At 36.4% G+C, this 57,671-nt stretch carries 45 protein-coding genes and 4 tRNA genes (2 of these 49 cut by a window edge); 29 read left to right on the top strand and 20 right to left on the bottom strand.

Annotation, left to right across the window (positions count from 1 at the left end; genetic code table 11):
- Positions 1 to 668: the 3' portion of a phosphoribosylaminoimidazolesuccinocarboxamide synthase gene (locus D1094_RS05070; protein ID WP_118959001.1), read on the top strand. The gene continues 436 nt to the left of window position 1, outside the view; 668 of the gene's 1,104 nt are visible here — the last part of the coding sequence; its start codon lies beyond the left edge, outside the window; its stop codon occupies positions 666 to 668.
- 80 nt (positions 669 to 748) lie between these two features.
- Here the strand turns inward: D1094_RS05070 and D1094_RS05065 are convergent, their stop codons facing one another.
- The 3 genes from D1094_RS05065 to D1094_RS05055 all read right to left on the bottom strand — a co-directional run bounded on the left by D1094_RS05065 (position 749) and on the right by D1094_RS05055 (position 3,479).
- Entirely contained in the window at positions 749 to 1,393 is a 645-nt protein-coding gene (locus D1094_RS05065) for a GNAT family N-acetyltransferase (protein WP_118959000.1), read from the bottom strand.
- Positions 1,394 to 1,499: 106 nt separating this feature from the next.
- On the bottom strand, positions 1,500 to 2,366 hold the full coding sequence (locus tag D1094_RS05060) for an ABC transporter substrate-binding protein (protein WP_118958999.1): 867 nt from the start codon (positions 2,364 to 2,366) through the stop codon (positions 1,500 to 1,502).
- 78 nt (positions 2,367 to 2,444) lie between these two features.
- Positions 2,445 to 3,479 carry an amino acid dehydrogenase gene (locus D1094_RS05055; RefSeq protein ID WP_118958998.1) on the bottom strand — a complete coding sequence of 345 codons (1,035 nt, stop codon included), beginning with the start codon at positions 3,477 to 3,479 and terminating at the stop codon, positions 2,445 to 2,447.
- 269 nt (positions 3,480 to 3,748) lie between these two features.
- Here D1094_RS05055 and D1094_RS05050 point away from each other — a divergent pair, with 269 nt between their 5' ends.
- A complete protein-coding gene (locus tag D1094_RS05050) occupies positions 3,749 to 4,150 on the top strand; it encodes a DUF4826 family protein (protein WP_259337821.1) in 402 nt (133 codons plus the stop codon).
- Positions 4,151 to 4,161: 11 nt separating this feature from the next.
- Here the strand turns inward: D1094_RS05050 and D1094_RS05045 are convergent, their stop codons facing one another.
- The 5 genes from D1094_RS05045 to D1094_RS05025 all read right to left on the bottom strand — a co-directional run bounded on the left by D1094_RS05045 (position 4,162) and on the right by D1094_RS05025 (position 8,942).
- Entirely contained in the window at positions 4,162 to 4,635 is a 474-nt protein-coding gene (locus D1094_RS05045) for a GNAT family N-acetyltransferase (RefSeq protein WP_118958997.1), read from the bottom strand.
- A gap of 374 nt (positions 4,636 to 5,009) precedes the next feature.
- Positions 5,010 to 6,377: an adenylosuccinate lyase gene (purB, locus tag D1094_RS05040; protein ID WP_118958996.1), complete on the bottom strand. Its 1,368-nt coding sequence runs from the start codon at positions 6,375 to 6,377 to the stop codon at positions 5,010 to 5,012.
- 44 nt (positions 6,378 to 6,421) lie between these two features.
- Complete coding sequence (gene hflD / locus D1094_RS05035; RefSeq protein ID WP_118958995.1) at positions 6,422 to 7,051, bottom strand: high frequency lysogenization protein HflD; 630 nt, start codon at positions 7,049 to 7,051, stop codon at positions 6,422 to 6,424.
- Between the two features lie 63 nt (positions 7,052 to 7,114).
- Positions 7,115 to 8,251, bottom strand: coding sequence for a tRNA 2-thiouridine(34) synthase MnmA (gene mnmA, locus D1094_RS05030; RefSeq protein ID WP_118958994.1), 1,137 nt, complete (start codon positions 8,249 to 8,251; stop codon positions 7,115 to 7,117).
- Between the two features lie 88 nt (positions 8,252 to 8,339).
- Complete coding sequence (locus D1094_RS05025; RefSeq protein ID WP_118959120.1) at positions 8,340 to 8,942, bottom strand: rRNA large subunit pseudouridine synthase E; 603 nt, start codon at positions 8,940 to 8,942, stop codon at positions 8,340 to 8,342.
- 177 nt (positions 8,943 to 9,119) lie between these two features.
- On the opposite strand from D1094_RS05025, the gene D1094_RS05020 reads away from it, so the two are divergent.
- Positions 9,120 to 11,351: an NADP-dependent isocitrate dehydrogenase gene (locus D1094_RS05020; RefSeq protein WP_118958993.1), complete on the top strand. Its 2,232-nt coding sequence runs from the start codon at positions 9,120 to 9,122 to the stop codon at positions 11,349 to 11,351.
- Positions 11,352 to 11,658: 307 nt separating this feature from the next.
- Positions 11,659 to 12,909, top strand: a complete 1,251-nt coding sequence (gene icd / locus D1094_RS05015) for an NADP-dependent isocitrate dehydrogenase (RefSeq protein ID WP_118958992.1) — start codon at positions 11,659 to 11,661, stop codon at positions 12,907 to 12,909.
- A 72-nt stretch (positions 12,910 to 12,981) separates the two neighbouring features.
- Here the strand turns inward: icd and cspD are convergent, their stop codons facing one another.
- Positions 12,982 to 13,200 carry a cold shock domain-containing protein CspD gene (cspD, locus tag D1094_RS05010; RefSeq protein ID WP_118958991.1) on the bottom strand — a complete coding sequence of 73 codons (219 nt, stop codon included), beginning with the start codon at positions 13,198 to 13,200 and terminating at the stop codon, positions 12,982 to 12,984.
- Between the two features lie 250 nt (positions 13,201 to 13,450).
- On the opposite strand from cspD, the gene clpS reads away from it, so the two are divergent.
- From clpS to D1094_RS04985, 5 genes are all read left to right on the top strand, one after another.
- Complete coding sequence (clpS, locus tag D1094_RS05005; protein WP_118958990.1) at positions 13,451 to 13,771, top strand: ATP-dependent Clp protease adapter ClpS; 321 nt, start codon at positions 13,451 to 13,453, stop codon at positions 13,769 to 13,771.
- Positions 13,772 to 13,791: 20 nt separating this feature from the next.
- Entirely contained in the window at positions 13,792 to 16,053 is a 2,262-nt protein-coding gene (clpA, locus tag D1094_RS05000; protein WP_118958989.1) for an ATP-dependent Clp protease ATP-binding subunit ClpA, read from the top strand.
- A 306-nt stretch (positions 16,054 to 16,359) separates the two neighbouring features.
- On the top strand, positions 16,360 to 17,850 hold the full coding sequence (locus D1094_RS04995) for an efflux transporter outer membrane subunit (RefSeq protein WP_182440096.1): 1,491 nt from the start codon (positions 16,360 to 16,362) through the stop codon (positions 17,848 to 17,850).
- A gap of 5 nt (positions 17,851 to 17,855) precedes the next feature.
- Entirely contained in the window at positions 17,856 to 19,103 is a 1,248-nt protein-coding gene (locus D1094_RS04990) for an efflux RND transporter periplasmic adaptor subunit (protein ID WP_118958987.1), read from the top strand.
- Positions 19,100 to 22,207, top strand: coding sequence for an efflux RND transporter permease subunit (locus D1094_RS04985; RefSeq protein WP_118958986.1), 3,108 nt, complete (start codon positions 19,100 to 19,102; stop codon positions 22,205 to 22,207). The genes D1094_RS04990 and D1094_RS04985 overlap by 4 nt, the downstream gene beginning before the upstream one ends.
- A gap of 57 nt (positions 22,208 to 22,264) precedes the next feature.
- On the opposite strand, the gene D1094_RS04980 is transcribed toward D1094_RS04985, so the two are convergent.
- The 5 genes from D1094_RS04980 to D1094_RS04960 form a co-directional block, all read right to left on the bottom strand.
- A tRNA-OTHER gene (locus tag D1094_RS04980) sits at positions 22,265 to 22,358 on the bottom strand.
- 291 nt (positions 22,359 to 22,649) lie between these two features.
- Positions 22,650 to 22,725 (bottom strand) — tRNA-Asn (locus tag D1094_RS04975).
- A gap of 147 nt (positions 22,726 to 22,872) precedes the next feature.
- Positions 22,873 to 22,948 (bottom strand) — tRNA-Asn (locus D1094_RS04970).
- 147 nt (positions 22,949 to 23,095) lie between these two features.
- A tRNA-Asn gene (locus D1094_RS04965) sits at positions 23,096 to 23,171 on the bottom strand.
- Positions 23,172 to 23,402: 231 nt separating this feature from the next.
- The gene (locus D1094_RS04960) at positions 23,403 to 23,624 is read right to left on the bottom strand and encodes a hypothetical protein (RefSeq protein WP_118958985.1); all 222 of its coding nucleotides are present in this window, start codon (positions 23,622 to 23,624) and stop codon (positions 23,403 to 23,405) included.
- A gap of 193 nt (positions 23,625 to 23,817) precedes the next feature.
- Between D1094_RS04960 and D1094_RS04955 the strand changes: the two genes are divergently transcribed.
- Complete coding sequence (locus D1094_RS04955) at positions 23,818 to 25,197, top strand: MATE family efflux transporter (protein WP_118958984.1); 1,380 nt, start codon at positions 23,818 to 23,820, stop codon at positions 25,195 to 25,197.
- Positions 25,198 to 25,202: 5 nt separating this feature from the next.
- Positions 25,203 to 27,212 carry an excinuclease ABC subunit UvrB gene (gene uvrB / locus D1094_RS04950; RefSeq protein ID WP_404851443.1) on the top strand — a complete coding sequence of 670 codons (2,010 nt, stop codon included), beginning with the start codon at positions 25,203 to 25,205 and terminating at the stop codon, positions 27,210 to 27,212.
- Between the two features lie 184 nt (positions 27,213 to 27,396).
- Here uvrB and D1094_RS04945 read toward each other — a convergent pair whose 3' ends face one another.
- The 3 genes from D1094_RS04945 to queC all read right to left on the bottom strand — a co-directional run bounded on the left by D1094_RS04945 (position 27,397) and on the right by queC (position 29,469).
- Positions 27,397 to 27,609, bottom strand: a complete 213-nt coding sequence (locus D1094_RS04945) for a hypothetical protein (RefSeq protein ID WP_118958982.1) — start codon at positions 27,607 to 27,609, stop codon at positions 27,397 to 27,399.
- A gap of 182 nt (positions 27,610 to 27,791) precedes the next feature.
- The gene (locus D1094_RS04940; protein ID WP_118958981.1) at positions 27,792 to 28,745 is read right to left on the bottom strand and encodes an ion transporter; all 954 of its coding nucleotides are present in this window, start codon (positions 28,743 to 28,745) and stop codon (positions 27,792 to 27,794) included.
- A gap of 67 nt (positions 28,746 to 28,812) precedes the next feature.
- Positions 28,813 to 29,469 (bottom strand): 7-cyano-7-deazaguanine synthase QueC, encoded by a 657-nt coding sequence (gene queC / locus D1094_RS04935; RefSeq protein ID WP_118958980.1) that lies wholly within the window; start codon positions 29,467 to 29,469, stop codon positions 28,813 to 28,815.
- A gap of 97 nt (positions 29,470 to 29,566) precedes the next feature.
- Between queC and queE the strand changes: the two genes are divergently transcribed.
- From queE to D1094_RS04920, 3 genes are all read left to right on the top strand, one after another.
- Positions 29,567 to 30,244 (top strand): 7-carboxy-7-deazaguanine synthase QueE, encoded by a 678-nt coding sequence (gene queE / locus D1094_RS04930; protein ID WP_118958979.1) that lies wholly within the window; start codon positions 29,567 to 29,569, stop codon positions 30,242 to 30,244.
- An 89-nt stretch (positions 30,245 to 30,333) separates the two neighbouring features.
- A complete protein-coding gene (locus D1094_RS04925) occupies positions 30,334 to 31,332 on the top strand; it encodes an ABC transporter substrate-binding protein (protein ID WP_118958978.1) in 999 nt (332 codons plus the stop codon).
- A 12-nt stretch (positions 31,333 to 31,344) separates the two neighbouring features.
- On the top strand, positions 31,345 to 32,628 hold the full coding sequence (locus tag D1094_RS04920) for a GGDEF domain-containing protein (protein ID WP_118958977.1): 1,284 nt from the start codon (positions 31,345 to 31,347) through the stop codon (positions 32,626 to 32,628).
- Positions 32,629 to 32,681: 53 nt separating this feature from the next.
- On the opposite strand, the gene alr is transcribed toward D1094_RS04920, so the two are convergent.
- Positions 32,682 to 33,773: an alanine racemase gene (gene alr, locus D1094_RS04915; RefSeq protein WP_118958976.1), complete on the bottom strand. Its 1,092-nt coding sequence runs from the start codon at positions 33,771 to 33,773 to the stop codon at positions 32,682 to 32,684.
- Positions 33,774 to 34,078: 305 nt separating this feature from the next.
- On the opposite strand from alr, the gene pbp4b reads away from it, so the two are divergent.
- On the top strand, positions 34,079 to 36,577 hold the full coding sequence (pbp4b, locus tag D1094_RS04910) for a penicillin binding protein PBP4B (protein ID WP_118958975.1): 2,499 nt from the start codon (positions 34,079 to 34,081) through the stop codon (positions 36,575 to 36,577).
- A gap of 129 nt (positions 36,578 to 36,706) precedes the next feature.
- On the opposite strand, the gene D1094_RS04905 is transcribed toward pbp4b, so the two are convergent.
- Positions 36,707 to 38,527 carry a DUF885 family protein gene (locus tag D1094_RS04905; RefSeq protein WP_118958974.1) on the bottom strand — a complete coding sequence of 607 codons (1,821 nt, stop codon included), beginning with the start codon at positions 38,525 to 38,527 and terminating at the stop codon, positions 36,707 to 36,709.
- 212 nt (positions 38,528 to 38,739) lie between these two features.
- Between D1094_RS04905 and D1094_RS04900 the strand changes: the two genes are divergently transcribed.
- The 4 genes from D1094_RS04900 to D1094_RS04885 all read left to right on the top strand — a co-directional run bounded on the left by D1094_RS04900 (position 38,740) and on the right by D1094_RS04885 (position 41,287).
- Positions 38,740 to 39,213 (top strand): FKBP-type peptidyl-prolyl cis-trans isomerase, encoded by a 474-nt coding sequence (locus D1094_RS04900; RefSeq protein ID WP_118958973.1) that lies wholly within the window; start codon positions 38,740 to 38,742, stop codon positions 39,211 to 39,213.
- A 29-nt stretch (positions 39,214 to 39,242) separates the two neighbouring features.
- Positions 39,243 to 39,635 carry a GFA family protein gene (locus D1094_RS04895; RefSeq protein WP_404851442.1) on the top strand — a complete coding sequence of 131 codons (393 nt, stop codon included), beginning with the start codon at positions 39,243 to 39,245 and terminating at the stop codon, positions 39,633 to 39,635.
- 63 nt (positions 39,636 to 39,698) lie between these two features.
- The gene (locus tag D1094_RS04890; RefSeq protein WP_118958971.1) at positions 39,699 to 40,334 is read left to right on the top strand and encodes an NAD(P)H-dependent oxidoreductase; all 636 of its coding nucleotides are present in this window, start codon (positions 39,699 to 39,701) and stop codon (positions 40,332 to 40,334) included.
- A 47-nt stretch (positions 40,335 to 40,381) separates the two neighbouring features.
- Complete coding sequence (locus tag D1094_RS04885; RefSeq protein WP_118958970.1) at positions 40,382 to 41,287, top strand: M23 family metallopeptidase; 906 nt, start codon at positions 40,382 to 40,384, stop codon at positions 41,285 to 41,287.
- Positions 41,288 to 41,399: 112 nt separating this feature from the next.
- Here D1094_RS04885 and D1094_RS04880 read toward each other — a convergent pair whose 3' ends face one another.
- Entirely contained in the window at positions 41,400 to 43,064 is a 1,665-nt protein-coding gene (locus D1094_RS04880; RefSeq protein ID WP_118958969.1) for a formate--tetrahydrofolate ligase, read from the bottom strand.
- Positions 43,065 to 43,335: 271 nt separating this feature from the next.
- On the opposite strand from D1094_RS04880, the gene fdhD reads away from it, so the two are divergent.
- The 10 genes from fdhD to D1094_RS04830 form a co-directional block, all read left to right on the top strand.
- A complete protein-coding gene (fdhD, locus tag D1094_RS04875; RefSeq protein ID WP_118958968.1) occupies positions 43,336 to 44,250 on the top strand; it encodes a formate dehydrogenase accessory sulfurtransferase FdhD in 915 nt (304 codons plus the stop codon).
- Positions 44,251 to 44,306: 56 nt separating this feature from the next.
- The gene (locus tag D1094_RS04870; protein WP_118958967.1) at positions 44,307 to 46,022 is read left to right on the top strand and encodes an NADH-ubiquinone oxidoreductase-F iron-sulfur binding region domain-containing protein; all 1,716 of its coding nucleotides are present in this window, start codon (positions 44,307 to 44,309) and stop codon (positions 46,020 to 46,022) included.
- Positions 46,022 to 48,808, top strand: a complete 2,787-nt coding sequence (fdhF, locus tag D1094_RS04865) for a formate dehydrogenase subunit alpha (protein ID WP_118958966.1) — start codon at positions 46,022 to 46,024, stop codon at positions 48,806 to 48,808. Before D1094_RS04870 ends, fdhF begins: the two co-directional genes overlap by 1 nt.
- A 192-nt stretch (positions 48,809 to 49,000) precedes the next feature.
- Positions 49,001 to 49,678, top strand: coding sequence for a flagellar brake protein (locus D1094_RS04860; protein ID WP_118958965.1), 678 nt, complete (start codon positions 49,001 to 49,003; stop codon positions 49,676 to 49,678).
- A gap of 157 nt (positions 49,679 to 49,835) precedes the next feature.
- Positions 49,836 to 51,254, top strand: a complete 1,419-nt coding sequence (gene sbcD / locus D1094_RS04855) for an exonuclease subunit SbcD (protein ID WP_118958964.1) — start codon at positions 49,836 to 49,838, stop codon at positions 51,252 to 51,254.
- Positions 51,254 to 55,066, top strand: coding sequence for an AAA family ATPase (locus tag D1094_RS04850; protein WP_118958963.1), 3,813 nt, complete (start codon positions 51,254 to 51,256; stop codon positions 55,064 to 55,066). The genes sbcD and D1094_RS04850 overlap by 1 nt, the downstream gene beginning before the upstream one ends.
- Before the next feature lie 13 nt (positions 55,067 to 55,079).
- Positions 55,080 to 55,979: a DMT family transporter gene (locus D1094_RS04845; RefSeq protein ID WP_118958962.1), complete on the top strand. Its 900-nt coding sequence runs from the start codon at positions 55,080 to 55,082 to the stop codon at positions 55,977 to 55,979.
- Positions 55,980 to 56,039: 60 nt separating this feature from the next.
- Complete coding sequence (locus D1094_RS04840) at positions 56,040 to 56,543, top strand: peptidylprolyl isomerase (RefSeq protein ID WP_118958961.1); 504 nt, start codon at positions 56,040 to 56,042, stop codon at positions 56,541 to 56,543.
- Between the two features lie 515 nt (positions 56,544 to 57,058).
- Positions 57,059 to 57,511, top strand: coding sequence for a TlpA disulfide reductase family protein (locus D1094_RS04835; protein WP_118958960.1), 453 nt, complete (start codon positions 57,059 to 57,061; stop codon positions 57,509 to 57,511).
- A 9-nt stretch (positions 57,512 to 57,520) separates the two neighbouring features.
- On the top strand, positions 57,521 to 57,671 hold the 5' portion of the coding sequence (locus tag D1094_RS04830) for a DUF4266 domain-containing protein (protein WP_118958959.1). 89 nt of this gene lie beyond the right edge of the window; the window shows 151 of its 240 coding nt (coding positions 1–151); the start codon lies at positions 57,521 to 57,523; its stop codon lies beyond the right edge, outside the window.

Raw genomic sequence — 57,671 nt, 5'->3', positions numbered from 1 at the left:
GTGAACGAGACTTTTGTGGTATCGCTTTACCAGAAGGGTTAGAGAAAGATTCTAAGCTTCCTGAGTTACTGCAAACACCGTCAACTAAAGGTATCTTAAAAGGAATACCGGGTGTTCCAGCAGTCGATGATGTCAACATCACCCGAAAAAATATTGAAGATAATTTTGCTGCGTTTAATTTTAAATCTAAAGACGATATTGCGCTTTATGAAAAATTACTAACAGAAGGTTTTGATGTTATTAGTGATGCGTTAGCAAAACTTGATCAAGTCTTTGTCGATACTAAGTTTGAATTTGGCTATGTTACAGACAGCGCAGGTAATGACAAGCTTATTTATATGGATGAAGTGGGAACGCCTGATTCATCACGTATTTGGGATGGTGAACAATATCGCGCTGGTAATGTTGTAGAAAAATCTAAAGAAGGTTTTAGACAATTACTACTTAGCCATTTTCCTGATCCTGATATTTTATTAAATAAAGATAGAATGAAAGAGCGTGAAGCTTTGGCTCGTGATAACGAGCTACCTGAGTCTGTTTTGATGAATGTTTCAAAAACTTATATAGATATCGCAGAAAAAATTACAGGGAAGAAAATTATCTTGTCTGAAAACCCTAAAGCAGAAATAATTACTATTCTAAAAGAGCAATATCAATTAGTTGATTAACCTCTTTTAATGAATGAAAATCCCAGTCAATACTGGGATTTTTTGTTTCTATTACTTTAATACTTTTCAATGAAAGTTGACTAATCAGTATGATGAGCAATTGTTGATTGACTTGCGACAAAAATATTAAATGCTAATGGCTCAGCAAGTAAAGAGTCATCAACGTTATATTCAATAAAACCAACTTGCTTAAAAAATTGGGCTAATGATACTTGATTTACAGCATCACTTTGTAAATCTAATTGCTGATAATAGAGTTTGTTGTCTTCATCTTCACAGTCATCAGCATCAACAAAATCTCCTAACGGCATACTAAAGGCGGTAACTGATTGAGCCTTATTATAGTGCTTCATTATCTCTGTTAATAAGTATTTAGCTACGCCTTGATTACGATAATCAGGTATAACACTGATCGCTTCTAGCATTATATGTGTTTTAGCTTTTTTATTATCAGCGGTAACTGTTAAAGCTTCACATAGGTTTTGAGCTAAGTTTTGCCCTTTAAAAAATAAGTTTAAAGGGATCTCCCAATCAGTACTGCCTTGTTGCTGTTCAAGCATTTCATAGCTTTTATTGGCATCTCTATGTTTATTTAAAGTAATTAATTCAATTTCTGCTTTGGCAATAACCATTCCCTTTTCATTTTTGACATTAACTTCTTGAGAAAGTTGCCAATCAAAGGCAGTGGTTATTTCGGGTTTTTTGAACTCAATTGATACATTCATAAGGTTTTAAAAGTACTATTATTAATACTTTTTTGTGTTGATTAAATTTCTTATATTCTCTATTAACTTGGCTAACAAGTCATGTTAAATATACTGCTTTACGTGTTTAATTATGTTTTGGCCATTTTAAAAAATATTTATTTGGGCTTTTATTTTCGATTTCTGGATTATTAAGATTAATAACTTGTGCATCGATAAATTGACTTAATGGAAATGCATTTTTAGTAAGCCTGTGCTGTTGCATATATTGATCAAATTGCCCCGAACTTTGCAGTCTTTCTAAACCTATGTTGAGTCGCTCAGCTAATTCATCTTTGGCTAAGTTAACAAAAAAGTGCATAGTTAACGGGTAACGTATAATTAACCCTTGATAAAACATAAGTTCTGGAAAACTCTTTTGTACTAATTCGAGTTCTGCTTGACCCTCAAAAACGCTTAAAGGAAGCGCATCGCAACGTTTTAACACAACCATTTGTAGCATGGCATCAAAATGTCCTGCTCGATAAACTGTTAATCCATTATGCTCAAGGATATCTGCATCAGGCCAATGTGAGCCCTGACAGAGAATGGTATCTTTTAAATCTGCTACAGATTTAATACCAGAAAACTTCTCTTGTGTATCTCGACGAATGATAAGCCCTCGCCAACCTAAGCCTCCTTTAAATAATGGAAAAGGTACTTTATGTAATTTTTCATCTCTAGCATTTGAGGTACCTGTCCACGCTACATCATAAAAAGCACCCATAGCAAGCAGCTTAATTACGCGTTCTTGTCCTGGATGAGGTACTGTTTGGATGATGGCATTTTCATATTCTTGGCTGGTTTCAATAAGTGCTAGTCGGAGTAAACCGGTAAAATAATCATGACTAGCGTCATCAGGTTTTTGTTTACCTGTTGTTGTAACCGTTATTACTGCAAAGCATTTAAATGAAAAGAGTAGTATAAGCAGTATGATTAGAGGGGATGGCTTCATTGCTAGTACTTAAAAATTAGAGATACTAGCAAGTATAGTAAAACACGTTAAAAAGCTTATAAAAGTTTTATTTTGGTGTTATTTCCCACCATTTCTAATGATTTCTTGTGCCATTTCATCAGCAATGATACCCGTAGGGCGCTTGTCATTGTCAGCTTTAGTATAGATTTTAAGTAAAGTGTTATAGATTTCTTCAACTTTTTTGGTCGACTTTTCTGCACAGTAATCATTTTCAAATGAGACATTTATAATACCACCAGCATTAATAACATAGTCTGGGGCATATAAAATTCCACGTTCAACTAGAGCTTGATCATGTTTACTTTCAGCTAATTGATTGTTGGCACAACCGGCAATTATTTTTGCTTTAATTTGGTCAATAGTTTCATCATTAATCGTTGCACCTAGAGCACACGGGGCATATATGTCGACTTCTTGATGATATATTTCATCAAGGCCTACAACGGTTGCACCAAAAGTTGTTGCTGCTTTATCAAGCGATTCACTACTAATATCTGTCACGATAAGTTTTGCACCTGCTTTATGAAGGTGTTCACATAAAGCAAAACCTACACTACCTAAGCCTTGTACTGCTACTGTTAGACCTGTTAAATCATCACGATTGAGTTTATGTTTAACTGATGCTTTTATGCCTAAGAATGTTCCTAATGCAGTAAATGGGGCAGGGTTACCACTTTTTCCTTCTGTGCCGGTTACAAAAGGCGTTACAGTATTAGCTATGGCAATATCTGTGGTGGTAATATTTACGTCTTCAGCACTCAAGTAACGACCATTAAGTCCATTTAATGCGTTGCCAAAAGCTTTAAACAAAGTATCCGACTTTATACTTTTTGCATCACCAATGATGACAGATTTACCACCGCCCATCGATAAACCCGCAAGTGCGTTTTTATAGGTCATACCTTTAGATAAACGAAGAACATCTATTAATGCTTCTTCATCACTTGCGTAGTCCCATAATCTACAGCCACCAACAGCCGCACCTAACTTCGTGCTATGTACAGCGATAATTGCTTTTAAGCCACTCTCTTCATCACTACAGAAAACAACTTGCTCATGATTATCAAAATCAGGTAAATCAAAAAATGCCATTGCTACATCTCTCTTTATTGTAATGTGATCAACATAATATCCACTCATTTGTTCTTAGTTTTCATTGAGTATAGGTATATTATCTGAAACATATGTTGTAATATTTCACCGCACAATAGCACTTAGACTTTTTACAGGCTAGTAAGCAACTAGAATTAACGTGAAAGTCAATTTTCTCTAAGTGTTCATAAAAAGATACAACTAATAAATTAACAAATACTCAGTTAGCTTATTGCAGTAGAAATAATATAGCGTAGTAGGAAAAATTAATGACTCAAGCTAAACAAATGACAGAAGCAGAACAACAGCAATGGACGAGAGAGCAATATCAAGTTGCCACTAAATATCTCGCAACAAAAGGCTTGATTACACAAAGTGTTATTATTGAAGAAAGCCGATATTTAGTTCCTATTTTAGCTGTTTGGAAATTAAGCTTGAACGATGGCAGTAAAGTGTGGGTTTTATGTGGTGATTTACCGACAGATCATAGTAGTGTCGATGTAGCATCTTCTGCACGAGAAGCGTTACGTCATTTTGCTTTAAAATGGCAAATGCAAGCTGAAAACTTATTTAGAGCTGAAGATAAATCGCAAACAGACTTTGCTAATTTGCTTGTAAGCCGTTCAGAAGGGCTTTATCAACTCTATGAAGACGATGCTCTTTGGCAATAATAAAGTTTTGATTAATGTGTGAAGTAGAAGTTTGCATCTTCAGCATGTGATATTGCTGAAGAAACTGAACAGACCATACGTTGTTTTGGCATTCCTACTTCCATATATACAGATCCGATAGGTTGAAATTCTTGAGCAATAAAGTATTCGACCTTATCAAGTGGTGATGATATGTAGACCTCTGTCAGTGATAACTCTTGAGCTATTCTAAATAAAGCCTGCATAACCACTTTATCTACTTTCTTGCTACGATAACCTTTTATTACGGCAATTCTACTAATTTCACCTTCTGGAGATATTCTTCCTGTTGCTATAGGTTCTTGGCTTTTGTCATCGCAAACTAGCATGTGATATGCGGTTCTATCACCTTGGTCAAATTCGACCTTCTTAGGAATTCTTCGCTCACATATAAAGACTTTTTCTCGAATGTTTTTTAATAACGGTGCTGCTTGTTGCCACTTTACTCTGCCAATACTGTACGACATTACTTAACCTATGTTTAATTAACGTTAAAAATTAATGTAATAAATAACCTAAATGTGAGTGATTATTAATTACAAAGGTTAATTCAGCCTAGTTTACAACCTATATAAATGCCAATAAAAAGTTATATTTTAGGTGAAGTAGCTAACAATATAGGTATTATACCAATCGAAATAATAAGTTATTCACCTTAGAGCTTAATTAGCGGGTTTACAATAAACAAAATTATTAAGATATAGTTCATTTATTTTGAGCTGTTACCTGGTTGCTAAATGATTAGTTTATTGATTGACTTGGTATCAAATTTTTTAAGGGCATAAAAAAAGAAGACCTCAGCCTTCTTTTTGAATAAATACAAGTATTACGTTTTTAACATTTACAACTCATCAATAAACGCAACTGCACGGCCAATATAACTAGCAGGTGTTAATGTTTTTAATTCAGCTTTTGCATGTTCAGGTAATTCTAAGCCATCAATGAAAGCACGCATAGAGTCACCATTAACACGTTTACCTCGTGTTAAATCTTTTAATTTTTCATATGGCTTTTCAATGCCATATCGACGCATAACTGTTTGAACAGGCTCTGCTAATACTTCCCAGTTACTGTCTAATTCTGCCGCTAAGCTTTCTTCGTTCACTTGAAGTTTGCTAATACCTTTCAAGGTTGCTTGATAAGCAATTAGTGCATGACCAAAGCCTACACCTAAATTACGAAGAACTGTTGAATCAGTTAAGTCACGTTGCCAGCGAGAGATTGGCAGCTTTTGAGCAAGATGGCTAAATAAGGCATTAGCAATCCCTAAATTACCTTCTGAATTTTCAAAATCAATTGGATTAACTTTATGTGGCATAGTTGATGAACCAATTTCACCCGCAATCGTTTTTTGTTTAAAGTGACCTAAGGCAATATAACCCCAAACATCGCGATCAAAGTCGATCAATATCGTATTAAATCGAGCAACAGCGTCAAATAACTCGGCAATGTAATCATGCGGCTCTATTTGGGTGGTGAAAGCGTTCCAAGTTAAACCTAGTGAGCTAACAAATTCATTGGCAAAATCATGCCAGTTAACTTCAGGGTAAGCACTGATATGAGCATTATAGTTACCCACAGCACCATTAATTTTCCCTAGTAACTCTACATTAGCGATTTGTTCACGTTGACGTTGTAATCTAACGTATACATTCGCCATTTCTTTACCTAGTGTACTCGGTGAAGCAGGTTGTCCGTGTGTACGACACATCATTGGAATAGATTTGTATTCTACGGCTAATGCTTTGATTTCAGCTAAAATGTCATCAATAACGGGTAGCAATACTTGCTCTGTGCATTCTTTTAACATTAAACCGTGAGAAAGGTTATTAATGTCTTCAGAAGTACAGGCAAAGTGAATAAATTCAGTAACGGCATTTAATTCAGCATTGTCAGCAATTTTCTCTTTTAGGAAATACTCTACTGCTTTAACATCGTGGTTAGTTGTTGCTTCTATTGTTTTAATTCGAAGAGCATCTTCTTCATTAAAATTAGTTACAATAGCATCTAGCACTTGGTTAGCTTGCTCAGAGAAAGCCGGAACTTCATTGATTTGATCAGTATTAGCAAGTTTTTGTAACCAGCGTACCTCTACGGTAACACGGTATTTAATTAAACCAAACTCACTAAAGATTGGGCGTAATGCTTTAACTTTACTACCGTAACGACCATCTACTGGTGATACTGCTGTTAACGCTGAAAGTTCCATAATTGATTCCTAATTGTTAATACAATAAATATAAATAAGTTGTTTTAATCTAACGAAGCTAAAAGCTGCTTCGCTACTTGAACTAATTTAGTTCGAGAAAATAGTATCGTGCGACGTTTTCCGCCGACTTGGCGCCATAGTACTGCGGTTCTTATACCGGCAAGCAGTAAGGCTCTAATTCGGTATTGATTTGTTTTTTGTTTCAGTAAACCCGGTTCACCTGTCACTTGGATTTTTGCACCAAGGGGGCTAATAATGTCACTATAAATACTGGCGAAACTAGCAATTAAGGGCTCACTTGTTATGTCATAGTGTGCTAATTGCCTTTTAGTGTCTTCGATACGCTCACCTAGTAAAGCAAGGTTTTTTGGTTGCTTCACTAACTTACGCTCTAAGTTCATTAAACTGATTAAGTATCGGGTAAACTCAGGGTCTTTAACTTTATCACCCGAATTTTTATTGTCGCCTAAGTGTTCTATTAATAACGTAAGGCCGGTTTTAATATGCTGTAAATCTCCACCATAAACGGCTAAGGTGTTAGCAGGAGAGGTTTCTATGATACTATTAAGTAACATTTCAAGCTCTGTCTCATTTGCTTGACCTTTTCTAGATACCTGTTGTACTAAGTTGGCAACTTGGCATAAAGCTGCTAGCGTAATTATTTGGTCTTTCATGTCGCTCTAAATTATATTTGGAAAAATAGGCTATTAGCCTGACTGATTTGCGAAAGTGATTACTTATCTTAATAGTGTGTCTATTATGCCACCACCTAAACAAACATCGCCTTGATAAAAAACAACCGATTGCCCAGGAGTAACCGAGCTTTGAGGCTCTTCAAAATCGATACGGTATTCACCATTACCATTATCTAAAATAGGAGTAACAGTACAAGGCACATCTTCTTGGCGATAACGTGTTTTAACGGTGCAATGAATCGGCTGTGTAAGTTCTTCTCTAGTAACCCAATGTAATTGATTAGCAATTAACCCCTTAGAAAATAATCTAGGGTGATTATGTCCTTGTCCAACAATGAGCACATTACGGCGTAAATCTTTCTCTACAACATACCATGGCTCTTCACCAGCATTAGCTAAACCACCAATACGTAGTCCTTTGCGTTGGCCCAGTGTGTGGTACATTAAACCATCATGCTGACCAACCTTTTCGCCTTCAGCTGACTCAATGACACCTGGCTGTGCTGGTAAATATTGAGCTAAAAAGTCTTTAAATTTACGCTCGCCGATAAAACAAATGCCTGTACTATCTTTTTTATTGTGTGTAATTAAACCTGCTTGCTCAGCAATAGCACGGACTTCAGGTTTTTCTATGTGCCCAACGGGAAAAAGTGTGTTCGCAAGTTGTTGTTCGTTCAAGGTATATAAGAAGTAGCTTTGATCTTTATTATTATCATTACCTCGAACCATGACCCATCTATTATTTCGAAATTCTCTTTGAACATAATGGCCAGTGGCAATGTAGTCTGCTTGCAAATCTTCACAGGCGAACTCTAAAAAAGCTTTAAATTTTATTTCTTTGTTACACATAATGTCTGGGTTTGGTGTTCTACCAGCTTTGTATTCAGCTAAGAAATATTCGAATACATTATCCCAATATTCAGTCGCAAAATTAATGGTGTGTAATTTAATACCTAACTTTTCACAGATAGCTTGTGCGTCTTTAAGATCTTCTGCTGCAGCGCAGTATTCGTCAGTATCATCTTCTTCCCAGTTTTTCATGAATAAACCTTCAACTTGATACCCTTGCTGTTGAAGAAGGTAAGCCGATACAGATGAGTCAACACCACCTGACATACCAACAATAACTTTGGTTTGCTCAGGTGACTTTTCTAGGTGGCTTGAACTGATTTGAGACATATAAATACTTATTAAGTTACTGCAAAATAAAAAGGCGCAAAATTATAACACGTCAATAACCCTGATTAAATAGTTGCTAGGGTTTGTATTATTCTATTACTGTATAAGCACCATTTTTTATGTTGTTGATGGTCCAATTTCCAATACGATATCTTATTAACCTGAGAGTAGGGTAGCCAATATGAGCAGTCATTCGTCTTACTTGCCTATTTCTTCCTTCCGATATGGTAATTTCTAGCCATGATGTTGGAATAGATGCACGCTCCCTTATGGGAGGATTTCTTTCCCATATGTCAGGCTCATTCATTAGTTTAATTTTGGCCGGTTGGGTCAAGCCATCTTTTAATTCGACGCCTTGTCTTAGTTTTTCTAAATCCTGCTCCGTCGGTACTCCTTCAACTTGTGCCCAATATGTTTTCTCAGTTTTCTTTTTTGGGTTAGCAATTTTATGTTGAAGTTTTCCATCATTGGTTAGTAACAGGAGGCCTTCACTGTCTCTATCTAACCTTCCCGCAGCGTATATACCTTGTATATCAATGTAATCTTTTAACGTTGTTCTGTTATTTTCATCGGTAAATTGGCATAAAACATCAAAAGGCTTATTAAATAGAACAATTTTTCTATTTTCTGCAACTGGTCGTACCTTCTTGTGGGGTTGTGTTATTCCTTTGTTATAGCGTTTATTGTGCATCTTTATTGCCATTTTTATCATTAAAAAAGTGTCAGCTATTCGTTGAAGCTATATAAATTAGAGTCAAAATACTATATTATGCGCGCAAAATATTTTTATGTATGAAGTGAATTTAAATTCTGTATATGTGAATTGATATTCATTTCAGCATTGGGCAAATTTAAAGTAGGAAACTCAATGAGCACTGATAACTCTAAAATTATATATACTATTACCGATGAAGCGCCAGCCTTAGCAACATATTCTTTATTACCGATTATTCAGGCATATACAGCCTCATCTGGTATTAATGTTGAAACGCGTGATATTTCATTAGCCGGTCGTGTGTTAGCTAATTTTCCTAAATATTTGACTAAAGAGCAACGTATAGATGATGCATTAGCTGAATTAGGTGAATTAGCAAAAACACCTGAAGCAAATATTATTAAATTACCAAACATTTCTGCTTCAATTCCACAATTACAAGCAACCATTAAAGAATTACAAGCAAAGGGCTATGACTTACCTGACTATCCTGCTGAACCTCAAAATGAAGCGGAAGAGTCAATTAAATTAACTTATGCAAAAGTGTTAGGTTCTGCAGTAAATCCAGTACTACGTGAAGGTAACTCTGACCGTCGTGCTCCTGGCTCTGTTAAACAATACGCACGTAATAACCCACATTCAATGGGTGCTTGGTCTAAAGAGTCTAAATCTCATGTAGCGCATATGGAATCAGGTGACTTTTATGGTAGCGAAAAATCAGTCACTATTGATGGAGCAACAAAGGTAAGTATTGAATATGTTGCAGAAAATGGCGATGTCACTGTTTTAAAATCAAAAATGCCATTATTAGATAAAGAAATTATTGATGCGTCAGTAATGAGTAAGAAAGCACTGGTTGAGTTCTTTGAAGCAGAAACTAAAAAAGCAAAAGAAGAAGATGTTTTACTGTCTTTGCATCTTAAAGCGACCATGATGAAAGTGTCTGACCCAATAATGTTTGGTCATGCGGTAAAAGTTTTCTATAAAGAAGTTTTTGAAAAGCATGCTGATACTTTCGAACAATTAGGTGTTGATGCAAATAACGGTATTGGTGATGTGTACGCGAAAATAGCACGTTTACCAGCTGACAAAAAAGCAGAGATTGAAGCTGATTTACAAGCTATCTATGCACAGCGTCCTGAATTAGCAATGGTTGACTCTGATAAAGGTATTACCAACTTGCACGTACCAAGTGACGTAATTATTGATGCTTCTATGCCAGCTGCACTTCGTGCTTCAGGGCAAATGTGGGGTCCTGACGGTAAGCAAAAAGATACTAAATTTATGATCCCAGATCGTAACTATGCCGGTGTGTTTTCAGCCGTTGTTGATTTTTGTCGTGAAAACGGTGCCTTTAATCCTACTACTATGGGTACAGTACCTAATGTTGGCTTAATGGCTCAAAAAGCAGAAGAGTACGGCTCACATGACAAAACATTTACTATGCAAGGTAACGGTGTTGTGCGTGTAGTTAATGATAACGGTGATGTATTAATTGAGCAAAATGTTGCACAAGGCGATATTTTCAGAATGTGTCAGGTGAAAGATGCGCCAATTCAAGACTGGGTGAAACTAGCGGTTACTAGAGCTAAAGCATCGAATACGCCAGCAGTTTTTTGGTTAGATGAAAATCGAGCACATGACGCTGAAATGATTAAAAAGGTAAATACTTACCTGGCAGATCACGAAACAGCTGGTTTAGAACTTCAAATATTAGCGCCTGTTAAAGCTTGTGAATTTACTTTAGCGCGCTGTGCTAAAGGTGAAGATACTATTTCAGTAACCGGTAACGTATTACGTGATTACCTAACTGATTTATTTCCTATTTTAGAATTAGGTACTTCGGCTAAAATGCTTTCAATAGTGCCACTTATGAATGGTGGTGGTTTATTTGAAACTGGTGCTGGTGGCTCTGCACCTAAGCACGTTCAACAGTTTGAAAAAGAGAACCATTTACGCTGGGATTCTTTAGGCGAATTTTTAGCGTTAGCTGCTTCATTAGAGCACGTTGCTGTGAGTACAGGTAATGCTAAAGCTCAAGTGTTAGCTGATACACTTGATGCAGCAACGGGTAAGTTCTTAGATGAGAACAAATCACCTTCACGTAAAGTGAATGAATTAGATAATCGTGGTAGTCATTTCTATTTAGGAATGTACTGGGCACAAGCACTTGCAGAGCAAAACAAAGATGCAGAGTTGCAATCTACATTTACGAGTGTTGCTCAAGCATTATCTAAACAAGAAGAAAAAATTGTGAAAGAATTAAATGACGCACAAGGTGTTGCAATGGATATTAATGGTTACTACTTTGCCGATACTAAGTTAGCTGAAAAAGCGATGCGCCCAAGTGAAACATTAAATACTATTTTGTCTGCGTTATTATAATTTATTAAATAGTATTCAATAAAAGCACTTTAAATGGTGAATATGGGAAAGGCTAAGTCATGAACTTAGCCTTTTTTTTATCCTTAATATTCTTGTTTTGCTTTCATGCTTCCTTATTAGACTTTAGTCTAGCGAGCAATATTCATCATCATAATAACCACTATCACTGCTTGGTTATTAGTCTAGCCAACAAATTTACTTTAACGTATTCCTAAATAGTGAATTACTCACTATTAATTTACTCAGCTTTGCTACTTTATATTTATAAAGTGATAACAAAGTAAGATTTCTTTTAGGAGAATGCTTTATGACAAGTCAAATCACAATTCCTAGTTCAGGTGAAAAAATCACGACAATTGATGGTAAATTGTCAGTTCCAAATAACCCTATCATCCCTTTTATTGAAGGAGATGGTATTGGTATTGATGTTACGCCTCCTATGATTAAAGTTGTCGATGCTGCTGTCAAAAAAGCCTATGGTGGTGATAAAAAGATTTCTTGGATGGAAGTTTATGCTGGAGAGAAAGCGACCCAGCTATATGATTCAGAAACCTGGTTACCTGAAGAAACATTAGCCATGTTTAAAGAATATAAAGTAGGAATAAAAGGCCCATTAACGACACCTGTTGGTGGAGGCATGCGTTCATTGAATGTCGCGCTTAGACAAATCTTAGATTTATACGTTTGTCAGCGACCAGTGCAGTGGTTTACCGGTGTACCGAGCCCTGTTAAAAAACCATGCGAAGTTGACATGGTGATTTTTAGGGAGAATACAGAAGATATTTACGCGGGCATTGAATATAAAGGCGGAAGTGATGACGCCAAAAAACTGCTTAATTTCTTGCAAGAAGAAATGGGAGTAACAAAAATCCGTTTTACACAAGAGTGCGGTATTGGTATTAAACCAGTTTCTAAAGAAGGTACACAACGACTTGTTAGGCAAGCTATTCAATATGCTATTGATAATGATAGAGATTCCGTAACCTTAGTTCATAAGGGGAATATCATGAAGTATACTGAGGGTGCCTTTAAGGATTGGGGCTATGAATTAGCGCAAAGTGAATTTGGTGCGCAGGAAATTAATGGTGGCTCTTGGTGTTCATTTAACAACCCTAATACCGGTAAAGAAATCATTATTAAGGATGTTATTGCCGATGCGATGCTACAGCAAATTTTATTAAGACCTGCTGAGTACAGTGTTATAGCAACATTAAATTTAAATGGTGATTATTTATCTGATGCACTTGCTGCACAAGTTGGTGGTATAGGCATTGCCCCAGGCGCTAACTTAAGTGATGATGTTGCCATTTTTGAAGCTACACACGGTACAGCTCCAAAGTATGCAGGTAAAAATAAAGTTAATCCTGGCTCTGTTATTTTATCAGCGGAAATGATGTTAAGGCATATGGGCTGGTATGAAGCGGCAGATTTATTATTAAAAGGTATGTCAGGTGCAATAGGTGCTAAAACGGTTACCTATGACTTTGAACGTTTAATGGATGGGGCAACTTTGGTGACTTGTTCTGAGTTTGGTGATTGCATTATCGAACATATGTAATCGATGAATGTATAAAATAAAAAACACAGCGATTGCTGTGTTTTTCTTTGCTTATTTTTTAGTTACATCCAATTATTCAATTTCATCAATAACTGGCTTAATGCTCGCTGCGTGATGACCCTTAGGTCCTTCATTTAATTCGTAGTTAACATCCTGTCCTGCTTTTAATGTGCGGTACCCATCCATTTCTATTGTTGAGTAATGTGCGAAAATATCTTCACCACCACTTTCTGGACGAATAAAACCAAACCCCTTTGCATTATTAAACCATTTAACTGTACCGTGAGCCATACATCTACTTCCTTCTATATCCTTCAGTTATGAATTATGTTTAACTTAGCTTTTTAAAATGCCTAAAATAGGCTAAAACTAAGCTATTGCATTTACACAAGCAATTAAGAGGCTAAAAAATAGCCACTTATAGAATCGTAGATAATTTCCTGAATTAGTCAAGTTAAAAAGATAAAAAATTAACACTTTTTTATGATTTATTAACAGAAAAGTTACAGCAAAAGTGATTACAAGAGTCTAAGATAAATATATGAGTAACTGGAAAGAGTTATTTGATAGTGATACCGCTATTGAAGATGAAGTTGAAAAACAGGTAAGAGAGCCGGCTAAATACCATGTTTTCTTACTGAATGATGACTACACACCAATGGATTTTGTTGTAGAAGTATTAAGGAAGTTTTTTAATAAAAACGCTGAACAAGCAACAGAGATAATGTTAACCGTTCATTATAAAGGTAAGGGCCTTTGTGGCACATTTACTGCAGATATTGCAGAAACCAAAGTAGATCATGTTGTCCGTTTTGCTTTTGAACATGAGCACCCATTAAAGTGCGTGGTAGAAAAAGCATAACATAGTTAATTGGAGTACCTATGCTGAACAAAGACCTAGAAATATCATTGAACTTAGCCTTTCGCCAAGCCAAAGAGTCACGCCATGAGTTTATGACGGTTGAGCATTTATTGCTGGCACTTTTAGATAACCCTTCTGCGATAGAGGCTCTTGGCGCTTGTGGTGCCGATTTATCGAAATTACGGAAAAGTTTATTAGATTTTATTAATGAAACAACCCCTATGATTCCTGTGGGGGAAGATGAAAGAGAAACTCAGCCAACACTAGGCTTTCAACGCGTATTACAAAGAGCTGTTTTTCACGTACAGTCATCAGGTAAAAATGAAGTGAGTGGCTCAAATGTGCTTGTGGCAATTTTTAGTGAGCAAGAGTCTCAAGCTGCTTACATTCTTAAAAAGGCAGATATTAGCCGCCTAGATATTGTGAATTACATTTCACATGGCATTGCCAAGATTGAAAGCCATGATTCGCCTAATCATGTAGGTGAAAATGAACAGCCAGTAGAAGAAGAGCCCAGAACAATTGAAAACTTCGCTGTTAACCTCAATGAAGAAGCCTTAAAAGGAAACATAGATCCGTTAATCGGACGTGATGAAGAATTGGAACGTACACTACAAGTATTAAGTCGTCGTCGTAAGAATAACCCGCTATTTGTTGGTGAAGCAGGCGTAGGAAAAACAGCGATAGCAGAGGGATTGGCTAATTTAATTGTAAATGAACAAGTTCCCGATTTTTTAAATGATGCCACTATTTATTCATTAGATATGGGAGCATTATTAGCTGGTACCAAATATAGAGGCGATTTTGAAAAGCGTTTTAAAGCGTTATTAAAAGAACTTGAAAACGATGTTAATGCTGTACTCTTTATTGATGAAATTCATACTATTATTGGTGCAGGCGCTGCATCAGGTGGGATGATGGATGCATCAAACTTAATTAAGCCTTTATTATCGGCAGGGAAATTAAGGTGTTTAGGTTCAACAACTTATCAAGAATATCAAAGTATATTCGAAAAAGATCGAGCACTTGCTAGACGTTTTCAAAAAATAGATATTGCTGAACCAAGCATTGCAGATACCACGAAAATATTGCAAGGTTTAAAGGATAAGTATGAGTCACACCATGGGATTCGTTATACCAATAAAGCCTTACATGCAGCAGCACAGTTATCAGCTAAGTATATTAATGAACGATTTTTACCTGATAAAGCCATTGATGTTATTGATGAAGCTGGTGCAAAACAGCAATTAGTTGCACCAAGCAAGCGCAAAAAAGTTATTAATAATACCGATATAGAAACCATTGTTGCTAAGATGGCTCGTGTTCCTGAAAAATCTGTTTCATCAACTGAAAAAGATAGTCTGAAAAATTTAGATCGTAATCTTAAACTTGTGGTTTTTGGGCAAGATAAAGCGATTGATGAATTAAGCTCTGTTATAAAGTTATCGCGAGCTGGCCTTGGAAATGATGAAAAGCCAGTTGGCTCATTTCTATTTGCTGGCCCTACAGGTGTTGGTAAAACAGAAATTACGCAACAATTAGCTAAGATATTAGGTGTAGAATTACTTAGGTATGATATGTCTGAGTATATGGAAAAACACGCTGTTAGCCGTCTAATAGGTGCACCTCCTGGCTATGTAGGTTATGAGCAAGGTGGTTTATTAACTGATGCTGTATTAAAACATCCCCATGCAGTTGTGCTTTTAGATGAAATAGAAAAAGCACATGAAGATGTTTATAACATTCTTTTACAGGTAATGGACCATGGCACTTTAACAGACAATAATGGCCGCAAAGCTGATTTTAGAAATATCATTTTGGTATTAACTACTAATGCTGGTGTTCAAGAAACGGTTAGACAATCTATTGGTTTTCAGCAACAAGATCACAGCCTTGATGCGTTAAGTGAAATTAATAAAGTTTTTTCTCCAGAGTTTAGAAACCGCTTAGATAATATTGTTTGGTTTGATCATTTATCTACGGATGTCATTTTACAAGTTGTTGATAAATTTATTGTTGAACTACAAGCGCAACTTGATGAGAAAGGCGTATCATTAGAGCTAACCAAAGGTGCGAAAACTTGGTTGGCAGAGAAAGGTTATGATAAAGCAATGGGCGCGCGTCCTATGGGTAGACTAATTCAAGAGAAGCTTAAAAAGGAACTAGCTAATGAATTACTCTTTGGTGAATTAACCCATGGTGGTATTGCAAAAGTATCTGTGAAAAAAGATAAACTTGTGATTAATTTTGAAAGTAAACAAGAATTAGTCACTTCAAAATAATTAACGATTTATTCTGAAAGTAACCATAAAAAAACCTAACATTAGTTAGGTTTTTTTATGGTTACTCGTTAACAAATCCTCACAAACTTTATAAAAGCAGCAGTTAAATTTTCATGATAGATTATTATTTTTATTAGTATTTTAATAAATTAAATGTATATAAAGGTTGAGTGTAAGTTTATGTAAAGTTGTTTGAGGCTTCTTGTAACTTTATTTATTATGCTTGACTTAGATAATTAACAAAATAGCGATAGAACTATAAGTATGACCTACAAGCATAAGCTTTATAGCATTAAGGAAAGTAAAGTGTTCAAACCCATATTTCCATCTTTATTGATTAGCATTTTTGTTTTTGGGTGTGCAACAGAGACAGCTATAAGTGAAAAAACCAGAAACCTTCAAAGCCCAACATCATGGCAATCACAACTACAGGCTAATGCCGATAAAAAGTCTTCATCCGTAGGGGAAATAGTAAAAACTGATGAAAATATCAATGATTTTGTTGAGCTTGATGGCTGGTTAAGTAGCCTCAAAGATCCTATGTTAACGAGGATGGTGCATTATGCTTTGCAACATAATTACCAATTAAAAGCTCAGTTCGCAGCTATGGGCATTGCCCAGCAAAAATTAAATATTTCTAATGCGTCAGACTTACCTGAGTTGTCTTTAGCAATGACAAGCAGTCGAAATAAAAGAGTCACTAACGCTACTGAGAGCTATCAGACCAATAATGAATTAGGTTTACAATTAAGCTATGAAGTTGATTTATGGGGCAGGTTATCTGATCAACAATTACAAGATAAGTTAAATTTTGCTGCAGCAAAATCCATTTATGAAGGTAGTAAAATTAACTTAGTAGCAGAGCTAGCTAGCAGTTGGTTTAATCTTGTTGAAGCTTCTCAGCTGCTAGCCTTATATCAAAATAGAGCTGATAATCTTCAACACAATTTGTCAACGATACAAGCATCATATCGATTAGGTTTGAGCCAAGCATTAGATGTTTATTTAACACAGAGCGATGTTAATCGAGAGTTTGCACGTGTTGCTGATCAGAAACAGGTTGTTTTAAGGGCGAGTAGGCAATTAGAGTTACTTATGGGGGATTATCCCCGTGCAAAGTTATCAACAAATAAAACCTTACCAGTGATCACTGATGATATCCCTACGGGCTTGCCAGGTGAGTTATTGACAAGAAGAACCGATATAAGAGCATCTTGGTATGAGTTACTTGCACTAGATGCTGGTCTTGCTGTCGCGCACAAAGCAAAATTTCCTAGAATTTCTTTGAATGCTAATACCGGTAACAGTTCAGATGAGTTATCAAACTTACTGGATGTCGACACCTTAGCATGGTCATTAATTGGTAATATTACGATGCCGTTATTTAATGCGGGTAAGCTAGATTCGTTAGAAGAACAAGCACGTTTAAAAGTTGTTCAAAAGGAGCAGGAGTATTTAGGGGATGTTTATCAAGCATTTGCTAATGTTGAAGAGCAAATTAGCAATAGAAGCGCTTTAAAAGAACAATTCTCACATTATAGTTTAGCGAAAGAGAATGCTTTAGCTGCTGAAGATTTATCTTTTAATCAGTACCTAAAAGGACTTGTTAGCTATACCACGGTACTTGAATCTCAGCGAAGAGCTTTTGATGCACAAACCTCCTTAATTCAATTAACAAACCAATTATTGCAAAACAGAATATCTGTATATGTTGCCTTAGGTGGCAATTTCAAATCGTCTGAGACGCTAACAGCAACGAATATTACACCTTCCGTACCTGCTTCAAACTTTAAGTGAATGCTATGAATTTATTAACAAAAAAAATATTACCTCTCGTTGTACTCGGTGCCTTTATTGTAATAGCGTATACCGTTACTAGCTTTCCTCCAAGTGCTAAAAAAGCTAGACCGAGTAACTCGCCACAACTAATGGTTGATGTGCAAACATTAATGTTGAAAGACTTAACACTTTCTTTATCTAGTTATGGCACGGTTCAGCCTCGAACGCAGAGCATGCTATTGCCGCAAGTATCAGGTCAAATAAATGCTATTAGTCCTAACTTTCATGAAGGTGGCTTCTTTAAAAAGGGTGAAGTGCTGGTTGAAATTGATGATCGTGATTATCAAGTTGAAATAAAAATAGCTCAAGCCTCTTTGTTCACGGCAAAGCAAGCATTAAGTGAAGAACAAGCAAGGGTAGAGCAGGCACTACAAGATTGGCAACGTTTGGGGAATGAAGATAAAGCACCTGATCTTGTTTTACGCAAACCACAACTTTTAGCAGCACAAGCAACAGTACTATCAGCAGAAGCGAAGTTGTCTAAAGCTAAACTGGCCTTAGAGAGGACCCGAATAAAAGCTCCCTATGATGGACGAATACTCAATAAGTACGTAGATATTGGTCAAGTTGTCTCATTAAGTAATCAATTAGCTGAAATATATGCAACTGACTATGTAGAAATTCGTTTGCCACTTAAAAATATAGATTTACCGTATATTGAACTACCAGAAAATGACAAAAACAATAACTTTATCAGTCAGTCGTACCCAAAAGTGTCAATTTTCTCTGAAATTTCAGTGAAGCAAGAATGGCTTGGACATATTGTAAGAACTGAGGGGGCATTTGATCAAAATGCACAACAGCTTTATGTGGTTGCTCAAGTCGATGACCCTTACGGTATTACAGATCGTAATACTATGCCTATTAAAATTGGTCAATATGTTAGTGCAAGCATTCAAGGGAGAACTTTACATAATGTATTAGCAATCCCGAATAGTGCTATATATCAAGGCAGCTACGTTTATTTAGTCGAGAATAACCGTTTAATAAGAAAGGAGCTCTCAATTGCTTGGCAAAATGAGACTTTCTCAATAATTACTTCGGGGTTAAAAGAAAATCAGCATTTAGTGTTAACACCGTTAGGCCAAGTAACATCAGGTACTTTAGTGTCTATATCTTCAATTGATGGTGTTGTTAACAAAAAAGTCGGTTTAACAAAAAGTGAACGACTAGCGAAGAAAGACAATAAAGCTAACGGAGAATCGAAATGATAGCTTGGTTTGCTAGAAATCATGTTGCTGCAAATTTATTAATGATATCTATTTTAATATTTGGATTGATGTCATTAAAAACACGTATACCGTTAGAGGTTTTCCCAGCTTTTGAATCTGATGTTATTAGTGTCAGTGTGAGTTTGCGTGGTGCAACCCCTGAAGATGTAGAGCAAGGTATCGCTATACGTATTGAAGAAGCGGTTCAAGATTTAGAGGGTATTGAAAAAATCACTAGCAAATCAGTAGAAGGCTCAGCAACAGTAGCAATCGAAACAGAGTCTGGTTTTGATGCAAGAGAACTTCTGTCAGATATCAAAAGTAGAGTTGATGCTATAAATACCTTTCCGGTCGATGCTGAAAACCCGATAATCGCGCTACAGCAGAGAAAACGTGACGTTATGGCTGTTACGGTTTCGTCAATTTACTCTGAGAAAGAAGTAAAAGAGTTTGCTGAACAAGTAAGGGATGACTTATTACGTTTACCGCAAGTCACTCAAGTATCATTAGATGCGGTACGTGATTACGAAATAAGTATTGCGGTTAAGCAACATAAGCTTAGAGAGTTTAATATCTCACTATCTGATATTGCAAGTGCTATTAATGCAAGCTCAGTTGATATGTCTGCAGGTAACATTCGATCAGAAGGCGGTGATGTCTTAGTTCGTACCAAAGGGCAAGCTTATCGAAAAGATGAGTTCGATAACATAGTTATTAAAACTCATCCAGACGGCAGTATAATAAAATTAAAAGATATAGCAGTACTAACAGATGGTTTTGAAGAAACACCTTTAAGAGCCCGCTTTAATGGGCAACAAGCAGCTTTAATTGAAGTGTTTAGAATAGGCAACCAAAGTGCTATAGAAGTTGCTGACGCCGTTAAGGAATACATTAAAAACCGTCAAGACACATTGCCTGAAGGTTTTATTTTAAGTTACTGGGATGATGACTCTCAAGTGGTAAAAGCGCGTTTGAATACTTTAGTTTCAAATGCTTTACAAGGTGGTTTTCTCGTACTGCTTTTACTAACACTCTTTCTAAGGCCTTCCATTGCTTTTTGGGTATCAATTGGTATTCCAGTTAGTTTTATGGGGGCTTTTCTTGTGATGCCAATTTTTGATATTTCATTAAATGTTATCAGCTTATTTGGTTTTATTTTAGTGCTTGGTATTGTCGTTGATGACGCTATTGTTACAGGTGAAAATGTTTACCGTCACCTTGGTACATCAGAGTCAGGTATTGATGCCGCAATTAAAGGCACACAAGAAGTAGCGACACCTGTAACATTTGGTATTCTTACAACGATTGCTGCATTTTTACCTTTAGGGTTTATTGACGGACAACGTGGAGCAATGTTTGCTCAAATTCCAGTTATTGTTATACCTGTATTACTGTTTTCATTGATAGAGTCTAAATTTGTTTTGCCCTCTCACCTTAAACACTTAAAGCCACGAAAAGATAAAGCGAGTCAATCTGGCTTTTCACAATGGCAACAGCGTTTTGCCGATGGATTTGAAAAAGGGATATTAAAATATTATCAGCCAATTTTAACTAAAGCATTAGAATATCGTTTATTAACATTATCAATATTTGTTGGAGTGCTTATATTGATTATCTCCTTTATATCAAGTGGTTGGATGAAATTTACTTTTTTTCCTCGCATACCGAGTGAAACAGTTCGTGCCAGTTTAACCATGCCTGTTGGGAGTAGTTATGATGTTGTTGATGCATATATTGTCAAAATGTCTGATGCGGCACATGAGTTACAGAAAAAATATAAAAATGGCGAAGATGAAAGTCTTATTCTTAATATTTTAGCGATTACAGGGGGTAGAAGAGGTAGTAATACAGGCCAAGTGAGGTTTGAGATTCAACCAGCAGAAAAAAACATAAGTGGTATAAGTTCAAGCCAAATCGTACGAGAATGGCGTAATGCTATTGGTGCTCTTCCCGGCGCTGAAAGTATCACTTTTAGGGCTGAGTTTGGACGCGGTGGCGATCCGTTTGATGTGCAACTTACTTCAACAAATCTTAATGCATTAAAGCAGGCAGCTGAAGAAGTAAAACAAAAGATTGCAACCTACCCAACAAGTTTTGAAATTGCCGACAGTTTATCTGATGGCAAGGAAGAGTTACAAATAGATTTAACAGAGCAAGGTCACGCGATGGGTCTGACTAGAACTGGTTTAGTTAGACAAGTAAGAGATGCTTTCTTTGGAGCTGAAGTACAGCGAATACAGCGGGGTAGGGATGATATTAGGGTAATGCTTCGCTTCCCGCTTGAAGAACGTTTATCAGTTTCCAATCTAACCGATATGTTAGTTAATACACCAAGTGGTAGTCAAGTGCCGCTGTCTCATGTAGCTAATTTAAAAGCTGGTAAAAGCCCGACAGAGATAAGACGTATTGACCGATATAGAACAGTAAACATTACTGCTGATATCGATAAAACCAAAACCAATATGCTTATTGTTAATAATGATCTTGAAGAATTTCTTACTCAGCTTGTGATTAAATATCCAGGCATGAGTTATAGTTTAGAGGGAGAAGCAAGAGAACAGGCTGAATCATTTAATAGTTTGTATGTTGGTTTGATTTTTGTTTTCTTTATTATTTACTGTTTGTTAGCGATACCTTTCAAATCATATAGCCAGCCTCTTATTGTAATGTCGGTTATCCCTTTTGGCGCAATTGGGGCCGTAATAGGGCATTGGATCATGGGAATGAATCTTACCATAATGAGCTTGTTAGGATTAATGGCCTTAATCGGTGTTGTGGTTAACGATAGCTTAGTATTAGTAGATTTTATTAATAAAAAAAGAATAGCGGGTGGAAAATTAATATCTGCAGTTATTACCGCAGGGCAATCACGTTTTAGACCTGTTATGCTAACTTCACTAACTACTTTTATTGGTTTAATGCCATTATTGTTTGAAAAAGAAACACAAGCACAATTCTTAATTCCAATGGCTGTCTCGTTAGGTTTTGGGATAATTTTTGCAACGTTTATTACTTTGTTACTGGTACCAATAAACTATATGTTAGTGGAAGATGTTAAAAAATTGCTAAAAATTAAAATAATAGAACCCAGCTACGAGCAATAATTATTTCATGAATAATGAAAAAACCTGCTATAAGCAGGTTTTTTAACACATTGAATGTGGCTCCCCAAACTGGGCTTGAAAAGCCAGTCAGCGACACATGCTTTTATTAAGAGAGTACAGTCCATAGCTCTACCAACTGAGCTATTGGGGAATAAACTTATATTAGTTCTGTTAAGCAGCAGTTATTTTTATTTTAGTTTTCTCAAGACGAAAAAAAACCTGCTATGAGCAGGTTTTTTTTCACATTGAATGTGGCTCCCCAAACTGGGCTTGAAAAGCCAGTCAGTGACACATGCTTTTATTAAGAGAGTACAGTCCATCGCTCTACGAGCGGAGCTATTGGGGAATAAACTTATAATAGTTCTGTTTAGCAGTATTTATTTTTAGTTTTCTCAAGACGAAAAAAAACCTGCTATAAGCAGGTTTTTTAACACATTGAATGTGGCTCCCCAAACTGGGCTTGAACCAGTGACACATGGATTAACAGTCCATCGCTCTACCAACTGAGCTATTGGGGAATAAACTTTTTTAACTTCTGTTTATCAGTGAAGTTGAATGTGGCTCCCCAAGCTAGGCTTGAGTAACCAATCAGTGACACATGCTTTTATTTAGAGAGTACAGTCCATCGCTCTACTGCTCTAACAACTATCACTAATTGTATAATGTGGCTCCCCAAACTGGGCTTGAACCAGTGACACATGGATTAACAGTCCATCGCTCTACCAACTGAGCTATTGGGGAATAAACTTTTTTAACTTCTGTTTATCAGTGAAGTTGAATGTGGTTCCCCAAGCTAGGCTTGAGTAACCAATCAGTGACACATGCTTTTATTAAGAGAGTACAGACCATCGCTCTACTGCTCTAACAACTATCACTAATTGTATAATGTGGCTCCCCAAACTGGGCTTGAACCAGTGACACATGGATTAACAGTCCATCGCTCTACCAACTGAGCTATTGGGGAATTGCTTTTCTTTCGATTAGCGCGTTAACCATATTGGCTAACGGGGCGGAATATTAAAGTCCTGTGGCTCTAGTGTCAATACTAAAATCATAAAAAAATCATTTATCAGTTTGTTTGCTTGAAATATGCTCACTCAGTTTGTTTTAAATGCAGAAAATGTTGGGATTTTGTTCTAGTGACTCATTTACTGTTAGTGAAAGTTTCTGTTTAGGATCTATTAACAGTTATCCACTAAAGTTGTGGATAACTTTGTGGGTTAAACTGTAACAATAAACTACCTATATGCTCAATAAGGGCTGTAGTGAAGTCAATCTTTTTATTGTTTTTATATAAATCCATACATTTCAATGGCTTATTATTTTGAGATGCTTTTTTGTCTACTTGGGTTGTTTTTTGTTCAGGTGAAAATAATTGCTCATTTGCTTGTGTGTTAAATAGCAATGAGTTGGGCATTTGAATCTAATTAAAAAGGCTAAGTTATTTAATAGCTTGTTTATTTAGATTCGTTTTAAAATATTTGATTACGTTTTTTACTTTGCTATTAAAAATAATTTCGGTCAAGCTCAGTCTATAGCTATATATAATATTGTTATTCTTTTACAATATCGTCCGTCTTGCTTTTATTCTTTTATTATTGAAATTTTTAATGACCAAAACAACAACATTAGCCCAAGGCAAAAAGCCTGTAAATTTACTTGAAGATCCAGTTGCTAACACTTTAAAGCGTATGACCATTCCTATGATATATGGCATGGTTTTATTGATGACGTTTAATTTGATAGATACTTTTTTCGTTAGTTTACTTGGCACACAGCCTTTAGCCGCAATAAGCTTTACATTCCCTGTTACTTTTACTGTCATTAGTTTAACTATTGGGTTAGGGATTGGTACTTCAGCGGTCATAGCTAGGTCTTTAGGAAAGAAAGATCACAGCGCAGCTAAAGACTCAGCTACGGCAGCCATGTATCTTGCTGCGATTATTGTCGCTGCATTATCATTTGTTGGTTATTTATTCACTGATCAACTATTCACTGCACTTGGTGCACAAGAGCAATTATTGCCATTAATTCATCAATATATGGATATTTGGTATATCGGTAGTGTTTGTTTAATTGGCCCTATGATAGGTAATGCGGTTTTAAGGGCATCAGGTGATACAAAAACACCCAGTATTATCATGGGCAGTGCAGGGTTGATTAACGCGATTTTAGATCCTATCTTTATTTTTGGCTTTGGTCCTATACCTGCAATGGGAATACAAGGAGCTGCAATTGCTACCTTAATATCTTGGATATTTGGTTTGTTTTTTGTTCTAAATATTTTAACGAAAAAACTAAATTTGCTACATACACACATATCCTCAATAAAAAACTTATTGCCAGCTTGTAAAAATATTTTAAAAATTGGTTTACCCGCTGCGGGTGCAAATATGCTCACACCTATAGCAGCTGCTATCATGACAGCCATTGTGGCAACTTATGGTGAGTCTGCTGTTGCAGCCTTTGGTGTTGGCTCTCGAATTGAATCTATTGCATGTCTTGTTGTATTAGCAATGTCGATGACATTACCTCCTTTTATAAGTCAAAACTTTGGTGCAGGCTCAATGCACAGGGTAGAAGAAGCCTATAAAGTATCAGTTAAATTTGTATTAATTTGGCAAGTGATTATTTTCATCGTTCTTTTAATAAGTGCGCCATTTATCGCGAGTATTTTTGCCAACGAAAAGGCGGTTTCAGATATTATCAAACTGTTTATGTGGATTTTACCACTAGGTTATGGATTACAAGGCATTATCATTTTAACCAACTCATCTTTTAATGCACTTCATAAACCTATGGTTGCATTGGCGTTAAGTGTTATTAGGTTGTTTGTTTGTTATGTTCCTCTTGCATATCTGGGGAGTTATTTTTATGGCTTAACAGGTTTTTTCGTCGGTGCATTGTTAGGTAATGTTGTTATGGCAGCTATATCATACCGATTGTTTAGTAAGCAATTTACTCAAGAATGTGTTTTATCTAAGGCTTAAACATCGTGAAATCTTTAACTCTTGAATCTGAATATACACCAAGTGGAGATCAACCTACGGCTATAAAGCAATTATTAGAAGGGATTGACTCAGGCTTAGCTCATCAAACATTGCTCGGTGTCACTGGCTCAGGTAAAACGTTTACTATTGCTAACGTGGTTGAAAAGCTTAATCGTCCTACGATGATGTTAGCACCCAATAAAACCCTAGCTGCACAATTGTATGGCGAAATGAAAGAGTTTTTTCCCGACAATGCCGTAGAATACTTTGTGTCGTATTATGACTATTATCAACCTGAAGCGTATGTGCCAACGACAGACACATTTATTGAAAAAGATGCTTCGGTAAACGAGCATATTGAGCAAATGCGTTTATCTGCTACTAAAGCATTACTTGAGCGTCGTGATGTTATTATTATTGCCTCAGTTTCTGCTATTTATGGTTTGGGTGATCCTGACTCATATCTAAAAATGATGTTACATATCAGTGTAGGCGACATTATTAATCAACGAGACATATTAAGACGATTAGCCGAGTTACAATACACAAGAAATGATGTTGCTTTTGCCAGAGCGACATACCGAGTTAGAGGAGATGTTATTGATGTTTTTCCTGCTGAATCGGATCGCCTAGCATTAAGAATTGAATTGTTTGATGAAGAAATTGAGCGTATAAGTCAATTTGATCCACTGACAGGGCAAGTTGAACGAACGCTTGCTCGCGTAACTATTTATCCTAAAACTCACTATGCTACTCCTCGAGAGAAAATACTTGCCGCAGTTGATTCAATCAAAATAGAATTAAAAGACCGCTCTGCACAGCTTAAAGAGAATAATAAGCTAGTAGAAGAGCAACGTATAACACAAAGAACTCAGTTTGATATTGAAATGATGACTGAACTTGGTTACTGCTCAGGTATTGAAAACTATTCTCGATACCTTTCTGGTAGAGAGCCTGGTGAAGCTCCACCAACGTTATTCGATTATTTGCCTAAAGATGGCTTACTTATTATTGATGAATCTCATGTGACAGTGCCGCAAATAGGCGCTATGTACAAAGGTGATCGGTCTCGTAAAGAAAACTTAGTTCAATATGGCTTTAGGTTGCCTTCAGCATTAGACAATCGACCGATGAAGTTTGATGAATTTGAAGCTTTAGCCCCACAAACTATCTATGTATCAGCAACACCAAGTAATTATGAAATTGAAAAATCTTCAGGTGATATTGCTGAGCAAGTTGTAAGGCCCACAGGCCTATTAGACCCTGAAATAGAAGTGCGCCCTGTAGAAACGCAAGTTGATGACTTACTATCAGAAATCAATAAGCGTGTTCCAATTAATGAACGTGTGTTAGCTACCACATTAACTAAACGTATGGCTGAAGATTTAACAGACTATCTTGATGAGCATGGTGTTAAAACACGTTACCTGCATTCTGATGTAGATACCGTTGAACGTATGGAGATAATTCGAGATTTTCGTTTAGGCAAGTTTGATGTATTAATTGGCATTAACTTATTAAGAGAAGGGTTAGATATGCCTGAGGTTTCTCTTGTTGCTATTCTAGATGCAGACAAAGAAGGTTTTTTACGCTCAGAACGTTCATTAATTCAAACCATAGGGCGAGCTGCTAGAAACATTAACGGCAGAGCTATTTTATATGCTGATAGAATCACAGGCTCTATGCGTAAAGCGATAGATGAGACAGAACGACGAAGAGAAAAGCAACATCAATACAACCTTGATAATGGTATTGTTCCAAAAGGAGTTATTCGAAAAATAACTGACGTTATGGATGTTGATGGCTATAGCAATGCTAAACAACTCGATAAAGTTGCACAAGCTACGGCTAATTACAATGCAGATGAGCCACTGCTCTCAACAAAAGAAATTGATGATAAAATAGTACAGCTTGAAAAAGACATGCTGCAGTGCGCGCAAAACCTCGAGTTTGAGCAGGCAGCATCTATTCGAGATAATATTGCTCGATTAAGAACTCAGCAATTATCTAGTTAACTTTGAACGAAGTAAATGAGAAGTTATTAGCAACGCATTAAATAAAGTTCGTATAAGTTAGTTAACCTCAGCTAGTAGGCTTAAGAAGATAAGTTAACAAAGAAGCAAGGAAAAATAGCCGCTAGGGAGCTATTTATTATTTCGAGCTGATGTGATGATTAGTTAATATAAACGTTTAGGAATATCATCGTAAGTCGACGATGGAGTGATTTGAGATTATTTCTGCGATAGCATCGCTATTACAGTGAGGTAAATGACTTATATCTTCAATAATACGATCTTGTATATCGACGGGAAATAATAAAAATTGCTCTAAATACATATGAACTTGCGTTTCATTGTTTGCGTCGATCATTTTCATTAATCGTCTAGCGGGGTATTTCCAAGTAGCACTCATAAAGGATCCTTAACATTTCTTTGGATACTCTTTAAGTCTAGAACAAGCAAACGCGAGGGGTTATAAGGATTTATTATTAAAACTACCTTTACGGAAGAGTTAATTCTAAAGGTGGTTAAGTGCTTTAAATCGTTTGCTTTTAATTTAAGCTTTTTATCATTAAGCTACGATAAATTTCGTTTTTACCTTCCACAGTGTGAACATTTCCCGATAATTTGTTCTTTTTTCATTTGCTTTATGCTTTGTTTAAGCGATTTAGAGTCAATATCGAGTTTATCAGCCAGTAGCAGTAATGCTTTATATTCTCTAGGATCAATTTCTCCGTCAGAGAGTGCCTGTTCAATTTGTAGGTTAAGTGTATCTCTACGCTCTCTCAACTCTTCCCCGAATCGAGCAGCTAACATACCTGCAGGCAGTGCAACTAAGCCAATACCTATTAACATGATAAAAGTAGATACAAGTTTACCTAACGGTGAAATAGGCACAACATCACCGTAACCAACCGTTGTCATGGTAACTACAGCCCACCAAATTGATTTTAATATACTACCAAAGTGATCTGGCTGAGTATGGCCTTCAATAATATGCATTAAGCTAGCCGCAATGATAATAAGTACTTGAATAACGATCATAGCGGCGACTAAACTTTTGAATTCTTTTGCGATGACAGTGATGAAAATATTAAACCCTTTAAAATAATGGGTTAACTTTAATAATCGTAAGACGCGTAATAGCCTTAATGACCTAAGGTCGATAGTAAAAAATAATGCAATGATAAAAGGTAAAATTGCAATAAAATCAATAACAGCAATTGGCGTCATTATGTAACGAAATCTAGCCTTATATGTTGGCATGTGCTGATATTTTACTGATTCAACACAGCACCATATCCTTAATAAATACTCGATACAGAATATTGACAAAGAAACTACTTCAAACCAGTAAAACTGTGTCGCAAACCGTTGATTTATTGTCGCTTCTGACTCTAGAATAACAGCAGTAACATTGGCAACAATTAAGAAAATAAGAAAAAACGTTACGGCTTTTGTAGCAAAATTATTATTTGTTTCATTCTCAAGTAAGAGATATGTCTTTGCTCTTAAAGTGTTACCCGTTTTAAACTGTTCTTTTGTCATTATATTCCCTAAAAGCGACAAGACTTAAAGCTAAATATTTCGCTAATTTTAACGCTAAGCTGGTTCGCTATTCGTAATCAATCGGATCACTTACCTTGTTGTCAGCAAAAGCTTCAAGTCGTTCTTGGCAAGCGCCACATTTACCGCAAGCTTTTTCACGCCCGTTATAACAAGTCCATGTGTTACTATAATCAAGGCCCATAGTCATTCCATCGGTTAAAATAGCTGACTTATTTACTTCTAGGTAAGGGCTGAAAATTTCAACACTTTCATAATTTGCTATTTTACATACCTCATTCATTTTTAATACAAATTCTGGGCGACAATCAGGGTAAATTGCATGATCACCTGAATGAGCACCATAGTAAACTTGAGATGCTCCTACAGAAACCGCGTAGCCAACAGCAAGTGATAATAAAATCATATTCCTGTTGGGAACGACCGTTGATTTCATATTATCTGCTTCATAATGACCTTGTGGAATATCAATATCATCAGTTAAAGAAGAGCCCGCTAACAATTCATTAATTGCCGAAATATTAATAACTTTATGAGGGATACCTAAATTTGAACAAACAGTTTGAGCACAAGAGATTTCTTTTACGTGACGCTGCCCATAATCGAACGTTAGCGCATAGACTTGCTTACCATCTTTAAGTGCACGGTTTAGCACGGTAAATGAATCCATGCCGCCGGAATATATAACAACAACTTTTTCAGCCATTTGTAGGGTCTCTTGAGGTATAATAATTAATAGTTATCGTGTCGCTTGAAATAGCGTAAACATTTTACTTGAATTAAACCATAGGCTAAAGCAAAAAGTGAATCATACTAATTATAAAATTAATGAATTCTTCCAAACTATTCAGGGTGAAGGGGCTTATACTGGCCAGCCATCTATTTTTATTCGATTACAGGGCTGTCCTGTTGCGTGCTCTTGGTGTGACACCAAGCATACTTGGGAAGTTAACCCTTCATTAGAGATTTCTGCGGCAACATTAATTGCAAAATCTTCAGAAACAGAGCAGTGGTCTAACTTAACCGTTGAGCAAATTCTGTCGTTAATATCTGAGCAAAAATTCAAAGCTAAGCATGTTGTGATTACAGGTGGAGAACCTTGTATGGTTGATTTAACTCCGTTATGTCAGGGGCTTGAACAAGCGGGTTTTAGTACACAAATTGAAACATCAGGTACGTTTGAAGTTATTACAACTGAGGCTTGCTGGGTAACGGTATCTCCTAAAGTAAATATGCGAGGAGGGTACAAAATTTTATCAAGTGCGATGCAAAGAGCTAATGAAATAAAACACCCTGTAGCCACTGAACAGCACATTGATGATTTAAAATTATTACTAAAGCAGCATCACATCACATCAACCCCGGTATACTTGCAACCCATTAGCCAAAAACAACGAGCAACTGAACTTGCTATTACAAGTTGTATTGATAATGATTGGCGTTTATCTATACAAGTACATAAATACATCGGGATTGAATAAAAACTTATAGCAATATCTTTATATTAAGTTAAGCAAGATAGCTTTTTGTTTTCTATACTCAGTAGTAGATTTAATCAGGGAAAGCTACTGTGGGTAAAAACATTTTTATATTAGCCCTTTTTGGCATATTCGTTAGCGTGTTAGTGTTTCTTTATAGTAATTCACAGCATCTATTGAAAAAAAATCAATATCCAATAGTCATAGCGGTTTCTAAAACACCACTTTCTTCCCCATTCTATGTTGCTAAATCAATTAATGCGTTTGACTCAACTTGTGTATCTGTTACTTTTGAACAAGTCATTGGTGGTCAGGCGGCTTTTGCAAAAGTCATGAGTGGTGAGGTTGATTTTGGTACCAGCTCAGATTCCGTTATTGCCTTTCAAAGTTTGTTACAAAAACAGTTTGTTACACATGCTATGTTCGTTCAATCAGACAATGATGTGAAATTACTGTCTCGTTCTTCGTCAAATATAGTGAAAATATCTGACTTAAAAGGTAAGAGAATAGGGGTAACTAAAGGGACTGCAAGTGAATACTTTTTAAGTACTTTACTGGCACTTCATGGTGTTTCTATTGATGAAGTAGAAATACAGGATTTTAAGCCAGAAGAGTTAAGTAGTGCCTTTATCAATAACGTTGTTGATGCAATTGCACCTTGGGAGCCGTTTGCCTATCAAAGTGCTCAACAACTGTTAAATGAAGTCGTTGTGCATGACACTAAAAATTTAAATACCTTAAGTTTTAATTTAATCTCTAAACAAGCAGATAATTACACGGTTGAAAAAGCTAAGTGCATTTTAGAAGCATTAAATACAGCGATTAACTTCATCGCGTTAAAACCGAAAGAGGCACAAGATATTGTGATTAAAGAATTAGATTTATCGCCTGATTTTATTCGTTGGGTATGGCCTGATTACATATTTAAATTAGCCTTGAATCAATCGCTACTGTTATCAATTAAATCACAAGCTGCGTGGGTAAATGAAACGCAAATGATGAATCTGAAAACACCCCCTAATATTAATGAATTTTTAGATAGTCGCGCAATGTTGCAGGTTGACCCGTTAGCTGTCAACATTTCCTTGTAGGATAATAGATAGATGAAAATAAATTTATCCAAACAAGTTTTCATATTTTCTATAATTTGCGGAACAATTTTTACTATTTTGATGATGAGTATACTCTGGTCATCATTAACGGTAGAGTTAGCTTTTAAACGAGAAAATTATGCTCAACGAGTCGATAATCACACTAATACACTAAAACAATTAATGATCAGTGGTGACATATATGCCATAGATTACAATGATAATAATTGGTTATATTGGCACAATAAGCTTTCAACACTATTAAAAATTCCCCCTAAATTAACTGCAGCGCAACAAACAATACAAAACAGTATTAAAAGCCAGAATGACAATGTGCGACACCTTTATGATCAAATTGCATTAAGTCGAAAAAATCCAATTAAGCCTTCGGTTAAAAACCATTTTAAAGTGAGATTAATGACACAGTTAGAGTCAATCCGTTCTGACTCGGTGCAACTATCTTCAATTGTTAAAAAAGATATTCACCAAGTCATCAAGCAACAAGTTATTGTAATTATATTAACGTTTGTTTTATGTTTTCTTATTGTCTTTGTCGGTGGCGTTAAGCTATCCAGAATTTTTACGCTATCGTTAAAAGAAGTAAAAAAAGCCTTTGAAGCTAATCATAGTGGTAATTTTCAAAAAATTAAGTTGTCACATCAAACGGTAGAGTTCGATAGTATTGTTAAAGCATTTAACGCCATGAATCATAAGTTAAGTGAGACAACTATTTCATTAGAAGAAATGAAAAAAGTTGTTGAAGAAAAGACTAAAAACCTACAACAATTATCTGATACTGACCCGTTAACAAAAGTGGCTAATCGTCGCGCGCTTTTTGAGCGTGGTAGTATGGAGTTATCACGCGCAGTGCGTGGTAAAAAGCAATTAACCCTTTTATTACTCGATTGTGATTTGTTTAAAAATATTAATGATGAATATGGTCACCTGTTTGGTGATGCAGTGTTAAAACATCTTTGTACAATATGTTCTGAAGCTATAAGAGATATAGACTTTTTAGCGCGTTATGGTGGCGAAGAATTTGTAGTTATTTTACCTGATTGTGATATTGATGGAGGGGTTGATATTGCTAATAGAATACAACAATTGTTAGCCAATTATGTCATTGAGAAAGATGCCAAACCAGTGAAGATAACATTGAGTATTGGTATTAGTTCATTAACAAGTAACCATAAAAATTTTGAAGATTTGATTAATGATGCTGATAAAGCAATGTATATGGCAAAAGAAAGGGGAAGGAACAGAGTTGAAATTGCGGCACAAACTTCATTACATTAACTGCACATTAATCGCATATAAACAACATAGTTGTTAGTTATAATACGACTCAATTACACGTTGTTTTCTATGAATGTTTTTGGCAGCCTTGCAGATAACCTTGTGAGTAATTCATAATTAATAGAATCAGAATGTTTAGCTATAGTATCAACAGAGACATTTTTGCCCCATAACTCGACAATATCCCCTACATTTATCTTAGTTATCCCTGTAACATCAATAGTGATCATATCCATCGATACTCTACCAACAAGTGGTGCTATTTCTCCGTTTACAAAGACTGGCGTACCTGCTTTGGCATTTCTTGGGTAACCGTCAGCGTAGCCAATAGCAATGACAGCAATAGTCGATAGACGCTTAGCTTGCCAAGTATCTCCATAGCCCACGGTTTCTCCTTCTAAAACTTTTCTTATCGCGATAATTTCTGCCTCTAAGGTCATCACAGGCTTAAGTGGCTCTACTATAACACATGGCTCTATTGGACTTACGCCATATAATGAAAGACCAAGACGGTTGAAATGTCCATGACTTTCTGGCCAATTTAATATACCTGCAGAATTTGCCATACTGAACTGGCAATCGTATTGCTTTACTAATGCTTTTACTTGTGAGATTTGCTTGGTGGTTTTTGGGTTTTCCTTATCTTCTGCACAAGAAAAGTGACTACACAAAACTAATTTACTGTGATGCTTGTTATTTAGTGATGCAATGACACTTGATATTTCTTCAACTCTAAAACCTAAACGGTTCATGCCAGTATCAACTTTTAACCATACATCGCCTAGATATTTATCTTCGTTATCTTTCAGCCAAGAAATTTGCTCATGTGTATGTAACATAAGCGATAAATCTTGTTCGATGGCTATGGTAAAATCACTGTGTTGAAAAGGTCCTTCTAGTACTAAAATAGGGCTTTGAATACCAGCATTACGTAATGTTAGTGCTTCGTCTACAAAGGCTACGGCGAAAGCGGGGACATATGCTTCAAGTGTTTTGGCAACTTCAATAGCACAATGTTCATAACCATTGGCTTTTATAACGGCAATGGTTTTACTTTGAGGCGCTAAACTTGATATGTATTGATAATTATGCACAAGCGCTGTTAAGTCTATAACGGCTTTAGTATTACGAGAAATATATTTCATATAACGGAGAACGTTGTATCGCTAATCGAACAAACTGACTTAAATGTGAAAGGCTATTGAAGTCAGTAATATACAAGGTAAATTAATACCGTAAGAATACATATCAGTGTAACATTAGCGATGATGAATAGCAGTATTTATATGAGTTATCTTATAAAGGCTATACGTAAATGTCCATGTCGTTTAGTGACGAATGAGATAACGTCCTTGAAGCAAAACAGTTACCGCGATAGAGTTTTCATTAATGACAGCTCATAAATATTTTCACTTTACTGGTTAAATGAAACATAAGGTTATATATCGTTATGCACAGAACAGGAAGTTATTGTCACTCAGGTAAACATTTATTGATTGTGACTTTGTTATTATTTTTTATAATCAGTTGCTCTACACCAACAAAATTGCAGCCTAAATCAGAAAATTATAGTGAGCGTATTAAGTTTGTTGTTTTACATTATACTGCAGGAAACTATCAAAATTCTTTAAATGCACTTACTTCTCAAGGTGTTGCCAGTGCACATTACCTTATTCCTCAATTACATGATGCTACTTATCATCAAGAAGATATAAAGGTAGTTCAGTTAGTTGATGAAAATAAAAGAGCATGGCACTCTGGTGAGAGTGCTTGGCAAAAGCGAGAAAACTTAAATGATCAGTCTATTGGCATTGAATTAGTCAATGAAGCCAACTGTAAATCTGTTGAATTTTCATCAACACATGTTAAACAAATGCCTGTTTGTTTCTATCCTGACTTTCAAGCTCAACAAATTGAACTACTCATTGAATTATTAAAATCTATTTTGCGAGAAAATCCTGATATCTCGCCTACAGCTATTGTAGGTCATAGTGATATTTCCCCGTTAAGAAAACGAGACCCTGGCCCAAGGTTCCCTTGGTTTCAATTATATCAAGCAGGTATTGGGGCTTGGTATGATGAAGCGGTAATGATGAAGTATTACAAAAGCTTTTCTTCAAAATTACCGAGTATAACGCTAATACAAAAAGCGCTGAATACTTATGGTTATGCTATTGATATATCTGGACGTTTTGACGAGCAAAGCCAAGCGGTCATTCTTGCATTTCAACAACACTTTATGCCATGGCATTTATCTAAAAAAGCCGATGCAAAAACTGCAGCCATCGTATTTGCACTTCTTGAGAAATACTTTCCAGAACAATTAACTTTACTTGTTGAACAATATAAAAATGAACTATTACCAAAACGAGTAAGTAATGACCTTATGAAGAAAGGCCAACTTGTTAAAACCTTTCCTGAGCATGAACCAAGTAGTCGTGAATTGGTCAATAATAGGGCATCTTTTAAAAGCTACGCACATAAAGGGGAGATAATTATTGATAATCTATCAGCAACATCAGCAGATATTTATGTTAACGGTGAAAAACTATCAATTGCCGAGCCCTTAATTCCTTATAAGCGTTATCACTATAGTTTAAAAAAGCGTACGCATACCGGCGATAATATCTTGATGGTTGATAATATAAAGCCAGAGGGAGCACAATTAACGATTACTATTCCATATCCTGAATTGAATACTACAACCCCCCTTGATACAAAGATAAAATCGTCAGGTGACGATAAATCCAATAACCTCTTTTCAGCTGTTGATCTGTTAATTGAAAAAGATATTACTAATGGCTTCCCCGGAGCTGTTTTGTTAGTACAGCACAAAGGTAAAGTTATTAAACATTCAGCCTATGGCTATGCGCGAAAATATGCTGATGATGGGACATTATTAGCGACTCCTGTGACGATGGAAACAGACACTTTATTTGATCTAGCTTCTAATACGAAAATGTTTGCAACTAATATTGCGTTAATGAAGTTAATTAGTGAAGGGCGCTTATCAGTAAATTTACCGTTAAGTTTTTATTTACCAGAATATTCAGGTGGTGGTCGCGAGTTTATTACCGTGAAAGATATACTTACTCACAAGACAGGCTACGCACCTCAAATTAAATTTTATGAAAAAAATAATGCTTTAGGAGAAGCTTTTTATTCACAAAATAACAATAAAACCAAACAACTCATCATCAATAAAGTGCCGTTTAAAAATACCAGTAAAATGAACTCTGTGTATTCTGATATTAATTATATTTTGCTCGGTATATTAATAGAAAAAATTACCGGATTAAGTTTAGATGCTTATGTAGAAAAATTTATCTATCAACCCCTTGGCCTGGATAATATTTTATTTACGCCACTTCAAAAAGGGTGGCACAAAAACCAGTTTGCGGCGACAGAAATAGCAGGAAATACTCGAAGTGGTCGCGTACATTTTGATAATGTTAGGCATCATGTACTTCAAGGTGAAGTACATGATGAAACGGCTTTTTATGCTTTAGAAGGGGTTGCAGGCCATGCTGGATTATTTTCTACTGCAGAAAGTTTAGCTATTTTATCGCAAGTTTTACTTAACCGTGGTGGTTATAAACATACTCAGTTGTTCTCAGACAAAGTCTTAGATCAGTTCATCAAACCTGATGATGGTAATGGGAGTTATGGTTTAGGCTGGAGACGGGCAAATAATGGTGATAGAGCATGGCATTTTGGTCCTTATGCTAGTGCTCAAGCATACGGGCATACTGGCTGGACGGGAACGGTAACCGTCATTGATCCTAAACATGACTTAGCTATTATCCTTTTAACGAATGCTCGTCATAGTGAAATTTTAGGTGATGATAAACAATTTTCGTTTATTGGAAAAGAATTTGAAACAGCAAAATATGGCAGTGTGATCTCTCTTATTTATGAAGCTATTTTATCGAATAAAACAGCTCAATGATGTAATAAAAAAGTGGTATTAACTATTTTTCTGTAATGGTTAAGCTTACAACGCCTGAGCTAGCAAAAAGTACCTGAATATCTATTATAATCAGGTACTTTTTAAAAAGGTTAATTAGCGCGTTGAGGATTACTTCTGAGCTTCTACCCAACGATCTATCTTGGCAGATAATATAGGCATCGGCAGAGAGCCATCAATCAAAATTTGTGTATGAAATTTCTTAATATCAAATTGCTCGCCCAAGGTTTCTTTCGCTTTTTTTCTCATTTGTTGGATGGCTCTTTGTCCTGTTTTATAGGCAAGTGCTTGTCCAGGAATACTAATGTAGCGTTCCACCTCTGCTTCAATATCTGTATCAGCCATAGATGAATTTTTTGTCATGAAGTCAATGGCTTGTTCTCTAGTCCAACCTTTTGCGTGTAAACCGGTATCAACAACCAAACGCATAGCACGCAGTTGCTCATCAACTAATCGACCATACCATTGATAAGGGTCAGTAAATAATCCCATCTCTTTACCTAAACTTTCAGCGTACAATGCCCAACCCTCTTCATAAACAGTAAAGTTACCAAATTTCCTAAACATCGGTAATGATTCTACTTCCTGCTGAATAGAGGCTTGAAAGTGGTGGCCAGGCGAAGCTTCGTGAATACTTAAGGTTTCAACAATAAAATTAGGTTGTGCTTTTAAATTATACGTATTGATATAAAAAGTACCGGGTCTTGAACCATCAGGGGCAGGGGCTTCATAACTGGCACCTGCCGATGATGCAGCTCTAAATGCTTCAACCTCTTTTACTTGATAATCTGCTTTTGGGAAAACCTCAAATAACTGTGAAACACGACTGTTAATTTTATCTTTTACTCCTTCATAAGCAGCAATAACTTGCTCCGGGCTTTTAAAATAAAACTGTTCATCTTCCTTTAAAAAGATGAAAAACTCAGGCAGGCTTCCTTTAAAGTTTACTGTTTGTTTAACTTTTTCCATTTCTGACAAAATACGAGCAACTTCTTGTTGACCGAACTCGTGAATTTCGTCAGCGGTTAATGGCAATGTCGTATGATAGCTTATCATATGATCATACCAAGCTGTTCCGTTTGGCAAGTGAGAAAGACCAACAGTATCACTAGCTAAAGGTGCATATTCTGTCGTTAAAAAGCTGAGTGTTTTTTGGTAGGTAGGGATAATTACGTTTTCAATCATTTGCGTATATTCAGCACGTAATTGTTTTTTATCTTGTGTGTTAATCGCGTTGTTTTTGTCTAACTGCTTAACTGGTTCGTAGAATACACTGTCTTTAATGTTTTTGACTAAATGGGTTTTAAATTGAGGTATTAGCTTTTTAACAATAACCTTGGGAAGCACAATACCTTCTTTAGCACCTTCTCTCATCGATAAAATAGCGCTGTCCATATAAGCGGAGAAGCCTTTAGCGCGGTTGATAAAGTCTTGGTAATCTTTAACGGTATTAAATGGCTGCGAACTTTCACCTGAGCCTAGCATCGCAAAATCATTATGTATGCCGTACATTTGATTAAAAGGGATGTAATGTTCAGGAAATTCGAAACTTGCAAGAGCCACTTCTCTATCACGCTTAAAAACCTGATAACTCAGTAAATCTTGTCCTGAAAGCTGGTTCACATCAATAGCATTGATACGATCTAAGTATTGTTGTTCGAATGCTTTATCTTCTTCGATAGATTGAGGTGAAATAGGAGCAATAAACTTGTCGTTATAGGTATTTATTCCTACATAAGTTGCTGTGAGAGGATCAAGGACAAGCATTTCATCGAAATACTGGGCAACAACTTCATTAACTCTTTTAGCTTCGTTACCTTGTGCGTTAACAACATTAGGCACTGGACTTGCTGGATTAGAGAAAGAAGAACACCCACTTAAACTTGTGGTTAAAGCCAGTGTTATTGAAAGCGCTATGACAGATTTATTCATTGGTTGCCTCTTTAATTATTGTTTTATTGAGTAGATATACCTATTGGTACTCAAAATCTTTATTTTCTACAATATACAGTTTGAGCTATTATATGGCTGCAATGATAAATTGAAAAGATGAAGTTTGAGATAACTACTTGTTATAGTCAATCTCTATAGTAAGTTATCGTATATTTGCGTAATATGCGTAATTATTTTTTGAGGAATTTATCATGGGTAAACTGTTTTGGTTGGTCATATTAGTAGCCATCGCTATTTTGTATTTTGTTCGTCAAAATGCTAATAAAGAAGCGATTAAAAAAAACACGGTAAAAGCGGATCAATTTTTAGCACAAAATAAAACAGAAGAAGGTGTTATTGAAACCGATTCTGGTATGCAGTACAAAGTGCTGACCAAAGGCACTGGAACAGAGCACCCCACAGCATATTCAAAAGTGGTTGTGCATTATCATGGTACTTTAATCGATGGTACGGTTTTTGATAGCTCTGTTGAAAGAGGAGAGCCGCTTAGTTTTGGTTTAAATCAAGTCATTAGAGGTTGGACAGAAGGATTACAGCTTATGGTTGTTGGCGAAAAAACGCGTTTTTTTATACCAGCTAAATTAGCTTATGGTAATAGTGCAACAGGTAAAATTAGTGCTGGCTCATTGCTTATTTTTGATGTTGAATTACTTGAGATTAAATAAGTATATAAAGTTAGAAAAGGAAGTTTATCGTGGAAGGTGGTTGTTTATGTGGTTCAATAAGGTATCGCCTTACAGGTAAACCTTTTGCAGCAGACTATTGCCATTGTAGCAATTGTAGAAAGCAATCTGGCTCAGTGGTAGTCGCTTGGATGGATTTTAAAAGCGAACAAGTCGAATGGCTTAGTGCAAAGCCATCGTATTATCAGTCTTCAGAACATGTAGAACGCGGTTTTTGCTCACAATGTGGCTCAACGTTAACCTTTGGTGATTCACGTTATAAAGAATTTACCACACTGACTATCGCGTCTTTAGATGATGCCAATTTAGTTAAGCCAACATATCATATTCACACTAAAGATCAGGTAAGCTGGTTAACTATAAAAGATAACTGTAAAAGGTATTTACAGTCAGTGTCTGATTAGGAAGGAAGCGACTTCACCCTTTCTATAATCTCATTATAAAAATAACTTTACAGGACGTTATCGATGAAAGTACTTTTAATCAGTGCTAGTCAAAGACAAAACTCAAAAAGTGCAGCAGTTACGCAGTTAATACAAAATTTACCTGTATTTAAAAAAGGTGATGTTGAGACTGACGTATTAGATTTATCGCTATTTCCTGAGCTACTCGAGCATTATGGTCACTTAAATGGAAAAAGTAATACTGAGCTTTTCATTAAAAAAGAGCAGGTATTGTCCATGCTTTATCGATGTGATGCTGTGGTATTTATTGTACCTGAGTGGGGTGGGATGATCCCTCCTGCGTTGGTTAATTTACTGTTATTAACAGCTCATGGCTCTGCTGGTGGTTTACCTTTAGGGCATAAACCTGCATTTGCTATCAGTATTTCTGCATCAGGTGGTGGGAGTAATCCGATAAGTTTATTAAAAGCTTATGCGGCTAAAAATAGTCATCTTGTCTGGTTACCATTACATGCTATTGTGCATAATGTTGATGATTTTTTAGTGCAACCGTGGCAACCGCAACGAGAAGGGCGTTTTAGTGATGTGCAATCTAGAATTGATACGGGTTTATCAAGTTTATTTATATACGCCAAACAGTTAAAAGAAGTGAGGGCTACACTGGTAAATTTATCAACAACTCACCCGTTTGGCCAATAACGTTAATTGTAAAATTTAATCAATAAATAATCAGGCAGGATACTCTCATGCGAGTGCTTAAGCATATAGCTTTATCTCTAATAATATTGCTAAGTAACTCTTCGAGTGTAAAAGCTAATAAAGTCTACAAATATAAAGATGAGAAGGGACAATGGGTTTTTAGCGATAAACCGCCAATAAAAGAGGTAAAAACCCAAGAGCTTATCTATAAGCAAGCGTCGCCTGAGCAGGAGTTATCACCAAAAATTTATGTTGTCCCGCATAACTCACTTTACAACGTTGTGATTAAAAATCCGCTTTATATTCCAATTGAAATTGAGATAAACAGTGCAGATACGAGTATTGCCTCTCAATATGTTGTTATTCAAGCCAATCAAAGCAAGACATTAATTGAAAGCTTAACTCAAAAGCCTGATTTTAATTATCGGTGGGTTACAGGAGATCCTAAAGCGCAAGTTGATGGCAGTGTCTATCATTTTCCAAGCAACACCCGCCGACCGTTAAAAATTAGCCAATCTTTTCATGGTAAATTTTCTCACTTTCAGTCTCCTAATAAATATGCAGTAGATATTGCTATGCCAGTTGGTACTGATATTACCGCTGCTAGAGAGGGCGTTATTGTGAGCACCAAAGACAATTTTCATATAAGTGGTAAAACACGATATTTTGTTGATAAGGCAAACTATGTCAAGGTGCTTCATAGTGACGGTACGTTTGCAACTTATGCACATTTATTACAGGGAACGGTAGTGGTTTCTGTAGGAGATAAAGTTAACGTAGGAGATAAATTGGCGCGTTCGGGTTCGTCAGGTTATTCAACAGGGCCGCATTTACATTTTGTTGTTCGAAAAAACGTTGGCTTTGAACTAAATTCAATTCCTTTTCAATTTGTTGGAGAAAATGGCCTTAATTACACCCCTCAAGCAGGGATGTTGATAGAGAAACAGCATTAACACTATAATACGACGTAATTGAAAACAGATTCAAAAATAGATAAAAGTTAATTAAAAACCCAGTATTGAATATTTCAATACTGGGTTTTTCTAAAGCGTGAAATTCACTTATTTACTCTAAGCCTTCAATAACACCGTTAGCGAGAAGTTTTATATCGTTAGCGGCAGGTTTTTTAGGTAGTCCCGGCATACGCATAATATTACCCGTTAAAACAACCAAGAATCCTGCACCTTCATTAATTTGAATAGAACTTACTGTTACTTCAAAATCACGTGGCCTGCCATGTAAAGTAGGGTCGTCAGACAATGAACTTGGTGCTTTGGCAATACAAATAGGTAAATGCGTTAAACCAAGTAGCTCAACATGTTTTAGGTCTTTTTCTGCTTGCTTAGAAAAAGCAACATCAGTTGCGCCGTACATTGCTCGACTCACTTTACGTACTTTCTCAACAACAGATAAATCTAATGCATACAATGGTTGATAAGGTTTACTTTTATCTACCGATTCCATCACTGCTTTAGCAAGCTCAATAGCACCTTTACCACCATCAGCATGATGGGTTGTTTCAGCAAATGAAACGTTATGCTCATCACAACGAGCTTTGATTAAAGCAATTTCTGCGTCGCTGTCTGTTGCAAAGCGATTTAAAGCAACAACAGGGTGTTTATTAAATAACTCGACACTTTCTATGTGTTTATCTAAGTTTTCTAAGCCTTTAGCAACAGCACTTAAGTCTTCTGTTTCTAAATCATTTTTGTCTTTACCGCCATGCATTTTTAATGCACGAACCGTTGTAACAAGAACCACTGCATCGGGGTCCATTTCTGCAATTCGACATTTAATATCAAAGAACTTTTCAGCCCCTAAATCAAAACCAAACCCAGCTTCTGTAATTGCCCAATCGGCATGATGCATTGCCATGCGTGTTGCAATAACACTATTACAACCATGGGCAATATTAGCAAAAGGGCCACCATGAACAAAGGCAGGAGTACCTTCAAAACTTTGCACTAAATTAGGTTGTAAGGCGTCACGAAGTAATGCCATCATCGCGCCTGTTATGTTTAACTCTTGTGCATGTACCGGTTTTCCTTCATAGGTATAGCCTATTAATGTTCTATCTAAACGTGCTTTTAGGTCTTGTGCATCGTCAGCTAAGCATAACATTGCCATAACTTCAGAAGCGGCAGTGATGTCAAAACCACCTTCACGTGGTATACCTTGCATTTTACCGCCTAAACCCAGTACGATTTTTCGTAAACTACGATCGTTCATATCCATGACACGGCGCCAAACAATTTGACGCGGATCTATATTTAAATCATTGCCTTGGTATATATGGTTGTCTATGGCTGCAGATAATAAATTGTTGGCACTGGTAATCGCGTGAAAATCACCGGTGAAATGTAAATTAATTTTATCACTAGGCATTATTTGGCTATAACCACCGCCAGTAGCACCACCTTTCATCCCTAAACAAGGCCCTAAAGATGGTTCTCTTAAGGCTAAACAGACCGATTCATTTAACTGAGTGAATGCTTGACCTAAGCCAATGGTTGTTGTGGTTTTACCTTCACCAGATGGTGTCGGTGTAGTCGCTGAAACTAAAATAAGCTTACCTTGTTTATCGCTAGGCTGTTTTAAGCTTTCAAGATCAATTTTAGCAACATCACGGCCATAAGGAAGAACATGCTCTGGAGCAATACCTAGGTTATCGCTAATTTCAGTAATAGGTTTTGGAGTAAATTGCTGAGCAATTTCAACATCAGTAGCCATAAAAATTTCCTTCTCGCATTCGTTAGAGGGTGTTGTAATAAATAGATTTAGTGATGTAATAATTAAAAATAATAATCACTATTCATATCTTTTATGATATTTTGCCATTAGCCTATCTTGAAATGATTAACGAAAGTTTGATTTGCAACAAAAGGTATACAATCTCTACCTTAATTATTTCAATATCAATATATGCACTACTTTTAACACAGGATCATTGAGAGTAGACTTGATTTACATAAATGAATTATGACCAGTATGCGAATTTTATATGGAAAAAAACATCAGTTCAGTACATTCAACAAAAAAGATTAATAAAGTTAATTATTCTTTTGAAGGTACAAATGACGTAACCAGATGTTTATCAACAGACTTGGTTATTGTTGAACAGCCTTTACAGATTCGTTTGTCTTGGAGAGATGGTGTAGATCAGATTGAAAAAGTCTTTTCAATCACTATGCGTACTCCTGGCAATGAAAAAGCATTAATTCTTGGATTGCTATTAAGCGAAGGAATAATTCAATCGGCTAATCAAATTGCAAGTATTTACCCTGAAAATAAAACTGATACTGATACGATTGAGCAGGACATTGCAAGTATAGAAAATGATCAAAATGCTTGGTTGGTGATTTTTAATCAGTGTTTTATCCCTAGATTAGACTCAATTGAACAATTTCAGCTCACTTATTCTAGTTGTGGGTTATGTGGTACAACATCGATAAAGTCGCTTGAGTTAAAGAGTCCTAAGTTGCCTGAGTTACCTGATGATCAAAAAGCGATGCCTGCATCGATGATAAACTCATTTAATAAAGCAATGCGTCAACAGCAGATTTTATTTAATGAAACGGGCGGTGTTCATGCCGCAGCACTGTTCAATATTAGCGGTAACTTGCTTTATATCCATGAGGATATTGGGCGTCATAATGCTGTTGATAAAGTTATCGGCTCATATATTAATGAGCATAAGGTTGTTACTCAGACTTTATTGGTTTTAATGGTTAGTTCACGTATTAGTTTTGAAATTGTACAAAAAGCACTGATGGCAGGAGTAAGTGTTTTAATCGGTGTAGGTGCGCCATCTGATCTTGCTATACAAGGCGCGAAAAGGTTTGATTTAACTATTATTGGCTTTGCATCAGAACTATCATTTAACGTTTATCATGGCGATTGGCGAATTACGTCATAAAATATATATATGCTGTTAATGTTATTGAGCAGCTTGTTTAGACAAAGAGAGCAACTATGTCGAAAAATTTATCACAACTTGCCCGCAGAAAGGGTATCGAGCACACGCTTTTTCAAGAACTAGTTTTGTCAGAGCGTCCCAAGTCATCACAAGAGAAATCAGATTTAGCGAAGGCGTTTTTAGTCGGTGAATCTGTCGTGTCGGGTACGGCAAGTTTTTATGATTTTATTGAAGGTGATAATGCTGGCAAAAAAGCGTATGTGTGTAACGGCTCTTCTTGTTTATGTGCAGGCACCCAAGATACCGTGAAACAAACATTAGCTAATGAGTTTGGTCAACATAATATCGGTCATGTTACGTGCTTAGGACGTTGTGCTCAAAATGCAGCCTTTCAAATTGATGGTAATAACTTTTCTGCCACTGATATTAATAACTTATCAAGTATAGCGAAAGAGCCCACACGTCTATCTACAGAATCTTATACAGTTGAGTGCACATTAGCTGAACCAATATTAACGGCAGAAATTAACAATGTTGCTGAATATTATCAATTATTTAACCAGTTAATAGCTAACTATAGCGTAAATGAACTACTGACTTTCATTAGCGACTCTGGTTTACGTGGTCGCGGCGGTGCTGGCTTTCCAACAGGTTTTAAATGGCGTTCATGCTTAGAAGCACAAGGAGATGAAAAGTATATAGTCTGTAATGCTGATGAAGGCGATGCTGGCGCATACAGCGATCGTTATTTATTAGAACAAAGGCCACATGCCGTACTCTTTGGTATGTTAGTGTCCGGTTATTTATCGGGCGCAAAAACCGGTATTTTATATATACGAGATGAATATCCAGACGCCATTATTAACACAGAGAAAGCGATTCATGAATTTAATCAACTTGCGATTAATTTTACCGATGAATGGCAATTCACCTTTAAAATTGTTCGTGGTGCAGGTGCTTATATTTGCGGAGAAGAAACCGCATTACTTCGCTCAATAGAAGGTCAAAGGCCTGTTGTTTCAGTTAGGCCTCCATTCCCGACTCAAAGTGGTTTATTTGGTTGTCCAACGGTAGTTAATAACGTAGAAACATTCGGTTCTGTCCATTATATTTTAAATAATAATGGTCAAGCCAAGAATATCGAACCTAGTGGTGTTAAACAATATGCATCAATGGGTAATGGTAAATCGACTGGTTCAAAGTTAATTTCTTTAGATTCTGCTTTTAACAAGCCAGGTGTTTACGAAGTTGCAATGGGAACACGATTAGCTGATGTTATTGCCCTAGCGGGTGGCTTTTCAAAAGCGATTAAGGCATTACATATCGGGGGGCCTTTAGGTGGTATTGTACCTGTTTCTGCGATAGAAAAACTAACGATAGACTTTGAATCTTTTGCCCAAGAAGGCTTTTTGCTTGGTCATGCAAGCGTGATTGGTATACCCGAATCGTTTTCTATGATTGACTATATGGCGCATTTATTTGAATTTACAGCCGCTGAATCTTGCGGTAAGTGCTATCCATGCCAAATCGGTTCAACACGTGGTCAAGAAATGGTAGAAAATGCCATTGCAGGCAAACAAGGTATTAATAACGACTTATTGAATGATTTATTAGAAACCATGCAATTAGGCTCTCTTTGTGCGCTAGGCGGTGGTGTTCCGTTACCTATTCAAAATATTTTGCAGTATTTTAGTGATGAAATAGCACCTTATCTTGAATCATCTAATGTCAATAGTGAAAAACAAAACAATACACAGCAGGAGGCAAAATAATGTCAGTCTCTTCAAACAATATAACCAATAAACAAGCCTTTCTTGATGGCGTGGCCTATACCATTGAAACAGGGGAAACTATTCTTGAGTTTAGCCGTAGAGTGCAAACGCACTTTAATATTCCCACGCTTTGTGATGATAGCCGCTTAGAACCTTATGGTAGCTGTAGGGTTTGTTCAGTTGATGTTGCTTTAGCGGCAGATGGACCTAGAAAGGTGATGGCCTCTTGTCATACGCCGATAGGTGATGGCATGCATGTTTACAGCCAGTCTGATCGTATTGTTAAATTAAGAAAAAACATCGTTGAGTTGGTCTTAAGTGACTTGCCTAAGCAGCAAATTCCTCCCGTAAAAAATGAACATACCACAGAGTTTGAGCAAGTAGTGTTAGATACGGGGGTTACTGAAGTTCGCTTTGCAAAGGGCAAGTACAGTGTTGATAGTATTCCTTATGATGAGAATGGTAGTATTGTTGATGACTCTCACCCCTATATGCGCATGGATCTTACCCAGTGTATAGATTGTAATCGTTGTGTACGCGCTTGTGACGAAATTCAGGGCGAGCAAGTACTTAATGTTGCAGGTAGAGGTTTTGATGCACGCATTATAAAAGGTCAAGACGTCAGCTTTGAAGCATCTGACTGTGTATCTTGTGGCGCTTGTGCTCAAACTTGTCCAACTGGGGCTATTACTGACGTATTCAGACAAAATTTAGCGAAAGAAAGCTCAACACAAATGTCTGCAATAGATAAAGTTCGCACCGTATGTTCCTATTGTGGTGTTGGATGTAACCTCGAAGTATCAGTTAAAGATAATAAAATATTATCCATTGAAGCGCCAAAAGATGCCACTGTAAATTCAGGACATACTTGTTTAAAAGGACGATATGCATGGCGTTTTTATAATCACCCCGATAGATTAACCAAACCACTTGTCAGGCTTGATGGAGAGTTAACTGAAGTGAGTTGGGATTTTGCTTTTGATTATTTAGCTAAGAAAATGAATGCTATTAAATCAGCACACGGCTCTGACGCGTTAGCAGGCATTTCTTCTGCACGATGTACCAATGAAGAAAACTATTTATTGCAAAAAATGATGCGGGTAGTTTTAGGCACCAATAACATAGATTGCTGTGCTCGAGTTTGTCATTCTCCCACGGCTTACGGTATGCAAAAAAGCTTTGGTACTGGCGCAGCAACTAATTCTATTGATGATCTTAAAGAAACAAACTTTATTCTTTTAATTGGTGCTAACCCAACCGCTGCCCACCCAGTAACGGGTGCTAAAATTAAACAAAAAGTACTCAAAGGGACACCACTTATTGTTTTAGACCCTGTAAAAACAGAATTGGCACGTTATGCAAATTGGCATATTCAACTTCGCCCTGGTACTAATGTTGCCGTTTTGAATATGATGGCTTATTACATTATTACAGAACAATTAATTGATCAAAGTTTTGTTGAAAATAGAACTGAAGAATACCTCGCTTATCGTGATGCTATTTTAGCACTGAATATAAATGAATTAGCTGCCATTGCAGGTGTTGATCAAAATCTTGTTAAAGAAGCCGCTATAGCTTACGCAAAAGCAACTCATGCCATGAGTTTTCATGGGTTAGGTGTTACTGAACATTCTCAAGGTAGCCGCGCGATAATGTGTATTGCTGATTTAGTTATGTTAACAGGTAATATTGGTCGTGCTGGTGTAGGAATGAATCCACTTAGAGGCCAAAATAATGTGCAGGGTGCTGCCGATATGGGGTGTCAACCTCATCAAGGGGCTGGCTATCTTGATGTGACTAAAGCGGATAACATTGACTATTATAAGTCACATTATGGCATTACCCGTCACGATGAATGGCCGATTGAAGTCGGTTATAAAATTCCTGAAATGTTTAATGCCGCTTTAGCTGGCGAATTAAAAGCGTTGTGGATCATGGGCGATGACGTTGTTCAAACTGACCCTAATCAACAGCATGTTGTTGCCAGTTTACGTAATTTAGATTTACTGGTTGTACAAGAAATATTCTTATCTGAAACAGCAAAAATGGCCGACGTAGTATTACCGGGAAGCTCATTTTTAGAAAAAGATGGTACCTTTACCAATGGTGAACGTCGAGTACAAAAAGTTAATGCAGCAGTACCACCTAAAGAAGGTTGCAAAACTGACGGACAAATCGTTGTTGATATGATGAATGCGCTTGGTTATTCGCAGCAAGATTATCATGCCGACAGTATGCTTGAAGAAATTTCTCAGGTTGTGCCATTTTTTGCTGGTATTACATGGGAAAACTTAGGTGATAATGGACTACAGTGGCCAGTAACAAAAGGCGGTGTTGATACGCAAATCCTTCATCAAGATAGTTTTACGCGTGGTTTAGGTAAGTTTCATTTCTATGAGTTTGAAGAAAGTAAAGAAGTAGAAGAGTACGGCGAAAAATACCCATTTATTTTAACTACCAGTAGAAACCTAGAACATTACAATGCTGGTACTATGACTCGCAGAACCGATAATGAAATCATTGTGAATAAAGATGTACTGTTAATTAACCCTGTTGATGCGAAAGAAAAATCAATTTCTGATCACAGTACGGTACGTTTATTTTCAGCTCGTGGTGAAATTGAATTAACTGTTGAAATTAGTGATAAAGTGAAACCGGGTATTTTATTTACGACCTTTCACTTCCCAGAGCTGATGATTAATAGGGTAACGGGTGATGTGACAGACAAGCACACCAAGTGCCCTGAATATAAAGTGGTTTCTGTTGGTATTGAAGCGTTAACTTAACCTAAAAGTTAACGCTTCAAAAGTTCAACTTAGGGCTATTGCAAAAGGTACTCTCATGAGTGCCTTTTATCATATGCTTTAGTTTACATATTAAAAAGATAGAGCAGGTTTTACGACAATGATTGTAGCTTTGTACAACTTTGTTTATATTAGCAAGTCTACCTTAATGAGTATTAGGCCTTAAATAATTACATGTCAGATGAAACGGACAGCCAAGATCTTCAGCTTTTTGAACTTCAACCCGGTAAATACATAGACGTACAAATTAATCACCCAGTGGCCGTTAGATTAAAGTTAACACTAATTGGCTATGAAATAGGGCGATATATCCTGATTAAATATCCTAAAGTGGTTAGCAAATCGCAATACAATGATGTGTTAATTGATGGCAATGTGGTTATTGTTCGATATCTTTTAGAAGGCAGTAAAGGTGAATGTTTTGCTTTTCGCTCAACAATAAAAAATATTACCAAGTACCCAGAAAAACATATTTACCTTGAATACCCGAAAAAAATTGAAAATCGTCAATTACGTATGCAACAAAGAACTACGATACATTTGCCATCGGTGATTATGCTAGAAGGTGCTGATAAAGAAACTAACACTAAAATTAACGGTGTTATCGGTGATATTTCAACCAAAGGGTGCGGGTTTACTTTTGTCAGTAAAAGTAATACTACCACAGTAAAGAAGCGCGATATTTTTGTTTGTCTAAAAAGCCCAACAGGCGAAGACGTAAAAATTCCCGCTAAAGTACGTAACAGTAGAAATGATGATGGCAAAGTTAACGTAGGTATTCAGTTTGTTGATGAGGGAAAAATAGTACCTAAATTGCTGTCTCAATTATTCATTGAAACTGGCGAGAGCTAATTAAGCTTAAAGCTACATAGCATATAGCGCATTTATAATGAATTTATCGCCTAAATAATTTCTAAACAGCGCTATTTTAAGCGGATTAATGGCTGACTAACTTTGTTGGTTCAGGTAGACTATTTCTTTTTCTAAATACGCAGCCACGCTACTACTCATGCGATTTATACATACCTCAGATTGGCATCTTGGCCAGTATTTTTATGGTAAAAGCCGAGCAAATGAACATCAGCAATTCTTAAATTGGCTGCTGCTTCAGGTTAAAACTTATCAGTTAGATGCCATCATCGTTGCTGGTGATATATTTGATACTTCAACTCCACCAAGCTATGCACGTGAATTGTATTTTGATTTTATTGGTAAAATCCAAAATATGCATTGTCAGTTAATTATTTTAGCGGGCAATCATGACTCTGTCGCTATGCTAGGAGAGTCTAAATCTTTATTAGCGAATTTATCGACACAAGTCGTCACTCACGCCACGCCGTATGAAGAAAGTAATAAACAGCTAGTTGATCAACTAGATGATCAACTAGATGATCAGATAATCACTATAAAAAATTCTGACAAGGAAGTGATCGGCGTTATATGTGCTGTGCCTTTTATTCGACCAAGAGATGTTATTACCAGTCAATCAGGTCAGTCAGCACAAGATAAACAACAAACACTTCAAAATGGCATAGCTAATCATTATAAAGGCCTATATGATCAAGCTAAACAAGTCGCTATAGAGCATAGACAACATGAAAATCATATTATTCCTATTATAGCTACAGGGCATTTAACCGCTTTAGGTGTTGCCTTGTCTGACAGTCAAAGTGACAGTGTTAGGGATATATATATAGGTACTCTGGAAGCCTTTTCATCGAGTGCTTTTCCACCTGCAGACTACATTGCTCTAGGCCATATTCATCGCGCTCAAAAGGTAGGTGGTACTGACCACATTAGGTATTCAGGCTCACCAATTCCTTTGAGTTTTGATGAAGCTAAGCAAGAGAAAAGTGTTTACTTAGTTGAGTTTGAACACAGCAACAAGCCCGTAGTATCACCTATTCAAGTGCCTTGTTTTCAACCATTGGCAATCATTAAAACGTCATTAGAAAGCTTAGTGACCAACACACAATTATTAGTCGAATCGTATCAAGATAAGTTAAATGCTAAACAAAAGATTTGGTTAGATATTGAAGTACAAAGTAGTGATTATTTAAATGACCTTCAACAAAGAATAGAAGCGCTGGTTAATGAGTTTCCTGTTGAGGTGTTACTGGTTAGACGAAGTAAAGAAAATAGAAAAGCCATGCTGCTTTCACAAGGATACAGTAACAAAGATTCTTTGGCTGAATTATCAATAAATGATGTATTTAACTCAAGGCTATCGCAGCTAGACTGGCAACAAAATGGTCTTGAGAGAAAAGATAGATTAACGCAATTGTTCAATAACATAGTAGAACAAACGAAAGAAGTGCAGAGTAATAGCACAACGGTTAAACAAGTTAGTCAAAATAGTACCTTGTTAGAAGAAAATAAAGATACACCAACTAATAATGCCAATGTTGAGGTTGGAAGTACAGATTAATGAAAATATTGACATTACGGTTTGAAAATATCAACGCGCTTAAAGGTAGCTGGAAATTAGATTTTACTACCGACCCCTTTGATGGCAATAGTTTGTTTGCCATTACAGGTGCAACGGGGGCAGGTAAAACAACCATTTTAGATGCAATCTGTTTGGCCTTGTATCATAAAACTCCGCGTTTAGAAGTATCAAAAAGTCAAAACCAGTTGATGACTCGCCATACGAGCCATTGTATGGCTGAAGTTGAATTTGAAGTCCATGGTGTAGGGTATCGTGCCTTTTGGAGTCAAAAAAGAGCGCGCAATAAAGTCGATGGCAACTTACTTGAGCCAGTTGCTGAATTAGCGCAACTTGATGGCGTTATTGTTGCCGAAAAACTAAAAGATGTTCGCGCAAAAATTGCCGATATTACAGGGTTGAATTTTTCTCGTTTTACTAAATCAATGATGCTTTGCCAAGGGGCTTTTTCTGCCTTTTTAAATGCTAAACCTAATGAAAGAGCACAGCTGTTAGAGCAGCTAACAGGTACTGAAATATATGGGTTGATTTCACAGAAGGTTTATCAAAACCATAAAGATGCAGAGAATAATTTAAAGCTTTTACAAGCAGAAAATAAAGGTGTTGAATTACTTTCAGCAGAGCAAATTTCGAGCATTGAAGATGAAATTAAAACGTTATCTGCACAAGAGCAGTTTACAAGTAAACAGGTAGACTTGTTTCATCAACTTCAGCGTTGGTTGGATAATTTTAATGACAACCAGAAAACCCTTGAAGATATTAGTGAATTACAAGCCAAGTTAACTAAAAAACAGCAAGAAAGAAAAGAAGATTTAACACGTTTGACGTGTTCAAAACCAGCCGAAGCATTAAGAGCACCCTATGAACAATATCAACATGCACTTAAACAAAGTGTTGATGCTGCGGCTACGGTTAAACATATTGAAACACAGCTCGAACTGCTGAAGACAGATGTAACAGCCTCAACAAACAAGCTAAATACTGTTCAACAACAAGTTAGTAAACAAGAGGTTGAGTTTAGCCAAACTGAAAAAGTATTGGTTGAAAAAATAACACCATTAGAGTTACTACTTACTCAGCAAAATTTAACCCTACAAACGCAAGAGAAAGAGCTAACGTTACTTCAACAATCAATAGCTTCACTTAACACGTCGCGCGATACATACGTGCAAAATAAAAAGGCGATTACTCAGGACATTGAGCAACAACAAGCATTTTTAAACAACAACTCAGCACTTGAGGCTTTAATCGAAAAATTACCTTTTTGGCAGAGCAAGTTTGAACAGTTAAACGACAAAAGTAATGAAAGGCAGCAACTCGATTCACACAAAGAGCAACTGTTACTTAATCATCAAGACTTAGTAAAAGAGCATCAATCATTATTAAGTAAACTCGAAGAGATTAAAAAAGGCAGTAAAACGTTAGAAGCGGTATGCAGCCAACATGAGAACAGTAAAAAAGAACATTTAGCACAATATCAGCGTAATTACTCTTTAGATGTTTTGACAGGCCAGGCCATGAGTGCCAATGGACTAACTGAAATATTGATGAGCATTCAACAGCAATCTCATACTTGGCAGCAAGCACAACAATTGTCTTCACGATTCATCAAATTAAAAACTGATCTTACAGTATTCGAGCAACAATTGATTGAAGATGAAATAGCCAAAGTAGCGTTAGCGAATGAATTATCAGCGATGCGCGCTGGTTTTTCCAAGCTTAATCAGCAGCAAACTGATGTTGAAAATTTACTCGAACAACAACGCGCTATTATGGATTTGACCGATCATAGAGCGAAGCTTGTCCCTGATAGTGCTTGTCCGTTATGTGGTTCATTAGAACATCCTTATGTTAAAGATTATCAAGTAATAAACAATAATGAACATGAAGCGCGCTTAGTAACCATAAAAGAAGAAAAGTTAACGCTTGAAACGCAGGGTAAAGCGCTTAATCAACAGCATAGTCATTTGCATGAGAAAATAAATGTCGCGATAACCCAAAAGCAAAAAGTAGCAGAAGAGTTACAAAGCTTAGAAGAGCAATGGCAAACGATTGCAGCTAGCTTATCGTGTAATTTACTTCCCTCAAATGAGCAGCAAATTAATGAACAAGTTAATAGTACTTTTACCCTTTTACAAGCGACTCAAGCTTTACAAACTACGCTAGCAGAAATAGAGCAAGCTGTAGATTATGCTAAGCAAGAGTTTATAGATATCGAAAAACAAGAAAATGAGCTACAAAATCTTATCGCTGTTCAGCAAGCGAATATTCTAAATTCTGATAAAAACCTGCTAGAAAGCACGAAGCAAATTGACTTGCTGCTAAACGAATTTGAACAACTAAAAGCAGCTCTTTTTAACGATATCACAGCGCATCAATTTTCGTTGCCAATATTGTCTTTTGACTTAATTCAGCGAAATGACGAACAAGAATATCATGGGAAAACAGAGTCGTTGTGGCTTGCTGAATTATCTGAAAAACTCGCTAACTTTTTAACAACAAAAGAGTTGATACAAAGCAATGAAAAACGGTTAATTGATATAAATCAGCAATTGATTTTACAAACCAGTCAGCTTGAACATGCTACTGAACAGCATGCAATACTTTTACAGCACAACACATCTCTTAAAGCAGAGAACACGGAACAAAATAAGTTACGCGTTACGCTTTATGAGCAAGTAGGTTTTACAGGTGCTGATGTTCAAGTTGTTGATAATATAAGAAAAAACTTAAATAGGCAGCGAGAGGCTAACGAAAGCAATTTAAAGCTATTGCAGCAAGAGAATCAAGGCTTATTACAACAAAAGCAGCATTTTCAAGGGCAATTATCTACCGCTAATGTGCATTTTAATAGCTGTGCAGCAATAGAAACTACCGTTAAAGAAGCATGGATTGATGTTTTGTCTGCGAGCGATTTCGAAGATGAACAGTCATTTTTATTGGCGTTAATTTCACCAGAACTAAAAGTTGAATTAGAACAGTTAGCGCAGCAAATTGATGATGAAAACAAACGAATAATGGCGTTAAGTAAAAGTGCACATACTCAGCAAGAAAGCCTAATTGCTCAACGCGAAGACTTTAAAAAGCAAGGGGTAGATACATTCAATAATGATTCAATTAACGAAGGTTTAAATGCCAACAAAGCATTGCTGAAAAAACAGCAAATGCAATTGGGAAGTCATCAACAATTAATCACGCAACATGCAGAAAATATTAAAAAGCAGCAAACTGTACTCACTAAAATTAAAAATGCTGAGCAAGAATTAGATGACCTAAGCCATTTGAATAGCCTTATTGGCTCAGCAGATGGTGCTAAATTTAGAAAGTTTGCCCAAGGACTGACATTAAATTACCTCGTTCATTTAGCGAATGAGCAATTAACAAAGCTTCATGGTCGTTATCAGTTGCAATGTCAGCAAAGCGATAACTTAGCTCTAGCAGTGTTAGATACATGGCAAGGTGATGTTGTTCGAGATACTAAAACCTTATCTGGTGGGGAGAGCTTTCTAGTGAGTTTAGCGCTAGCGCTTGCGTTATCTGATTTAGTGAGTAACAAAACCAGTATCGATTCCTTATTTTTAGATGAAGGTTTTGGCACTCTAGACAGCGATACGCTAGAAATAGCACTTGATGCGCTAGATAGTTTAAATGCATCTGGCAAAATGATTGGCATCATTAGTCATGTTGAAGCATTAAAAGAGCGTATTGCAGTACAAATTAAAGTAGAAAAGCGCAATGGTTTAGGCGTTAGCGGTTTAGATAAGCAATTTGCATTTACTAACACGCCCTCGTAAAAAGGAATGAAAAGTGGAAATTTGGATTTATTTCACGCTATTAGCAGCAACCATGCAGGCGGTACGAACTGCGGGTCAAAAACAACTGTCTGGTAAGTTAAACGCTATGGCGACTACGGGAGTTCGCTATATCTATGCTTTGCCATTTGCTTGGGGTTATTTATGGTGGTTACTTCACTACAAAGAGCAAACCGCTCCGTCATTAAATAATGACTTTTTACAATACGCGCTCATTGCCTGTGTAATGCAAATTATCGGTACTGCATGTTTGGTCGCTGCGTTTCGATATCGTAATTTTGCCGTGGCCACGAGTTTAGCTAAAACTGAAGCTATTCAAGTCGCTATTGTCGGCGCATTACTTTTTTCTTCGCATTTAAGTGGTTTAGGCTGGTTCAGCGTTATTGTTGGGGTAGTCGGGGTGTTTTTAGTGTCTAAAGTAAAGTTTACTTTGGGTGAAGTATTTAAGGGTTCTGATGCTATAACCGGTATGGCATATGGATTAGCTGCTGGGCTAGGTTTAGCGATAACCACCTTACTTATTCGTGAATCAAGCTTGGCACTAAATACTGACTTAATGGTAAGTGCTGCGGTTACATTGGTATTTATGATCACAGTGCAAACCATTATTTCTATAATATATGTTTACATACAAGATAAAGCACAATTATACCTAATGCTTAAACATTGGCGTTTATGTTTATTTGTTGGCATAACGAGTGTATTAGGCTCTATCGGTTGGTTTACTGGCGCCAGTTATCAAAATGCAGCCTATGTGAAAGCGCTTGGACAAGTCGAGTTTTTCATTACTTTAGCGCTTACTTATCGCGTTTTTAAAGAAACAATTTCTGTAAAAGAATACGTGGGTATGTTTTTTATTGTATTAAGTGTTGTTATTTTATTGTTATGGGCTTGATCCTTAGCAAAACCAAGGTACACTTCGCTGCAATTAAGATAGATTAAACGTTGAGATAATATGAAAATTTCAGATAACAAAGTGGTTCACTTTCATTACACATTAAAAAATGAAGCGGGTGAAGAGTTAGAATCTTCAGCAGGGCATGAGCCTCTTACATACTTACATGGTGCCAATAACACGTTAGTTGGTTTAGAAAAAGCATTAACGGATAAAGCGGCTGGTGATAAGTTTTCAATAACTTTACAACCTGAAGAAGCATACGGTGAGCGCGATGAAGCGGCTATTCAACGTGTTCCAGCAAAGCATTTACAAGGATTACCTAGTAAAAATGCTAAATGGAAGGCGGGTATGGTTGCCATAGTGCAAACAGAGCAAGGTCAACGCCAAGTGACAGTGCTTAAAGCTGGCAAGTTCATGATTACTGTTGATGTGAACCCGCCGTTAGCAGGAAAAGTTATCACTTTTGATATAGACGTAGTTGATGTAAGAGAAGCAACAGAAGAAGAAATAAGCCATGGCCATGTTCATGCTGCTGGAAGTAGCTGCGGGCATGATCATTAATAACGTGTGTTAGCTTAAATGTAGCAGTTATACCTTATCTGAGATGATTAGTTTATTAGGAGCGACTGCAATCGTTTTAAGCTTTGTAATCTAATTATCTACTCAAGCTATCACTGCTATACATAGTAGAGTCATTAACTTTCAAAATTACCTCTAAAACACATTAATAGTCTAGGCGTGTTGATATTGTCAGTAATGCGCTATTTTTATCATTAGCAAAGTAATATGAACGCCGTTTGGTTGTTCCAAATAAGTAAATACTCATGCCGATAATTTTAAAAATAGTCATTGCCCTTTCGGCTGAGGTTAAAATCTCTTTACGCTGCGTTAAAAGTTGCTAATTTAGCAAGTAAACTACACAACTCCTCCTTGATTAAAGGGGGAGATCTCTTAGCTGCATTATTAAACAAAGATAAACACGCCCTAATATTTTTAATTATTAAAGTTTCCTTAAGAAAGCCTTAAGGAAACTTTTTTAGACTTAGGGCTGTAATTAAATAGACTAGGCTAATAAGATGAGAACGATTGCAATCGTTATAACTGCATTAATATTGTTGGTAACCCATGCGCACGCTACAGATAATACGTCATTACAATACAAGAACATTATCAAACAATATAAAGGTAATGTGATTTATTTAGATTTTTGGGCTTCATGGTGCACGCCTTGTCGAAAATCGTTTCCTTGGATGAATAAGATCCAGAAAAAATATGCTGATAAAAACTTCAAAGTCATTAGTATTAATCTGGATGCAGAGCCAAACCTTGCTAAGCAGTTTCTCGCTAGCACTCCAGCCAATTTTACTATTTTAAATGATCCTAATGGAAAACTTGCACAAGAACTTCAGCTTAAAGGTATGCCAAGTAGTTTTATCATTAATGCTGAAGGTAAAATTGTTAGTGCACATGTAGGCTTTACGGATAAGAAAAAAGTACAGTATGAACAAGAAATTGAACAGTTATTGTAAGGAGTTACTATGAAAGTTGTTAATATATATAAGAGGTTAGTTACGCTTAGTTTAGTGTGTAGTGCAGTTGGGTTAAGTGGTTGCACAAGTTTAGGTGTAGAGCCTTGGGAAAGAGATTTATTAGCTAAGAAAGAAATGGCGTTGACCAGTGCTCCTATCG

The organism is Colwellia sp. RSH04 (assembly GCF_003545765.1).
Taxonomy (GTDB): domain Bacteria; phylum Pseudomonadota; class Gammaproteobacteria; order Enterobacterales; family Alteromonadaceae; genus Colwellia.
This window is presented reverse-complemented; position numbering and strand designations above follow the sequence as displayed.

Excerpts from the sequence above, each read along its gene's own strand:
- D1094_RS05055 (WP_118958998.1), bottom strand. The coding sequence starts at position 3,479 with ATGGCATTTTTTGATTTACCTGATTTTGATAATCATGAGCAAGTTGTT.
- D1094_RS05025 (WP_118959120.1), bottom strand. The coding sequence starts at position 8,942 with ATGCACAATAAACGCTATAACAAAGGAATAACACAACCCCACAAGAAG.
- fdhF (WP_118958966.1), top strand. The coding sequence starts at position 46,022 with ATGTCAGTCTCTTCAAACAATATAACCAATAAACAAGCCTTTCTTGAT.
- D1094_RS05060 (WP_118958999.1), bottom strand. The coding sequence starts at position 2,366 with ATGAAGCCATCCCCTCTAATCATACTGCTTATACTACTCTTTTCATTT.
- clpA (WP_118958989.1), top strand. The coding sequence starts at position 13,792 with ATGCTGAACAAAGACCTAGAAATATCATTGAACTTAGCCTTTCGCCAA.
- queC (WP_118958980.1), bottom strand. The coding sequence starts at position 29,469 with ATGGCTGAAAAAGTTGTTGTTATATATTCCGGCGGCATGGATTCATTT.
- D1094_RS04905 (WP_118958974.1), bottom strand. The coding sequence starts at position 38,527 with ATGAATAAATCTGTCATAGCGCTTTCAATAACACTGGCTTTAACCACA.
- D1094_RS04940 (WP_118958981.1), bottom strand. The coding sequence starts at position 28,745 with ATGACAAAAGAACAGTTTAAAACGGGTAACACTTTAAGAGCAAAGACA.
- pbp4b (WP_118958975.1), top strand. The coding sequence starts at position 34,079 with ATGCACAGAACAGGAAGTTATTGTCACTCAGGTAAACATTTATTGATT.
- D1094_RS05065 (WP_118959000.1), bottom strand. The coding sequence starts at position 1,393 with ATGAATGTATCAATTGAGTTCAAAAAACCCGAAATAACCACTGCCTTT.
- D1094_RS04870 (WP_118958967.1), top strand. The coding sequence starts at position 44,307 with ATGTCGAAAAATTTATCACAACTTGCCCGCAGAAAGGGTATCGAGCAC.
- D1094_RS04890 (WP_118958971.1), top strand. The coding sequence starts at position 39,699 with ATGAAAGTACTTTTAATCAGTGCTAGTCAAAGACAAAACTCAAAAAGT.
- D1094_RS04945 (WP_118958982.1), bottom strand. The coding sequence starts at position 27,609 with ATGAGTGCTACTTGGAAATACCCCGCTAGACGATTAATGAAAATGATC.
- D1094_RS04835 (WP_118958960.1), top strand. The coding sequence starts at position 57,059 with ATGAGAACGATTGCAATCGTTATAACTGCATTAATATTGTTGGTAACC.
- D1094_RS04850 (WP_118958963.1), top strand. The coding sequence starts at position 51,254 with ATGAAAATATTGACATTACGGTTTGAAAATATCAACGCGCTTAAAGGT.
- mnmA (WP_118958994.1), bottom strand. The coding sequence starts at position 8,251 with ATGTCTCAAATCAGTTCAAGCCACCTAGAAAAGTCACCTGAGCAAACC.
- clpS (WP_118958990.1), top strand. The coding sequence starts at position 13,451 with ATGAGTAACTGGAAAGAGTTATTTGATAGTGATACCGCTATTGAAGAT.
- D1094_RS05045 (WP_118958997.1), bottom strand. The coding sequence starts at position 4,635 with ATGTCGTACAGTATTGGCAGAGTAAAGTGGCAACAAGCAGCACCGTTA.
- D1094_RS05020 (WP_118958993.1), top strand. The coding sequence starts at position 9,120 with ATGAGCACTGATAACTCTAAAATTATATATACTATTACCGATGAAGCG.
- D1094_RS04885 (WP_118958970.1), top strand. The coding sequence starts at position 40,382 with ATGCGAGTGCTTAAGCATATAGCTTTATCTCTAATAATATTGCTAAGT.
- D1094_RS04955 (WP_118958984.1), top strand. The coding sequence starts at position 23,818 with ATGACCAAAACAACAACATTAGCCCAAGGCAAAAAGCCTGTAAATTTA.
- icd (WP_118958992.1), top strand. The coding sequence starts at position 11,659 with ATGACAAGTCAAATCACAATTCCTAGTTCAGGTGAAAAAATCACGACA.
- hflD (WP_118958995.1), bottom strand. The coding sequence starts at position 7,051 with ATGAAAGACCAAATAATTACGCTAGCAGCTTTATGCCAAGTTGCCAAC.
- D1094_RS04840 (WP_118958961.1), top strand. The coding sequence starts at position 56,040 with ATGAAAATTTCAGATAACAAAGTGGTTCACTTTCATTACACATTAAAA.
- D1094_RS04960 (WP_118958985.1), bottom strand. The coding sequence starts at position 23,624 with ATGCCCAACTCATTGCTATTTAACACACAAGCAAATGAGCAATTATTT.
- D1094_RS05050 (WP_259337821.1), top strand. The coding sequence starts at position 3,749 with ATGACTCAAGCTAAACAAATGACAGAAGCAGAACAACAGCAATGGACG.
- purB (WP_118958996.1), bottom strand. The coding sequence starts at position 6,377 with ATGGAACTTTCAGCGTTAACAGCAGTATCACCAGTAGATGGTCGTTAC.
- D1094_RS04985 (WP_118958986.1), top strand. The coding sequence starts at position 19,100 with ATGATAGCTTGGTTTGCTAGAAATCATGTTGCTGCAAATTTATTAATG.
- D1094_RS04880 (WP_118958969.1), bottom strand. The coding sequence starts at position 43,064 with ATGGCTACTGATGTTGAAATTGCTCAGCAATTTACTCCAAAACCTATT.
- D1094_RS04860 (WP_118958965.1), top strand. The coding sequence starts at position 49,001 with ATGTCAGATGAAACGGACAGCCAAGATCTTCAGCTTTTTGAACTTCAA.
- D1094_RS04990 (WP_118958987.1), top strand. The coding sequence starts at position 17,856 with ATGAATTTATTAACAAAAAAAATATTACCTCTCGTTGTACTCGGTGCC.
- alr (WP_118958976.1), bottom strand. The coding sequence starts at position 33,773 with ATGAAATATATTTCTCGTAATACTAAAGCCGTTATAGACTTAACAGCG.
- fdhD (WP_118958968.1), top strand. The coding sequence starts at position 43,336 with ATGGAAAAAAACATCAGTTCAGTACATTCAACAAAAAAGATTAATAAA.
- D1094_RS04900 (WP_118958973.1), top strand. The coding sequence starts at position 38,740 with ATGGGTAAACTGTTTTGGTTGGTCATATTAGTAGCCATCGCTATTTTG.
- D1094_RS04920 (WP_118958977.1), top strand. The coding sequence starts at position 31,345 with ATGAAAATAAATTTATCCAAACAAGTTTTCATATTTTCTATAATTTGC.
- sbcD (WP_118958964.1), top strand. The coding sequence starts at position 49,836 with ATGCGATTTATACATACCTCAGATTGGCATCTTGGCCAGTATTTTTAT.
- cspD (WP_118958991.1), bottom strand. The coding sequence starts at position 13,200 with ATGGCTCACGGTACAGTTAAATGGTTTAATAATGCAAAGGGGTTTGGT.